We start from the raw sequence: 56,148 nt of genomic DNA on the forward strand, positions 1-56,148 counted from the left end.
TAGCTGCTAATGCGCTACCTTCTGATTTTACTAAAATACCTGAAGGCTCGCCTAAAGACAATGTACTGGCGAGTGTGCCGGGTACCAGTGCCGCCCGCGAAGCGGTGATGGATGCACAGATTCCGCAAACGGCTAAGGTTGACAGGCGTAATGCTTCCACTTCTGTTACCTATGATGGGCAGCCTAAGTTTGAACAGATTAATGGTACGCAGATGGATTATGCGGTAAACTCGCAAAGCTCTGTTATCCGTTATAACGGCAGATATTATGCGGTAGATAAAGGTGTATGGTTTGTATCTGATAGTCCTGACGGGCCATGGCAGGTAAGTACAGAACGTCCTGCCGAGGTAGATGCTATTCCGCCCAGCAGCCCGGCTTATAACCTGAAGTATGTATACATTTACGATGTTACACCTGACTATGTGTATATGGGATATACACCTGGTTATCTGAATAATTTTATTTATGGTGGTACTGTTATTTACGGTACCGGTTACGCCTATACTCCGTGGTGGGGTTCGTACTACTATCCACGGCCTTATACCTGGGGGTTTGGCGTAAGTTACAACCCATGGTGGGGCTGGAGCCTGGGCTTTGGTTACGGCCATGGCTGGTTTAACGGTGGCTTTGGCTATTCTGCATGGCCCGGTTGGTGCGGTGGCTGGTGGGGACCTACTATTTATCGTCCTCCTTTCCGTTATCATAGTGGTTATTACAGACCCGGTTTTTACGGACCACGTTACTCCTATTATGGACGCGGTGGTAACAGCCGCCCGCTGCCCGGTGGAAGAATGGGGGGCAGATCGGCCTATAACGGAGGCAGGGTAGTAAACAATATTTATAATTACCGTAATGATGTAGTGAGTAACGGGCGTTATGGCGGTTCATCCCGCCCCGGCCCCGCAGGCAGAGCCGATGGCTTTAATGGTGGCCGCGGTGGTGCAGGCAGCAGCCGTCCGGGCTTTAATGGCGGTTCTTCTAACGGCGGCGGCAGGGTAGCAGGCCCCGGCAGCAACAACGGCAGGGTATATACTGATGGTGGTGGTAATGTGTATCAGCGGGGCAATCAGGGCCAGTGGCAACAGCGCGACAGATCGCAATGGCAGCCGGTGGATAATAACCGCAGAGAAACCATCAGAGATCTGAACCGGCAGCAGCAAATGCAAAACCGTGGTGAGCAGCGTTCACAAAACTTTCAACAGTTTCGTAATAACACACCCCAGGGTGGTGGCCGTCCGCAAAACAGTGGTGGTAATTTTAGCCGGCCTGCCCCTTCGGGTGGGGGCAACTTCAGCCGCCCCTCTGGCGGTGGTTTCAGCCGACCTTCCGGTGGTGGTGGTAGCAGACCCGCTGGTGGCGGAGGCAGCAGGCCTGGAGGAAGAGGCAGAGGATAATAATGCTTTCATACATACAATAAAAAATCCCCGTTATACATAACGGGGATTTTTTATGTAGTTAACTAAAATTGGCATATAATTTTCTCTTCATATATCAATTAAAGCCAGTTCCTATGAAAGGTATTATCAGCAAAAAGCTGGAGATACTGGGCGGTGTTACTTCTTATAATACCACTCCGGTATACACAGCTGAACAAATTTCTGGTTTTCTGGATGAGGTGCAACGTCGAATGCAGGCCTTGCCCGAAGAAGAAGTAATTGATTTTATTACTACTTACGGCGGATCTGTTTTTCACAGTGAGGTATTGATTCCGGTGGAAGACAAGCCAGAGTTTCTTTCGGGCAACGTGCCGGTAAAAGCTGTTATCGGTTTTACCTCGCAGCCTTCTGTAGTGGATTATATGAACAGGTATCATAACGAGTACCAGCTGGCTGTTCGTTTTTTTCCCCTGTTTGAAGGTGTGAATGGAGATGTAATATTTTACTCACTGGAAAGCCATACCATGGGTGCCATTTATTACTGGCACAACCAGGGGGCGGATTCGGCTGGCGATCTGTTGTTTCTGGCCCGAACGTTTGCCGGTTTTATTGCAGCATTGTATAGCCATAAAGAAGAAGAAATTGAGCCGGTTATGGCTTCAGCATATTAAACGATGTGAGAAGGGTTAAGAGCGGACTTTAAAAAAAGGCGCCTCATTTCAGCATGAGACGCCTTTCTTTTTATAAGATTGCTGTATGTGCTTTTACGGAGCTGTTGCAAGCGACACAGTTTCGCCCTTACAAAAAAGTGTTACACTTTCTATATACTCACAGAATGCTTCGCGGTTAATGGTATACCGGGCACAACGACCTTCTTTTTCAGCAATGAGCAAGTCTGCATCTATCAGTTGCTTCAGGTGGTGTGATACGGTAGACTGCGAAAGATTCAGCAGGTCCAGTACCGCGCTGCAGGGCATCCACCCGGCCTCTTTTTTTACCGCTTCCAGTATTTTAAGGCGGTAAGGATCGCCCAGTGCTTTAGATATTTTTTCTATTCCCTTGTTATTCATAGTGTGCTACAGTTGGAAAGTCATTGAATAATGACTTATGGGTTATTGTATTCGGAAGCCCATGTAGAAGATAGTACCTCGTAAGTAGAATACGGATGCTCTTCACGTGTGCCTGCTGGTTTTCTAACGCCTGCATAAGACTGACGTAAGGTAGCCTCTTGCTGCGGGGCTGCCTGCTGTGAAGTCAGTTTTGCCAGGAATGCCTTTGTACGGCTGATTAATCCACTATTTCTCTTCGTCTCTGTTCTGAAAGCGGCAGTTGCTGCCAGGTATCCAATTTTCATAAACCGTGTTTTCGTGTATCAGCCCCTTTTAATCTATGTATCTAAATGTTTCGATTTGTTGAGGCTAAAAAAATGGATCATCGATCCGGGTACAAAGATACATATTCAATCGATAAAACGAAATATTTCGATTGATTGGCTAAAAAATTATTGGCAGAAGGGGGCGAGGAACCGGATGTAGCTGTTGAATGCTTCTTCATTTACCCGGTATCGTGCATGCCGGCCCTCTTTTTCTGCAATGAGTAATTCTGCGTCAATCAGCTGCTTAACGTGGTGAGAGATAGTAGATTGCGCCAGATCGAACATTCCAACAATGCAGTTGCATTGCATCCATCCCTGTTCTTTCAGTACCGCTTCAATAATGCGGATGCGCCAGGGATCGCCCAGTGCCTTGGAGATTTTCTCCACCTGCCTTATATCCAGCGGTTTATTCATTGCCACAAATCTATTGAATAGGCTGAGAAAAGAAAGTGAAGGGTGGCCCCGTATTTCAAGGGGCTCGGATTAGTCAGGAATAGGGGGCAGTATGGGAGGGTTGAAGAATAAACGGATTGGTTAAATATCTCCCAGAAGGGACGAGCGGTTGGCTGACTGGGTACGCAGGTATTTTTCAATCTTTTTAATATTGTTTCCTGCTTTCTGAATGGCTGCCAGCAGATCTCTGCGGCTGATGCCCAGTTTTTGGCGCAACGTGGAAAAGGCAGCGCTGTCGTTTACATCAATAGTTTCAGCAGCGGTGCTGTTGTGTAGTGATTTTTTCATAGGTACTTATTTAAACTACTTTATAAAAAAAAGTATGCCAGGCATCAGAAAGGCGCTGGCATTGTTATAGAATGATTTGTAAAGGTTTATACCCCCGTTAAAAAGCCCTGGCGCTTCATTTCTTTATATACCGATTTGGCAGAGGCGTTCATCAGCTTATCTACATTTGCCGGGTCTACGCTGCTGGTAAGGCCACTCCACACCAGTTTGTCGCTTTTGAGAGAGTATACGTTGGTTTCTACGGTGTAGGTTTTGGTGGTGCGGTAATAACCAGGGTCGTAAAATGAATTCCAGGCGCGCCAATAGTACCGCCAGTAAAAGCCATAATAAGGCGGGTAGTTGCCGGGCACATAGGTAACATCTTTGTCCACATCGGCCAGGCGCATAATTACCACGCCGTCAAACCCTCCGTTGCGTACCTGATTGCGGATGCTTTCTTCATCTTCCTTACGGATGTTTTGGGTAAGAAAAGAATACGAGGGTACGCCTTTGCCATTCAGATAAGTAACCAGCTTGTCTTCTACCGTGCGGCGGCTGGTTTCATCTTTCAGCAGCGCCACTACCAGTACCTTGTGCAGGGCGGCTATGTTTACATTTACATCCGGATCGCGCCAGCTTTTTTCTATGCGGGCACTGGTGCCGCAGGCACTGCATAGCAACGCCAATGCAATGGTGGTAATAACTCCTTTCATAGTGTTGTGGATTGGTTTACGGATTTGCGTAACAAAATCATTCCCACCCGGGAATGATTTTGTTAACTGTTGTAATAACCATAAAAACACATATATTATGAAAAAGCAGTTAATGTTATTATTTACAGCCGTAGCCTGCACAGCAGCTATCAGTTGCAGCCCAGGCCAATCAAAGGACGACAACAACGAAGATTCTACCTTTATTAATACGCCTGATCCGGCACCGGCTGATACGGCTTATATGCCCAGTACAGGTAAGCTGGGCGATTCTCTGCCTGGCGCAAACGGTTCGGCGGTAGATTCCGCACAGCACCGGCATTAGCGCCTGGCAGTAAAAACAGGGCGGCGTGGGGAAAATTTAGGATTCTTCCAGGGACAGAATAAGGGGAATAGTCCTAATCTTGCAGCAATCTTTTCTAGCATGTATCAGAATGTCCGCATTTCCGCAGGTTGGTTAGCCCTGTTTTTATTGTTTTTTGCTTTGCCGGCGCAGAGTCAGGAAGAAGACTGGGATACCTATACAGCTGCCTATAAAAAAGGCCTGAGTTCGGTAATGGTAGATTTGTCGCTGCATAAAACAGCGCCGCTACGTGGATTAAATTATGTGGCTGCTATAGGTGTTATGTGTAAAGATTGTAACAGTGATGGTATGCCTACCCAGGCTGAGCTGGAGAAGTGTTATGTTATATCTGATACTTTAAAAGCCAAGCTGGACAAACTGGTACGTAACCGCATGGTGGGCACTTTTACTTACCGTTGCGACCGGCTGGATTATTTTTACGTGCAGGATACTACACGTATACGCGAGCGGATGACCACGCTGTTTAAAGTATATTTTCCTACTTACAAGCCCTATATTATTATAAGGGAAGACAGGTTGTGGAATGCGTACAAAGATATTCTTTACCCCAACGAGGAGAATGCGGAGCGTATGGAGAACCAGAAGGTAATTATGAAGCTGGTACAGGGTGGGGATAATCTTACTATTGAACGCCCGGTGATTCATCAGGTAGACTTTGTAACGGAAAAAGACAGGAGTTGTTTTATTGCTTATGCTTCGGCTAACGGCTACGCACTGGAAACCAGCGTAAAACGGATAGAAAACGAACTGTTGTACAAACTAAAGATGATCCGTTCCGATCTGGTTGATCTGGAATCTATTACCCGTATTACGCTTACGCTGAACCGGGAGATAAAAAAATGCAAAGGCATTTACGAGGGTTGGGAAGCACCTGTGGTAAAAACGCCGGTTTTTCCTGCACCAAAGCAGCCTTAGGCGCTGTTTACTCACCCGGAGCCGTCAATGGCTCATTCTCATTTTATAAGCACTGTATTTTAACGGCTTAGCCTTATATTGCCGGTATGCGGATACCGGTAGTATTGATGTTGCTGGCTTGTTGTTGGTGTACGTTTGCCTTTGCAGACGGAAAGGATGACTGCTGGCATATGTTTCAGAGCGGTAATAAAGAACTGTGGCGTTTCAGACCACAGGAAGCCAGCGTGAGATACTATAAAGCGCTGGATATGGCTACTGCGCTGAACAACGACCGTTTAACCGGCCTGGCATTGTTTGGAATAGGGCAGGCCATCTGGTACGAGGGCCGTTTTTCCCAGGCAGTAGATACGCTTCACCTCAGTTTACGTTATCTGCGTCGCAGCCGGTCTAAAGAGGATATCGGCAGTGCATTGCGTATTCTGAGTAATGTATATGATGATCAGGGCGATTATGAAAATGCTTTTATAGCCGTTTCAGAAGCGCTGGAGATATACAGTAACCGGCAGAACGATCATAATGCTGCGCTGTCGCTGGTGCAGGTGGGTAGTTTGTATAAAAGCATGGGCGATTATGAAACAGCGCGGGAGTACTACCGCAAAGCAGAAGCGCTGGATTTGTGGGTAGGTGAATATCCCTACCGCGAACTGAACCATCGCCTGGGTGAGTTGAGTGCCCTGGAGGGTAACAGCGCTCAGGCACGTTACTATTACAGCAAGGCTTTAACAGGTAACCCCAATAGTAAGGTGGTGCGGATGCGGTTGGGTGATTTGCTGTTGCATGAAAAGAAATACGATTCTGCTTATCTGTATTACGATTCTTTGCACCGTGAGGGATTAAGCCCTATGGATGCAAATACCTTAACGGGTTGTGCGCTGGGGCTTGCGAGGGTGTATCTGCATCGCGGTGCGTATGATAGCGCGGTATATATGGCGCAGGAGGCGCTGGCATTTTCGTCTTCCCGTGGGGCCAGGCATAGTAAAAGGGATGCTTATGCGGTGCTGGCTGAGGTTTACGAAGCCTGGAATAATGCGCCGCTGGCGTTGCTGTATCTGCGTAAATACACGGCTATAAAAGATTCGGTGTTAACGGAAAGCCTGAAACGGCAGTTGTTTGCTTTTCGCCAGGGGCTGGAGGCCGATAGGCTGAAGGCTGAGCGTAACCGGCTGGTGGCAGGGGTACTGGTGCTTTTTGCGCTGGGTATTCTGGCTTTTGTTATTGTAAGTCTACGGCATAAAAACGAAAAGCTGCGGCTGAAGCAACGGGCATCCGAGTTGGAAATGCGTGCGCTGCGGGCGCAGATGAACCCACACTTTATTTTTAACTGCCTCAGCTCTATTAATCATTTTGTATTAAGTAACGAAACTGATAAAGCTTCAGAATACCTTACGCGCTTTGCCCGGCTTATACGTATGGTGTTGCTGAACGCGGGTAAATCAACTATTACGCTGGAGGAGGAACTGGAAATGCTGCGCCTGTACCTGAACATGGAGCAACTGCGATTTAAAGAGGCGTTTGATTATTTTATTCTTTTTGATGAGGGAATACAGTCTTCCATGATTCAGGTGCCGTCTTTTATACTGCAACCGTTTTGTGAAAATGCTATCTGGCATGGGTTGCTGCATCAGGAGCGGAAAGGGCAGCTTACGTTGCATTTCAGTAGTAACAAAGAACAGCTGATCTGTAGTATACGCGATAATGGAATAGGCCGCAGAAAAGCGGCTGAAATGAAGGCAACATTTATTGAAAAAGGCGCATCGCTGGGCAACCGGCTTAGTGCAGAACGGCTGGCTTTGTTTAATGAAGACAGTTCGGGTACTTCTTTTGTAATGGAAGATATATTTAATGAAAAGGGTGAGGTGGCCGGTACGCAGGTTATTCTTACCATAAGCCTGAAACACGCAACGGATGAAAGCGGTAATTATAGATGATGAACATTATGCCTGCCAGGCATTGGTAACATTGCTTAAACGCCATTGCCCCCAGGTTGAGGTGGTAGCGGTATGTAACGATGCACGGGAGGCGGCAGCTACCGTACGTACCCTGCAACCGCAGCTGGTGTTTCTGGATATTGAAATGCCTTATTTCAATGGCTTTGAAGTGCTGGAACAACTGAAGCCAGTTCAGTTTGACTGTATTTTTACCACCAGTTACGATCAGTATGCTATACGGGCTATCCGCTTCAGCGCGCTGGATTATCTGTTAAAACCTGTTGATGCAGAAGAGCTGAAAGCGGCCGTACAAAAAGCGGAACAGCAAAAGCCGAACTTGCTGCAACAGCAGATGGAACTGTTGTTACAACGTTTTCAGCAGCCGCAGCCTACGGTTAACCGCATTGCCCTGCCTTCTATAGACGGGTTACAGATTGTACCGGTAGACACTATTCTGCATTGTTCTTCCAGCAGCAACTATACCATACTTACTTTAAAAGAAAATCAGAAACTGGTAGTATCGCGCACCTTGAAAGAAATAGAAGAAATGCTGGAGGAGTATCATTTTCTACGTGTACACCACTCCTGGCTGGTAAACCTGAACGAGGTTAAAAAGTATACCAAAGGTGAAGGTGGCAGTTTGCTGATGACGGATGGAACGGTGGTTGATGTATCGCGTTCGCGCAAAGAAATGCTGCTGAAAAAACTGCTGCCCGGCAAATAGCCGCCAACTACTCAATGGCAACCTGCAACGGCTCAGTGTTGCTTGTACTTACTATATAGCTGAATTAGCTTTACCTCATGCTTTTACTCAAAGCAGTTTGTTTGGAGGGGATGTATGTCTATATGGCCCCTCATTTTATTTCAACCAGTAAGTATAAGCACAATGCGTTTACCACCATATATACTGTTTTTGTTTTTGCTGCAGCCAGCTTTCAGCGCGGCGCAGGCCCCTGCGGGTGGCTTAAAAGATGCTGTGCGCACACTGGATACCGTGCTGGTGCGTGCAGAACGGCCGCTGGTTACCCGTAAGGCCGACCGGTATATTGTGCAGATAGAAAACAGTTTTCTGGCAAACGGTTTTACCGGCCTGGAAGTATTGCAAAAGTCGCCGGGGTTGTGGGTAAACCCTAACGGCTCTATCCGTATTACCGGTAACCAGCCCGTAACGGTAATGATTAATGAAGTGGTGCAGCGCATGTCTTCCACAGAACTGGCGGAATATCTGAAAACCATCCGCTCAGAAGACATCAGCCGTATTGAAGTGATTGCCAACCCATCTGCTGAATATGAAGCTGCTTCTTCCGGAGGCATTGTACATATTATTCTTAAAAAAGCGCGCAGCCGGGGTGTGAGTGGTACAGTGTATACGCAGTACAGGCAGCAGGGGAGCCGGCCCTATACAGCATCTGGTTTTATGATGGATATGAAAGCCCGTAAATGGTATGCTTCCGGTAGCTACAGTTATTCGGCTGATAACAGTATTTATAACGGTTATACGCTTACGGATTACCCGGATGGTACGCATGTAGATAACCGGGGTGTGCGTGATAATCATAACCGTCGTATGCAATACCGTATGGCGTTGGTGTACGATCTGTCTGCAAAACAAAGCCTTAGCGTAATGCACAATGCTTCTTACAGTCGTTTGCAGCAGTACTTCTATTCAGACGTAGTGCAAACCGGTGCGGGGAAGGATACACTTACCGGCCGGGCTACGGCAGACTGGCTGCGCCGGCCGCGTTTACAAAGTACCAATGCGGTATACACCTGGAAAACAGATACGGTGGGCAGCCTGTTAAAGCTGATGGCAGATTATACGCGTAGCAGCAAGGAGGAGTATAACGGACTGGCTTCTGTGTACAGCGATACAACGGCCAACCGGCATTCTGTTACCCATACCCCCGGTAATACCACGTTGCTGGCTGTGCAGGCTGATTATACAAAAGCCGTTAAGGCAGGATGGTTGTGGCGTACCGGTGTTAAGTATGTGCATACGGGCAGGCGCAATACGTTGCTGATAACCGGAGGGCCGGATAACAATAATGATTTCCGTTACCGGGAAGATTTGCTGATGGCGTATTTTACCCTGGAAAAAAGCTTTAAAAAGTGGACGTTTAAAACCGGCATCCGTAGCGAGCAAACCTGGTCTTCCGGGTTGTCGCTCACCACTTCACAACGTATCCGCCGCAATTATACGGGTTTGTTTCCTTCCCTGTTTTTACTGTATCATCTTAATGAGGCTAAAGGCCATTCTGTTCAGTTCAGCTATGCCCGTAAAACGGGGCGCCCTGCTTTTAACGATCTTAATCCTTACCGGTTACAGCTGAACGATTATGCAGTACTAACTGGTAATCCTGATCTGCAGCCGCAGTATACGCATTCCATGCAGGCTGCATGGGTATGGCATCGTAATTACACAGCAGAGTTGTACGTGCGTATCACCAATGGGTTTATGGCGCAAACAGCACGAACAGAAGGGAATATTATTATACATCAGTCTGCTAACTATCCGCAGTATACGGAGTGGGGCGTATCCTTCAATACCTTTCTTACCCCCTTACCTGGCTGGCGGGTGAATAATTCTGTGGTACTGTTCCGGTCTGTAAGTGATTTGCAGGCGATGGTTATACGGCGTACCTCTTTCTCGGTAAAGACCGTGCATGCTGTTACCTGGAAAAAGGTTGCGGATATAGATGTGTATGCGGAGTATAATTCGCCATATACCAGCGCCAACGCGCGTATGGCGGAGTATGTGTATACTGATTTGGGTATCAGCCGCAATATTGTGGGTAACCAGCTGCGGCTACGTTTGTCTTTTGCTGATTTGCTGAACACTGCCCGGGAAAAAGAGCTGACTGAATATGAGGGTACCCGTATTGATTTTTATCAGAAGCGCCCCACACGCACGGCAGCTATTACACTCACCTGGCGTTTCCGTTCGGGAAAGCTGTTTACCAAAAAGAATCTGGATAACAGTGTTTCCGATGAACAGAAACGCATAGGTTTATAATGGTATTATAAATGTTTATGTATGGTTTGTAACAGATAGCCTTTGAGGTCAGCATCATATTCCCAGAACATTACACCGGCCAGCTGCTGCTTTTTTACGTATTCACATTTTTCTTTTACTGACCATTCATCATCGTAGGTCATAAACTGCCGGGTGGCGGCATTGTACAGGTAAGGAGCTTTTGCTTTTTTATCCCGGTGGTAGGTAAAGCCTTTCTGGTTGGTAAGGCTGTCTTTAATAAACGTATAGCCTTTGCCATATTGCTGACTTACCACGCTATCGCCAGGGCCTTTTTGTGCGCCAGGTGTAAGCTGATAGGTACGGCCATAGAAAGCAATGCCTACCACCAGTTTACTGGCTGGTACACCCGCGGCCAGATAAGCTTTTACAGCATTTTCTGTAGCGTGTGCCGAGGGGTATAGGTCAGAGGTGTACAGGTTGGTGTGGTGGCCTGCTATTTTACCATTGTAAAAGTCGTACGTCATCAGATTCACATAGTCCAGATACTGCTGGGCCTTATCCATTTCGGTGGTGCTGAGGAAGTCTGCAAAACCACCTGTGGCCGTGGTTAACAGTTTGTGTTTACCGGTTGCTTTTTCCAGCGTGTCTAAGCTTTGGCGCAGTGCCTGAAACAGCAGGGTAAAATTCTGTTTGTCTTCTTTGCGGTAAACATTGCCATCTTCTCCGGGGCGCCCTGGGTATTCCCAGTCAATATCAACACCATCCAGGTTAAAGCGTTGAATAATGGCAACCGCGCTGTGGGCAAAAGCGCGGCGTGCGGTATCGGTAAGGGCGGCATCTGAAAAGTTTTCGCTCCAGCTCCATCCGCCTATGGATATCAGAATCTGTAAATGCGGGTTGCGTGTTTTCAGTGCTGCCAGCTTGCGCAGGTTTACGGTGTCTGTTTTAGGGTGTTCCAGCATAGCCCGGTTGTTGCGCAGGTTTACAAAAGCATAATTGATGTGGGTTAGTTTAGCCACGTCAATAGTATCGGTATTCAGCAGGCCGCGGTAGCCACCGCAATAGCCTATAACTACTTTTGGGGAAGGGGGGTGCGCAGCAGCGGATAATACAGCCATCAGGGCTGATGTAAGTAACAGTAAAGTGTATCGGTTTTGTATTTTCATATTGCCAGGCATAAATCAGATTTGTAAACGTATTTGTTTTTTCTCCAGCCATCCGGCTATTCTTACCAGTATTATGGCGTATAACATGGAGCGTATTAAACCCGCAATCCCTTCACTCATCCATTGCGGGTAATGAATGTGCAGCATCCATAACAGCGGGTTTACTATGTAAGGCAGCAGGTAACAGGTTAGGGTAGAAGAGCCGGCAGGTTGTATAAAAGCAAACAGCTTTTCTTTGCCTTGCCTGTCTGTTAACCAGGCTATGGCAGCAAATACCAGTAAACTTATGCCGGTACAAATAAGCACCCATGCGGGCGTGCCATAGATTTTAGAAATGCCTCCGGCCCATGGCCTTACTGCAAAGCCTGCTGCCAGTGTAATTAACCCTGCGCCTGCCAGCCAGTAAAAGGCAGCTGTAAATTTATTGCTACGGGTAAAATGCCGGTACATAACGGTAGTAGACACCCCGGCCATCATCAGTGTAACGGAAGAGGCTTCGCCTATTACAGGTGGATACCAGTGCAGCCAGCCGGCATGTATAAAAAGGTTCAGTGCCAGCAACAGCAACCAGGCTATGGTTACACCTGCCAGGCGGTCGCGTATTGCAATAAATACCAGGGCGCAAACCAGATACGCCCAGCCAATCATACCCAGTATGCCCCACCAGTGCGGCTGCATACCCTGTGGGGCTTCTGTGCTGCCGCCTTTATATACCCAGGCCAGTAGCAGCAGCCCGGCAACACCGGTACCTGTAAGGCTGTAACGTACGCTTTTGCTAAGTGTGCGCGGGTAAGCTATCCATACCAGAAAAAAGCATACGGTTACCAGTAAAGACCATAAAGGGCGCGATAGCAGGGCTGCTTCGCTATTATATTCTTCCATGTTTACCTGAAAAAAGCCCATGGTAAGCAGTGCGGCTACCCGTAGCAGCACGTAGCCCAACAGGGCAATAATGGTAGCACCTTTTTGTATACGGTGTAACAATGCAAGGGGCAGGGACAAACCGGCAATGAACAGAAAGGCGGGAAAAATAGTATCGGCAAATCCCAGGCCGTCCACATCTGCTTCTACATGGTCTATCCAGGCGGGAATGTTTTGTACGTTACCAACGTCGTTTACAAAAATCATCAGTAGCATGGTCAGTGCTCTGAACGCGTCTATGGAGCGCAATCGTAAGGATGGTTGTTTCATATTCAGTTAACCAAATATCCCGGCTCTGCAATTAATAAGCAAAAAAAAGGCTACTTCATTACTACGTCATACCTGCCGGGCGTAGAAAATGTTAAAGTGTTTCCGGGTGGCATAAATTATTTGGTGAATCTGTTGGGTTTGTATTTACTTTGTGTTTCAAAGTTTAGTTGGTGGCGGTTTACTCCGCTTTTCTAGTGTTTTTATGCTTTGTGTTGCAAAGTTATTTGGTGCTAGTTGGTCTGGTCTTCATCCTTTTATTCATAAAACAGTTGTTATGAGAACAAGTAAACAATGGATTGAGCATTTTACCCAAAACGCAAAACAGCATCGTGTTAACTGGAATCTGCGCCCTCAGCTAACGCCCGGAGAGGCCGATGCGGTGGTAGCATCTTTGCAGGCCTGGCAGCTGGGCGAAACATCCGATGGCAGGCATCTGTTGCGGGCGGCAGACAGGTATGCTAAGCGTATAAATGATCCTTTGTATACAGAGGCAGTTTCCCTGTTTATTAAAGAAGAGCAGAAGCATGGCGGTAACCTGGGAAAATATCTGGATAGTATTGGTAAACCCAGAATTAAAGCCGACTGGGGCGATACGCTGTTCAGAAAAATAAGGTATTTTAATACCAGCATGGAGTTATGGACGCTGGCCGTAATTGTAGTGGAAAGCACCGCTCAGGTATTTTACCAATCGCTTAAAGATGCAACGGGCTGTACATTGCTTAAACAGATTTGTACCGATATATTAATAGATGAGGCCTGGCATATCGATTTTCAGGTAGAGCGCTTATCGGTTATTTTTCGGGGTAAAACGCGTTTTATGCAGCGTTTATGCAATGTAGCTTACCGGTTATTCTTTTTTGCTACGGTGGTTACGGTATGGATGGCACATCGCAAACTGTTTCGTGCCGGTGGTAACAGTTATGAAAAGTACATGCATAAAATGAGCTTTAAATGTAATCGTATTATGGATCGTGTGCAGGCGGTGCCACAGCGGCAACGTGTTGTAAAACACAGTCCTGTACTAAAAATTGTATAGCATGAAGTTGAGAAAGCTAACGCCGCTGGAAAAAATGCTGAGCCTGTCTGTTTTGTTTACCATGGCCTTACTGGCAGCAAGGTGCCTGTATATGCAGCGGCTTACCTATGCCTTTTATATCTGGAATACCTTTCTGGCCATCTTACCTTTTTTATTCAGCCGGGCACTGGCTGCTATAAAGGTGTGGAATACAAAAGCACTGGTATTACTGCTATGCTGGCTGGCTTTCTTTCCCAATGCCGCGTATATTGTAACCGATCTTTTTCACTATACAGAAAGGCCACCGGTACCCGCCTGGTTTGATCTGCTGCTGGTAACCACTGCCGCCTGGAACGGGTTATTGCTGGGGGTACTATCGCTGATGCAGGTAGAGCAGTACCTGCAGCTGCACCTGAGGCAAAAGTGGGTAAGTGTGCTGGTACTGGTAAGTTGTTTGCTTTGCGGGTATGGGGTATATATTGGCCGGTTTTTGCGGTTTAACACCTGGCATGTGTTTACGCATCCGGACAGGTTGTTGTATGCCATAGGCAGTCACCTGGTAAGGCCGTACGAGCATGCACGGGTGTGGGCGTTTACGGTACTGTTTGGCTGTATGTTTGGGTTGGTTTATTTTACACTTAAGCATTTGAAAAACAGGCCGCTGGGGGTGGTTTAAGCGCTTATGGAAAAAGCGCTTTCAATTGTTTTAACATCAGCAGAAAACCGGGGCCGGGCATATCGCCATGGTCAAAGCCATCAAACTCGTACAGGTAGGTTTGCTTATGGCCAGCCAGTTTCATCATACGGGCCAGATAGGCATTCTCTTCATACCTGCCCAGCATTTCCAGTTCACGATCTCCTGTGTACAGGTATAACGGTGGGGCATCGGCCCTTACATGGTACAGCGGGGCATAGCTATCAATGGTAGGTTGCTTTTCAGGTATGCCTTTTTCCTGGCGAATGGTAAAATGGGTAATGGCCTGTCCGCTGAAGGGAAACAATGCAGCTATGCGGTTGGCGTCTATACTGTATTTGCTGAGCCATTGCTTATCCAACCCTATCATTTCTGCCAGGTAGCCACCTGCTGAGTGGCCGGATACAATAATGCGGCTGGTATCTCCTCCGTAAGCAGCTATGTGTTTAAATACCCATGCCACCGTAGCGGCAGCATCTTCAATATAGGCGGGGTGTTTGGCTTTGGGGCTAAACCGGTAATTGGCAGCAATAATTATCATATGCTGCTGCTTCAACTCCCGCGGTATTTCTTTGTTACCACCTGTAAGGCCGCCGCCGTGAAACCATATTACCACAGGTACATTCTTGTGTACGGTGGGGTAATAAATGTCCAGCTTACAGCGCTCTTTCATATACGCATCCATAGTGCCGGTTCTGTACACAATATCTTTCTGTTCCTGGTAGGTGGTGGTATCCTGTGCTTTTACAAAAATGCCTATGCCCAGTAACAGTAGCAAGCTCAGTAATTTCATAATGGAGTTATTATTTAAGAACAAAGAAAATGAATTGAAGCTTATTATAACCTTATCCAGCCCAAACGTTCTTCATGTGCTATCAGCTGCCAGCCCTGGTAACTGCCTATCAGGTTAACAGTGGTGCCTTTGGCAATAAAACTTTTGGCGGCTGCTGTGCTGTCTGGTGTTTGCAACAGGCGCACCGGTGTGGTAAGTGTTCTGGTGCTATAGGGTTTTGCTGTAAACAGGCGGCTTTCTGCAAAACCTTCCCGGTTATCAGGTAATATTATTTTATACCAGCTGGCTGTAGCGGCCAGTATGCGTACGGCGCTATTGGCTGGCAGTTTTTCAACAACCGTGCTGTTACGGGCCGGGGAGCTATATATTACTGCCGGGGCTGAACAACGGGCGTTTTGTTGTAACAAGTCTGTAGCAGCGGTTACTGCTGCGGGTGTTGCCTTGCCGGGTTTTACAAAGGGCAGTGGGTCTACAGCGCCGCCGCTGGTGTAAATGCCAAAATGCAAATGGGTGGGGGTTTTGCGCGCGTTGCCTGTGTTGCCCATCAGGCCCAGCGTATCTCCCATGTTTACCTGTTGCCCTTCGGTAACCAACTGCTCATCCAGGTGTGCATAGTAAATATTGTAAGGCTTTTTGTCTGGCCGCAGAAACACCACTTTTCCGCCCAGGTTGTTTTGGCGGGTGCTGGTAATAGTGCCTTTGGCTACTGCTACCACCGGTGTTCTGAATTTACCAAAAATATCAATGCCCTCATGGCTGCGGTTGCCACCATCTCTGTTATCGCCCCAAAAGCTGCCTATACGGGCGTGGGTGCCGGGCACCGGAAAAGCCAGCGATGGGCCGGTGGTAATACGCAACTGATACTCGCCACTGCGTAACAACTCTGGCTGCAGGCGTAGTATAAAACGGGCATCGGTTTCGGCATCTTGCTGAATGGTCCATTGGGTGGTATCTGCCGCTGCCAGCAGTTCAGGTGTATTGTTGGCGGCTGTGGGCTTCCATAGGTCGGCAAATACACGAAAGCTGTCAGCAGGCCGTGCTGTTATCTCAATCTGTATCTGTTCGCCCCGGCGTGCAGTAAAGCTAAAACCCGCTGCTTCTGGTTTTTCTGCGGCAAAGAAACCGGTTTCCTGGTAGGGCAGTGTAATGTTTACCGGGGTGTTGAGCGCTTTGCTGGCCGCCATAAACCACTGTTGCCCCAGTTCGCTGCCAGCCAGCCCCGCACTGGTAATACGGCTGCTGTATTGTTCGTGGGGCGTTTTTTTACCAAACAATCCCCTTTGTTGGGTTGAGCAACCAGTGCATAGCAACAGCCAGCTACACAGCAGATATAAGGTGGTACCACGGGCGTTATTCATAGTGTGTGCTTTGCCTTATTGTTACAATTGTCAGGCCAGTGGTGCACAGTATTTTAGTGGCATTGTGTAAAAAAGCATTGTCTATACCGCTAAAAGCAGGAAATTTAAGGCTGAGTACTTATGACAGCATTATACAAGCATATCAGCAGATTTGTACCGCTTACCGAACAGGATTTTATGGGTATTCTGGCGCATTTTGAAAGCATAGAGGTAGGTAAAAAGCAGAATCTGGTGGCAGAGGGGCAGCTGTGTACATACAACTACTTTGTAGTGAAGGGCTGCCTGCGTTTGTTTTTTACCGATGAAAAAGGGGTGGAGCAAACCATGCAGTTTGCTCTGGAAGACTGGTGGATGACCGATCTGGATGCTTTTGTAAAGGGGCAGCGCTCGCATTTTACCATACAGGCTATAGAAAAAACCGAGGTGCTTGCTATTGATAAAAAGTCTATGGATGCTATGCTGGAAACCTGGCCTGTGATGGAAAAGTATTTCCGCCTTATATACCAACGCGCCTATGCGGCTTCTCTGTTTCGCATTAAATACATCACCCGCCTGTCTAAAGATGAGTTTTACGATCTTTTTATTAACGCCTATCCGGAATTTGCACAGCGTATACCACAGAAAATTCTGGCCTCTTTTCTGGGCTTTACGCCGGAATACCTGAGCGAGTTGCGGCGCAAAAGGCTTTCTTAAACCAGCTTAAGTTTTCGGGTTACGCTGTTTACCATCTTTGTGTTGTAATAGATCACTAACAATACAAAATATATAATCATGGAAACAAGAGTAAATATCCTCGAAGCGCAACCCCAGGCTACCAAAGCAATGTACGGGCTGGAAAGCTATCTGGCCACTACACAGGTTAGCAAATCTCATAAAGAGTTAATCAAAATACGGGTATCGCAAATAAATGGTTGTGCCTATTGTATAGATATGCATACCAAAGATGCACTGAAGAATGGTGAAACCCCGCAACGTATTTTTCTGCTGAATGCATGGCGCGAAACCAAGCTGTTTACTGCAGAAGAAAAAGCCCTGCTGGCAGTTGCGGAAGAAGTAACGCTGATACATCAGCATGGTTTAACAGATGCCACTTATGCCAATGCCAAACAGTATTTTAATGAAGATTATATTGCGCAGGTAATTATGGCAGCTGTTACCATTAATGCATGGAACAGAATTGCTATCAGCTCACAGTTTCCGGTAGCGCAGTAGTGCGTGTTGTATAATAAATAAGGCCTGTGGCACCTGCGTAATAAACAGTAGTGCGCACAGGCCTTTACGGTAATAGAAAATGCAATGCTTTTTATTGGTGCATCAGTACATGGTCGGTTACATGAATTACGCCATTGCTCTGGTAAACATCTTTAATGGTTACTTTAGCCATTCCGCCTTTCTCATCTTTAATCACCAGACTTTTTCCTTCCATCCATAGCCACAGCTTGCCACCTTGTACGGTAGTTAATTCTGTTTTGCCACCACCTGCTTTTATTTTGTCAGCAATAGCTTTGCTGTCCAGCCTGCCGGCAACTACATGATAAGTTAATATGCCCTGCAGTGTTGCTTTATTCTCAGGCTTTACCAGCGTTTCTACAGTGCCTTTGGGTAACAGATCAAAGGCTTTGTTGGTAGGCGCAAATACCGTAAAAGGCCCTGCCCCCTGTAAGGTTTCCACTAACCCGGCAGCTTTAACAGCGGCCACTAATGTTGTATGGTCTTTGGAGTTAACTGCATTCTCTACAATGTTTTTAGAGGGGTACATGGCAGCGCCACCCACCATTTTGGTTTGTTCCTGGGCTTGTACTGTATTAGCTACAGATAAAGAAATAGCAAGGCAAATAAAAAGAATACACTTTTTCATGATTACGGATAATTAATAAATGTGAATAAGGTTACATAAAGACTTACGTAACCTTATTACGGCTGGTTTTATCCTGAAAGAAAAAATGTATAGAACTATGTGTAAACCAATAAGGAGACTTATTGGTTTTTACTGCCTGCTTCTGTTAAGCGATCTGTAATAAAATCAGAATAGGCTTCCTTCATAGGTAATTCATACTCCACATGCAGCTCGCGGCGGGTAACCTGTACGGTGTTGTTGGTAACCGGGTTAAAGCCTTCCTTTACTCCATCGCGCCAGTACATGCCTAAACCTCTTTTTTGCCAGGAAGGGAGGTTGTTGAAGTTGATGCCGTTACTGAACAGCAATTCATTTTTTGCTGCAATACTGATGCGCGAAATACGGTTTGTGGCATCTGCGGGCGAAAGCCCCGTTTTGCGTAGTAGCCAATAACAATGCGCATTCAATGCATTGCGGTGCGCATCTTCGTTGCGCCAGCGGAAATAGTCTGTTACCAGCGCTGGGTTGGGTAACTCACAAATGCGACAGTCGAAAGCGGCAACAGCGCCCAACTGGAGGGAAAACTTAGCACTAGCCTCACCGGCGAGCAGGGAATTCAGCTTACGGTGTTTGCGGCCAAAAGCGTTTTCCTGCACATCCAGTAGCAGTGAAATTTCATCGCTTTCTGTATAGCCATATGTTACACGGAAGCCACAGTTCATCAGGTGTTTAACGGTTTCCACCATATAATCCCTGAACCGTATATCAAAGGGTTTTTCAAAATCGTGCAGCTCTTTGGTAAGCCGCGTAAAGTTTCTGCCATCAATTCTGGCTACTATATACATTTCAGGCAATACACAGGTGTCGTGGGCTGTTTCAAATACCCGCATCTTCTTGTCCAGATCGTCAAATTTCATCTTTCCAGGGTTGTATTATAAACTGGTTGTTCTCAATACTTACAAAATAAAGCTCGTCAAAACCTTCGCTGCGCCGGGGCAATTGTAACCTGTTGTAAGTTCCTTTTACACCTTTTTCGGGTATCAGCGCTTTTCCTGTCCGCGTGCTGTTACGTTCCAGCGCATCGGTTAATGAAGAGGAAAAATAGTAACCGATTACCTTGTAACGGTTCAGGCGTGCCATAATAATATACTTTTCCCGCTCCAGTTTTGACGCATTGGTGTTGTCCACTACAAATTTCTGCGAGGTGGTAAAACAGGTTTCCAGAAACCTGTCTTCCCGGTTGCGGGTATTGAACAGGTCCAGCGAGATTCTCATATGCGTGGCAAAGAAATGCTCTTTGAAAAAAGTAGACTTACCGGTGGCTTGTATGCCGCAAAATATAACTGCTTCCATGGTTTGGGTGAAATACTATGCAATGATAATGATTGTTGGCATTTCTCCTTACAGGATTATCAATAAACAGCTGCACAACAAGCAGGCAGGAAGTATAGGTCAAAAAGCATCTGAATATCCGCCGGCATTTGGTATTGACTGGCATGTGGATGATGCGGAAGGGGTGCATTTAGAAGGGGAGCTGTTCGGGTTTCGTGTTTTGATTGTGGAGGAAGGTGATGAAAACTGGGTGGAGAGGGTTTTACAATTGCCGGATGCTAAGGCTTTGATATAAATAATAAACGGGTGAAACAGACTGGTTATATAAAGTCTGTTTCACCCGTTGCGCATTTTTAACCAGGTATAAAAGGCTACTTCTTCTGCTTCAACCCCGGCAGAAAACCGGTTATAATTCCTATCAGTGGCAGATAAGCACATACATGAAACACATAATTAATACTGGTGGCATCTGCCAGCTTGCCCAGCAATGCGGAGCCGAGGCCGCCCATACCAAAGGCAAAGCCGAAGAATAAACCTGCAATCATACCTACTTTGCCGGGTACCAGTTCCTGTGCATATACAAGGATAGCAGAAAACGCCGAGGCCAGAATAATACCTATAATTACAGATAAGGCGCCGGTCCAGAACAGGTTTACGTGGGGCAGTAACAGTGTAAAAGGCGCTACGCCCAGTATAGAAATCCAGATGATGTATTTTCTGCCAAAGCGGTCGCCCAGAGGGCCGCCGAGTAAGGTGCCTGCTGCTACGGATGCCAGAAATATGAACAGGTAAATCTGCGATTGCTGAACGGTAAGGTGAAATTTATCAATAAGGTAAAAGGTAAAATAGCTGCTCATACCTGCCATATAAAAGTATTTGGAAAAGATGAGTATCAGCAGTATGGTAAGCGATGTTATTACCCTGCTTTTGGATAAGCCGTTGTCTGTTGTTTCTGCTTTAGCGCTGCCGTTCTGTGCACGTACTATCAGGTGTTGTTTATACCATACAGCTATGCGGCCCAGTACTACTGCGCCCAGTATGGCAAACAGGCCAAACCAGATTACATGGGGCTGGCCATGTGGAATAATAATAGCGGCTGCCAGCAAGGGGCCTATAGCGCTTCCTGCATTGCCACCCAGCTGAAAAATAGATTGTGCCAGCCCGCGTTTGCCGCCTGAGGCAAGGTGCGCTACGCGTGATGCTTCGGGGTGAAAGATGGAGCTGCCAATACCTACCAGTGCTACTGCTACCAGTATAGCGGGAAAGCTGGTGGCCAGTGAAAGTACTATAAGGCCGCTAAGGGTAAAGCCCATACCTATGGACAGCGAAAAGGGGCGGGGCGTTTTATCGGTATAATGCCCTACAAAGGGTTGCAGTAAAGAGGCGGTAATCTGAAAGGTAAAGGTGATAAGGCCTATCTGCGAAAAGGTAAGGTGCAGGTTTTGTTTAATTAACGGATAAATAGAGGGGATAACCGATTGCAGCATATCGTTCAACAGATGTGAAAAGCTGATGGTGAACAAGATGGGAAAAACGGTTGCGGTCACTGCAGCTTTGGTGGCGGCAGTGCTGGTTGTTGCGCTCATGTCTTAAATTTTTGAAATGTTGGGAGTATGTTAGCCCGTAATATGCCCGTTAATAAGGGCGGCAAAGTGCCAGGCTTGTTTGGGATTTTTATCTATAATGCTATTTAGTAAATGCTGGTGCAGTACTGCGGTTTCCCGGAAACCTGAGGCATCTGTATACTGTTTCAGAAAATGTTTTTTGAGTGTGCCTGCGAATGATTTGTATAAATCTGCCAGCACTTCGTTGCCGGAGGCTTCTGCAATAGCTATGTGAAAGTGAATATCAGCCTCAATGCTTTCTGCCGCGTTACCGGCTTCTGCTTCTGTATTACGCAGTTCCAGTAGCTGCTTCATTTTTTTAATGTCTTTTGCTGTGCGTTTAAGGGCTGCATTCTCGGCTATTTTCATTTCCAGCAGCTGCCGTACTTCATCAATCTCTTTTACATTGGAGCGTTTTAAACGCTGCACCAGGGGTTCCTTAATACCGGAGTTGTCTTCTACAAAAGTGCCCAGTCCCTGCTGCACACGCAGCAGGCCAGAGTTGGCCAGTTGTTTAATGGCTTCTCTTACAGAAGAGCGGCCCACACCAAACTCCTGCATCAGTTCCGCTTCTACCGGTAGTTTATCACCCACCTGGTAATGGCCGGTGGAAATCTGCTGCTGAATCATCGTGGCTACTTCTTCTGCCAATGATTTTTTGGTAAATGTGGTTTGCATAATCATCAGATGATATGATGATTCAAAGCTAGACATTTTTTGTAAACTGCCAAATCAGATGTGGCAAGCGAAGTTTCAGTAAAAGTAAAATGCAGGTATGGAGAACGCCTGTAAACGGCAGGTGATTCAATTAAAAAAGGATGTACCGGAAAATTACGATACATCCTTTTTGTGCGTATAGCTGATAGTATATTCAGGGCCGGAAGTGCCGCCGGTAATTATGGTTGCTTTTGGGTGTAGTACACAACGCTGGCAATGTTACCGGTTTGTATATTCCAGGTATAATCAACAGCATCTGCTTCTCTTATTACCCGCACTTCCCACTCATCTTTATTCAGTGGCCGGGCATAGGCCCTGGTGGGAAACAGGGCGTTCCGCTGCACCAGCATGGCTTTTGTTTTATCGTCTCCCTCCTGCAGGTAGGTGGCAGCGGCTGCAACAATAGAGGCCCATTGTTGCGAATGAAAAATGCACGCAGCGTATAAACTGGTATCTGCATGTTGCAGCAGCTCTGCTGTTGCCAGCTTGTGCTCCTTATAGCCGGTAAGCTGGGGCAATGTTTGTGGCAGCTGCTGTAAAAGGGCCGTGCGTATGTTTACTATCTCAGGCAGGTGCTGACTGTAAAATTGTTGTAGCACCTCATTACGGCGTACCAGGTTTTCAGCATAGTTTTCTGCCTTATAGTTTTTACCGGGGTAGTGCTTCCATAAGGTATCCCACAAAGCGGCAGAAAGCTGGCTCAGGCTGTCTGCCGGTTGTGTTACGGATGCGGGCCAGGTAATATCGGTAAAAGAGGCGTCGCCGGGGTAACTATAACGGATAGCGGTAATAACACCATTGCGCAGGTTGTATTGAAAGGTTACAGCCATACTGCGGTCTGCGCTCCACACCTGCGAAATGCTGTCGTTGAGCGATCGGGCGTAGGTGCGCGTACCATACAGGTCGCGCAAACGATACAAATGCTGCGCTTCTTCCAGCGGCGTGTGGGCGGTTGCAAAAAGAGAAGTGGTGCACAGGTTCCAGGCAAGCTGTGCAATAGTGGCGGGGTCAAAATTGCGCAGGTACGCAAGCGCAATCAAATCCATGCCTTCCTGCTCCTGCTCGCTGGCGTACCACTGCGGCTGCTGCCATTTCAGTTGGCGCAGCCCATCGGGTGGGGTAGCATATTGTTGAAACTGTGCTTTGCGTACGGCGGCATAGGCATCTCCGTTTTCGCGGAGAAATGTTTTGTAAGCCCTGTAAAACGGATGTTTCTGATAAATGGCTTTTTGCTGTGTGCCCGTGCTGTTGTCGGGTAATTGGTTTATCACCTGCTCCAGTTGCAGCCATTGGGCGCGGTGGGTGGTAATAAAGGTGTCTGCTTTTGCGGTCAGCTCTTTTTCGGCAGGTGTTTGTGCAAATGCAGAAACTACAGCCATCAGGCCATAGCATAGGAATCGGATGTGCTTTTTCATAGTACGGTGTTGTGTTTATATATGCAATATACAAGGTAGTGCTGAAAATAGCCAGGGAACCAGGGCCTGCATTCCCCGGTTCTTACTGGCATACCTGTATTTCAGCTTACAGGTTAAACTTACCTTCTACCAACTTTCCTATAAAGGGCACGGGCCGTTCTGCGTTATTAGAGGCGGTTATTATACCCAGCAGCATCAGTACCAGCGGTGCCAGCCCTATAATGTAAAACAGGGTGGCCAGCGAGGGTATTATACCCAGCAGTATACCACTGGCAACACTCAGCACTACAGAAAAAATAATCACTCCCAGGCTTTGTGTAAGATGGTATTGCACAAAGGGATTTTTATCGGGCGAGTTGCGATAGTTATAATAAGAAATTACCCAACCGATAATGGTGATGTAGGCTACTATAGCCATGGTGCGATTTGTCATAGTATACATTTTTTGGTTCACTGCAAACCTAAACAGGCTCGCTGCCCGGGCCATAAAAACAGCGCCTACAACAGGTCTACAATATCAAAACCAGGCGTCTACAATGCGTCTACAGAAAAAGCTTAATTATTTGGTAGTGAGCCGGTTGGGTAGTTGTTGACGTTTTTGGCCTGATTCTTTCGATGCTAGTATTCATGCTACGAAAAACCACTTTACTCTTATTGCTCACCTGTATTTTCAGTACTGCTGCCCTGGCGCAGCAACGTTACCGCGACTCTCTGGAAGCTATTTTAAAAGAGGGCGGCATTTCTCCTTACCGGCAAACGGTGCTGCGCTGCCAGCTGGCGAGGGCCGTTTTTGAAACTGATTTGCCTAAGGCGCTGTTGCTAACCAGTAAAGGGGAGGTGGCACCCGGCAACGATGCAAAAGCCTGGGTATATGCTACACGTGTTCACCTGCTGGTGCAGCAGAAGAATAAGCCGGCTGCTTATGCAGCATTAGATAGTGCGCTGCTGTACGAGGGTAAAGCCACTGATGCGGTAGCTAAAGGTATGGTGTGGCTGCGCAATGGCTGGCTTGATCTGGTTGATAATGAAAATGATATGGCCGCAGAGAAATTGCTGAAGGCGCTGGACTATTTTAAAGCCGCGGGTAATGGTACGTATGCTGCGCTGGCCTGTCATTATCTGGCCAGTATTTACAGCTACGGGGCCGATGAAAAACGCCAGGGCGATTATGCCCGCCAATGTCTGGAGCAGGCTTTGCAGAGCGGCGAGCCGGACGCGTTAAACACGGCTTATTATACTATGGGCCAGCATTTTTACGATGCGTATAAACTTACGCCCAAACAACGTATACTGTTAGATTCTGCATTGCTTTGGTACCACCGGTCTGTCAGCCTCAGTAACCGCGAAAAGGGACGGGTGTTGATAAGCAGCAATACAGCGGGGGTGGCATTGAATACGGCCAATATTTACTTTCAGCATTACCCGGCTGCCTACCGCGATAGTGTGTTCCGGTATCTTGATATTGCGGAGCAGATTGCCGGGGAAACACATAACACCGAAATTTTAATTAATTGTTATGGCATGCGTAGCGAGTATGCATTGCAAAGGGGCAACACTTCTGATGCAGAGGGGATACTGCTGGCAGCACTAAGCCTTACTGCAACTTCCTCTGTAAAAATGCCGCTTACCCAATCGCGCATATACCGGGCGCTGGCCCGGGTAGCGGAGCAGCGGCACGATACACAAGCAGAACTGAAATATCTTAAAAACTACGTAGAAGCCAATACAGAAGCTATTAGCCAGGAAAGGGCGGCCAATGCCCAGCGTATAGATGCACGTTACCGGGCAGCGCGGCAGGAACAGAAGATTCAGTTGCTGGAGCAGGAGGCTGCGTTTACCCAAAAGCGCAACCTGTTGTATGTGGGGCTGGGCGTGGTGGGGGTAACTGCACTGGCGCTGCTGCTGGTATCCTATAATTACCGGCTCAAAGCTTCTTTACGCAAGCGCGAACTGATTGATAAGGAAAAGGAAGAGGTAATATTAAAAGTGAAGCTGAAAGAAGCAGAAACCAATCAGCTGCTGGCAGAGAAAGCACTGATGCGCGAGCGGCAGGAGCGGCTGGAAAAAGAACTGCTGGCGGGCCAGCTGCAGAAAGAAGAAAAGAACCAGCTGATGGAGTTGCTGGCAGATAAAAACAGCGCTAATGCAGACCAGGTTAAACGTATGCTGAAACGTCAGCAGCAGCTGGATGAAGCGTATGAAGGCCATACGGCTGATTTTGTAGAGGTGCATGCCAGCTTTTTTGAAAAGCTGCGGCAGCAATCTGCCGATTCCCTTACCCGGCTGGATATGAAGTATTGTGCTTACATATTAATGGGCTTGTCTAACAAAGAGATATCGGCCCGGCTGAACATTGAAGCCAAAAGTATCCGCATGGCGCGGTACCGGATTAAGCAAAAGCTGGGGCTGGGTAAAGACGATCATCTGGATCAGTTTATAAAAACATTGGGCTAGTGCCCCAAACTTTTTTGCAGAATGTTTGGATAAGTAAGCGGTTTGTATAATTTTGCAGCTGTGTTACAAAAACGTGCAGATATAAAACGGGTACTCGCCCTGGGCATATTACTGCTTTTTGCAGTAAGCGCTACGCCCTGGCAGTGGCTGCACACGTTTATTTTTCCGCACGCACACGCACATCTTCACGAAGGGCCAACGGATACCAAAGCTCATTTTGCAAAAACAACGGTACATTGTCATTGTACGCACGACTTTCATCCTACGCCCTGCATTATCAGTAATGAAGTAGCTACGGTAGTATACCGCGCTTCGTTTCAGCAACGGCAGGCAGCGCAATGGGTTAGTCATTTTTATAGTATTCCCCGTTATTTCTTTTCTCTCCACGGGCCTCCCGTGTATTCTCTGGCGTAAACAACAGTATCATTTCCGTTTACAGTAGTATACGTATGCGTAACAGCAAACGTGTGTATGGCTGTAAATGCCCTGCATACAGGTATGCTTAGCTGTATACCGCTGTGGTGTAAGCAGTAAGCACGTGCATTGCTGCGTACTGTGTAGTGTTACGCGTTTTCTTTTGTTTCAGGTATTATTTCCAGCATTCATTTTAGTGTTTTAGCAAGATGCAGAAGCGTATTGTCTGTAGTATCCTGCTTTGCTGTATTGCCTTTCTGGCAAAGGCACAGCATAGCCGTATAGTGGGTAGTATTGTCAGTGGCAGCAAGCCGCTGGCAGGCGTGGCTGTTTTATTAAACCATGGCCAGGTGCTTTCTGTAACAGATAGCCTGGGTGGTTTTTATTTTAACCAGCTGGTTAAAGGGCGTTATGTTATTACTATACAGGCAGCGGGGTACGAGGCATATCATAACCGCGTACTGGTAGCAGACACACTTATCAAATTGCCGGTAATTGCTTTAAAGAGCAAGATAAACCAGCTGGAAGAAGTTACGGTGGTAAACAGTTACGCCACCATGCGCAAGCGGGAAAGTACACTGCTGCCCGATGTGGTAAGTCAGGATTATCTGCTGCGCAATTCCGGTGGCAGCCTTATGAAATCGCTGGAAAAACTACCGGGTATCAAGGCTATTGGTATAGGATCGGGCAATGCCAAGCCGCTTATCCGCGGCCTGGGTTTTAACCAGGTGGTAGTGGTAGAAAACGGCATGAAACATGAAGGCCAGCAATGGGGGGCCGATCATGGTTTGGAAATAGATCAGTATGCAGCGGGGCGTGTTGAAATTGTAAAAGGCCCGGCTGCTATTATACATGGCTCCGATGCTATTGCCGGGGTGGTAGATATACAGGCCCCTGCGTTACCGGAACCGCATACCAGTGGTGGTGCCGTGGCGCTTACCGGCAAAAGCAATAATGCTTTGTGGACAGTAAGTGCCAATGCGTTTACCCGAACACAACGTTGGTTTGTAACAGGGCGCGTTACGGCTACGGAGTATGCCGATTACCGGGTACCTGCCGATACAGTGTATATATACAGCTATGCTGCTGCACTGCATAAAAACCGCGTGCGTAATACTGCCGGGCGCGAGTTGAACCTGCATGTAAGCACGGGGTGGGTAGGCAATAACGTACAGAGTGTATTTAATGCCAGCCGCACCTATAGCCGTTCCGGTTTTTTTGCCAATGCCCACGGGCTGGAGCCGCGCAGGGTAGATGCGGCACTGCACGATGCCAGCGACCGCGATATACAGCTACCCTCGCAGGAGGTAGTGCATTATAAGCTGATGAACCGCACCAGCTTTCAATTTGCGGGGCACCGTGCAGAAGTGCAGGTGGGTGTTCAGCAGAACTTCCGGCAGGAATGGAACCGGTACGTAAACCATGGTTATATGCCTGCGGTGTATCCGGCGCATATGACTATTCCTTCTACACTGGAGCGCCAATACGATAAAACGGTTACCTCCCTTTTGTTAAAAGATGAATGGCAGTGGGGCAACCATACTATTACCGTTGGTGGCAGTGGCGATTATCAGCGCAACAGCATTGATGGCTGGAGTTTTTTAATACCGGCGTTTACGCAATGGAATGCAGGCGCTTATTTGTACGATAAGTGGAAGCTGCACCCGCAATGGCTGGTGAGTGCCGCCGTGCGGTACGATTACGGGCAGATACGCATGAAGCCGTATACCGATTGGTTTGCTTCTGAGGTGGTGAATAATGGCGATACCATGCAGCAGTTTCTCAGCCGTTCGCAGCAGGCGTTGCGCAGTTTCAGTAGTGTTAACTGGTCTGCCGGTATAAGCCACACGCCTGGTAACTGGTTGTTTAAAATGAATGTGGGCAGCAGTTTCCGTATGCCTATTGCCAAAGAGCTGGGGGCTAATGGGGTTAACTATCATTATTTCCGTTACGAAAAAGGGAACATCAATCTGAATGCAGAACGTTCTTATCAGTTAGATGTGGCAGCGGGTTGGAATAGCAGCAAGGCTTCTGTTACCATAAGCCCCTTCCTGAATTATTTTCCCAACTATATTTTTCTAAACCCCACTGCTGCGCACGATTATTATTATGGTGCGGGCAACCAGGTGTTTGAATACACGCAAAGCCGGGTAATGCGTTATGGGGCGGAGTTACAGGTGCGGTACGATTTTCTGCCTCATTGGAGTGCTTCGCTGGCCGCAGAGTATTTGTACAACAGGCAATTATCGGGTGGTAAAAAAGGATACACATTGCCTTTTACACCTCCGCCTTCTGTACTAACAGGTGTAACATGGCGGCCCGCTTTCCGCAAAGGTGTTTCTGATACTTACTTTACACTGGAATGGCGTGTTGCTGCTGCACAAAACCGTATTGTACCGCCGGAAAGAACAACGCCTTCGTATCAGTTGTTCGATTTTTCGGCCGGTACGCGCATGCTAACCAAAGGGCAACCCATTTATGTGCATCTGCAGGTGCAGAATCTGTTTAACACCAACTATCTCAATCATACCAGCTTTTACCGGCTGATAGCCCTGCCTGAGGCAGGGCGTAACATCGTGTTATCGCTACGGGTGCCATTGCTGTGGAAAGCACCGGCAGCGGGTAGCAACTGATAAGTGTGTAAAAAATAAACCGATATATGAAACGAAACCTGTTTACAATGTTACTGCTGTGTGCTGCTGTACTGGCGGGCTGTAGCAAAAATGATGAAGCTGTTGATAGCGAATATCCGGTAATTGATATTACCGGGGCAGATGCTTTTCCGGTGCAATGCAGTGTGCTGGAGCGTGGTAAAACTGTAACATTCAAAGCCCGCTTTACCGATAATGTGGCACTGGGTAGTTACAGCCTGGATATTCACCACAACTTCGACCATCATACACATAGTACCGAAGTAAATACCTGCGCAGAAAGCCCCAACAAAACACCTGTAAAACCGCTGGTGTTTATTAAAGATTATACCCTGCCTGCGGGCGCGCGGGATTATACTGCTACTGCCACCATTAGCATTCCTGCGGATGTTGATACGGGTGATTATCATTTCATGATCCGTTTAACCGATAAAGAAGGCTGGCAAACCATAAAAGGACTGAGCATTAAAATTCAGTAAGCAGCCTTGTATTGTTTATGTATTCACGTTAATAAAAACCAATTTATATGATTTCAATTGCGAGAAAACTGGCACCTGTACTGGTTGCTTCTATGTTTGTGGTAGCGTGTTCTAAAAATGATGATGATGCAGTACCTGCTCCGTCTATCACGGTAACGGAACTGGGTTCTGATAACAGTAAAATTGCCTTTGCAGGTTCTGATCTGCATGTAGATGCCACTTTACTGGCACCGGGTGGCATAGCGGGTGTTGCAGTAGAAATTCATCCGGAAGGCGCTTCGGGATGGGAGTTTGATTCTACTTATACAGAAGGTTTTACAGGGTTAAAGAATGCTACTTTTCATAAGCACATTGATATTCCTGCTGAAGCAGCTGCGGGTGCTTATCATGTACATTTTACCATTACTGATCAGCGTGGACAAAAAGCCGAATTTGAGGCAGAACTGGAAATTAAGGTAGACCCCACACTGCCCACTATCAGCGGCTTTGCTGTAGCAACAGAAGATGGCGGTAAAGAGCTGCATGTAGAAGGCAACATAGTAGCGCAGAATAAAATAGCCAGTGTAACGGTTGAAGTACATGGCAGTGCCTGGGAAAAAGAGTTTGTGTATAATGGTGCAGCCATGGTAGGCAAAACCACTTATTCACTGCACGAGCATATTGATATCAGTGCTGCTCCCGCAGGGCATTATCATGTGCACCTGAAAGTAACCGATCAGGCAGGTAAGGAAAAGGAATTTGAGGAGCATTTTGATAAATAATGGTTGCTATTATTCCTGAGAAAGCAAAAAGAAGGCCCCTGAAAAGGGGCCTTCGATGTTAATGAATCTTTGTTTGTGCTAATTGCCCATACGGAAATCAGCCACATTATTCTGTTGTAAACTTATCTCTTCAAAATGGCTCACGCTGCCTGTATCCACCGGGCATTGGTTGCTGATGCCCATCCATATTTCTTTGGGATAGTTGTTCTGGTACAAGCGTACCATATGCCAGGTCTTTTTATCAAAAGAATAATAGCTGGCAACGGTGCGGGTATCGGATGATAACTTCATGTAGGCAGTGGGCTGCGTAACAATATCGTGGTTGTTATCGTCTGAAGTGCCGATGGTTCTTACCGTTACCATACGGTGGTTGCCTCTTTCATCCTGTTCAAAACAGAACTTCTGCCAGAAGTTATCGTGTACGTATATGTATAACACGCCTGCGTTGTACAAACCTTTTTGTGTAAACTCCGGTGTTACTTTCGCTATTAACGTAAAGGGTTTGGTATTGTCTACTTTGGTAAGCAGCATAGGAGCCGTGTTGTTAGATAGCTGATTGTTGGGGTCGCAGAAGAAATCTTTCTTCTCTCCGGCGCGGAACGATACCTTATCGCCGTTTACAGTAATCATACTATCTGCACCGTTTACAGACCGGGTAAACGGAATACCCGCAATGGTAATGTTACAATCTTTGCCACTAACGCGCGCAGAGTCGCCGGAAGTATGTGTTTCTGCGGCAGTAGCGGGTGCGTTTTGGGGTTGTTCGCTGCCGCAGCTGGTAATGGCTGCTGCCAGTAATAAAGGCCATGAACTGCTTAATTTTATCTTCATATGTTTCTTTTTTTTCTGCGGGTATTAATTTTTGCAATAGTAGAGTAGCTTTAGGCGCAGGGCAATACCTAAAATTAACCATTTATGGCAGAGCGTTCTCTTTTGGCGGTAAAGGATCAGTTGTCTGCTGCTTTGTTACAGCAAACATTTACGGTGGCAGAGCAGACAGAAGCGGTTATTGAAGAATACAAGCGTTTAATGGAAGCGTATGTACGCATTGAAGAGGGGATTGCTGTATTGTCTGATTTTGCGGCAGACTGCAGTTATATGCAGGCAGGTAGTTTTGGCAGCCTGCTGGGCATTCCGGCGGGTGCCAGCCTGTTAGATTCTGCCTTTGAAGATTGTATTTTTAATGTGCTGCACGCGGAAGATCTGGTGGCGCGCCATGTGCAGGAACTGCGGTATTTTCAATACCAGAAAACCATACCGGTAAATGAGCGGCCTAAATACAGCACTTTTTGCCGGGTAAGAATCCGTAGCGCAAACGGATATGCCTATATCAATCACCGTACTTTTTATCTTAAAAGTTTATCAAACGGCAGCGTATGGCTGGCCCTGTGTTTATACACCCCTTCTGCCGATACCAACCCACGGGCGGGTATTGATGGCAGAATTATCAATAATGAAACAGGGGAGGTGCTGGCGCCAGAGCAGTACAAACAGTACGATCAAACCCTGCTTAGCAAAAGAGAAACAGAAGTACTGGCACTGGTAGCGCAGGGCCGGGGCAGTAAGGAAATTGCAGAACAACTGCATATTGCTGTGCATACTGTACACCGCCACCGGCAGAATATTATTCAGAAAATGCAGGTTGCCAATACTGCCGAAGCGGTGCTTACTGCTTTAAATATGGGATTGATTACTTCTTAATACGCTCATTTTTTACGGGTGAGTAATCTGTTTTCTGTACGCCGTTTACTATCAGTTTGTCAAAGTAACATTTAATGCCTACTGCTTTGTTAAAGTCTTCCATATGCTGTATATGAAAATGCAGATGTGGTTCTGATGAGTTGCCAGAGTTACCGCACTGGCCCAGCAGTTGGCCTGTTTTCACTTTATCGCCCTGTTTTACTGTTACCGTACCCTGTTTAAAATGCGCCATCAGTATGTATTCGTTGCGGGCAGTTTTTAAGAATATGGAATTGCCCAGGGTGTACATGGGGTTCATGCTGCCGGGTACATTGTCTTTTACACCGTCTACTGCAAATACCACCTCCGCATCGCAGGGGGCGGTAAGGTTCTGGCCAAAAGCATAGTAATCTTCGTTTTTAACGCCATTGGTACGGTAGCTTTTGTGGCTGGTATCGGTAATGATGATGTCAAAAGCATTTTTCTGCATTTTAGCAACTACATGGTAGTTCTGCTCTTTGGTATCGCCCCCCCAGAATACCGTCCATTCGCCGGAAAAGGGCAGTTGCATAGGAGTAGTATTACGTGCCGGTACATTGCCGGCCTCTTCTTCCCAGGGTTTGGCATAAACTCCGGTAATAGCGCCCGTTTCGTTTACCGCAATGCTCAGCTGTAGTGTGCCGCGCTCCATATCTGTTTTGTAAGCGTTAAAGCCTTTTTCTAACCGGGCAAAGCTGGTTTTACGTATAGAGCCATAGCCCTGCTGTAGTCCTTTGATAAACTGGATGGTTTTTTCCAGCGGAAGCGCCTTTTGGGTTTCAGGGCTAAACATATTAAAAATGCTATCTGGTTGGCCGCTATTGTAATAACCGGTAAGGGCGGTTATGGCTTTTTGGCTTAACGGGTTTTCGGTTTGGGCAAAACAGGTAAGGGAAGTAAGCAGTAATGTCAGGAAGGATAATATGGGATGTTTCATAGTGTTAAGTTACGTTTGTTTGCTGCGGAGGTAAAAATGCGGGAAGTGTTTTTGATAAGCGGTTAAAGTGCAGCGGGGCTTTATTGTATTGGCAGGGATGGGAATAAGCGAAAAGGATTGCTGTAAAAGCAACCCTTGCAAAAAAGTTCTGATAACAGGGCTCGAACCTGTGTCCTTCCGGATTTAGAGCCGGATGCTCTGCCGCTGAGCTATATCAGAAATGCGATGGGTGCAGGGCTCGAACCTGCGTCTGTCCGGATAACGAGCCGGATTATTCTACCGCTGAATTAACCCACCTTTTATTTGCCTGAATAGTATTTATGTTTTTTCAATATTGTTGCCAGAAAAGGGTTGGAAACTACCACGCCATGCACCAGCTCCGGAGTGGGGCGAAATGCTGCCACCTTTTTGTTTCGTGGTGCTATCCAGCCAGATTTTTCCGGGTCCAGCCTTGCCTTGCGGCACGCCTCAACAATCATATTCCGGTTACAATGGGCTTTCCCTTCAAATACTTCCCAGGGTAGTGGAAGCTCATTCCATACAACCGTTGCCTCATCCAGGCCGCCGCCGGTAATCTTGTGCCACCACGCTACATCACCTGCCATCAGCCTCAGCACCTTTCCAAAGCAGATTTCATTCAGCAGTTGGTCCATTCCCATGGCGTAAATAAGATGCATCCAGTGGTCCCTTGCTTTATTCCAGGCGCCTGCGGTGTTGTTCCAGGTGCTGGAATCATTTCCCTTTCTTACTACCATGGTAGCCTGGTTAATATCGCTGCTACGCCATACCTCGCCCAGTAAAGCAGCTGTATCCTGTAAAACAGCAGTCCATTTACCTAATAAACAACCACGTTGTTCGTCTGTCAGGTAAGACAATGTCTGCTGATCGGGATAAATATGCGCAATAGCCCACCAGTTTGTACCAGATGTATTACAGCGTGCCAGTAGCATTTCGGCAATTTCATCAAAAGGGCGTTGCTGACATGCAATGGTAAATTCGCTCCGGAGGTTGCATCTGGCATTATAATAGGCAATAAAGCAGGCTCCCGCTTCATCACTGCTAAAATCAGTAAAAGCTAATTCATGTGCCAGGCCGTGTTTGGCAATCAGCTGTATATTCAATTTGCGCTTTTCACGTGCTATGGTCAGTAGTTTGTCTTCCAGCCGTTTCAACAGCCGCCATCTTTTATTATAAGCTCTTTTTGAAATATCCAGTCCGGCTTCTTTGCGTTGTAGCTTATTCAGCCGGTCGGTTTCAAAATTGTTTTCTCCAAAGTTTTTCTGAATAAGCAGCGATACTTCTTTTACAAAGTCTTCTACCTGTGCCGGATCCGGCACAGTAGCGGTATTCAGTTTAAATATTTCTATGGCTTTCTTAACCTGCCTGTCTGCTTTTACCACACCGGCAAAATATTGAGCCATAGAAGTATAACCTGTATAGTTTCTGGCCAATGAACCGCGCGCTGCTCTGTCTAGTATAGCGGCTTCACGGGTGCTGAGCTTTCCTTGTAACAGCGTCAGAATCATATCTGCCACGTCTTCAGGGCGCAGGCGCTCCTGCAAAGTGTTATATAATGGTGTAAGCGTATTCACGTTGTTTTATTGTCAGTTGCTATAATACTGTAAAGTACCAAAGCGGCTGCGCAGCCTATTTGCGCACCTTAATTTGCGTAGCATAATTTATCAGAAAATAGCTGGAAAAGGGTGGGCAAACAAAAAGACCGCTGGGTAATAGCGGCCTTTTTGTTTATTGGGGTATATGGGGAGAAGTCAAACTAATATCCATTGGTGCCAAACTCATCTGCATTGGAAATGGCATCCAGAAAAGACTGTGGTATGGGCCTTACTGTGTGGCGGCTGGCATCGAACAGTTCGCCTGAAATGGGGTTGGTTTGCATCAGGTAAGCTTTGGTCAATTTGCCTGTGCGTTTTAAATCCATCCAGCGCATATGTTCGCCGGCCAGTTCGCGGGCGCGTTCTTTTAGTATAAAGTCTATATCAACTACAGTGGGGGCTATTACCTGCTCCGCTTCGCGGGAAACAAGTGCGGCGCGTTTACGAATGGTGTTAATAAAACCTGCGGCTTTGCTTTTGTCGCCATTGTATAGTAAAGCGGCTTCGGCGGCTACCAGGTAAATATCGCCCAGGCGTATAATAGAAAAATCGCCCATCCAGTACTGGTTGCTTTGTGCATACAGGGGTGCAGAAAACTTTTTCAATGCGGGGTGTACGTTGGTAAGGTTTACCTCATCCGGAAAAGCTGCCGGGTCTTTGTATTTGTTGGTGGCCGGGTCAAACAGATCTGATGGGTCAGACACCATCATGGGCATCTTCGCTTTATCTGTTGTGCTGATGGTCCAGTTAGGGGTAAACACGGCCAGGCCTGCATCGTTGGCCATATTGGTTTGCTCCTCTATGGTTTGCGTGTAAAAGTTAACAGATGCTGTGGCTTTGGCGCTGGTGCCTTTAATTACATATCCCACCACCGAAGGGTCTTTCTTATATGTTGTGGCAAGCGCATTGGTTATCTCTTTGTTGGCGTTGGCGTAAAACTTATACGTAAAGCTTTCTGCAAAGCGCGTGTCGGCAGTGGTGGCAGAAGGCTCAAAACATTGTGTAAGCAAATAACGGCTGGGTTTAAACCGGCGGCTGTTAGAGCGGCCATATAAAGGGCTGCCTTCACGGGCGCCCCATTCGCCACCGCGTCCACCCAGGTCGGGCAGAAAAAACTGGCGGGTACGGCCACGGTTCCAGAACTCAGGGTTGTAACCATTGGCATGCTCTACGGCCTGTATAAACAAAAACTCCGTATTGGTTTTATTGTTTTCACCTGCCCATAGTTTGCCAAAGCCAGAGCGGGTGTTGTCGCTGGTGTACAGCGTTGCACCGTATTGCGTTTGGTGGTTAATCAGCTCTTCTGCGGTTTCCAGTGCCAGGCGGGCGTATTCCTGTGCCTCGCCCAGGCGGGTGCGTTGCAGGTATACTTTGGCCAGTAAGCCATAAGCGGCTTTTTTGCTGACCCGGCCACGCAGACCCTGGTTTACCGGTAAGTGCTGTACGGCAAATTTGAGGTCGGAGATAATAAGATCGTAAAAGTCTTTTTCGCTGCTGCGTTTAGGAGCATTGTCTACGCCTTCTACCGTAGAGGAAGTGGTGCGTAGTACTACGCCGCCAAACTCTTCTACCAGAATAAAGTTAGAGAAGGCGCGGAGAAAATAAGCTTCGGCCAGTTTGGCATTCAGCTCGGCCTGCGAGGTGTAGCCCTTTACTTCTTTACCATAGTACAATACGGTATTGCACAGGTTAATGGTGCTGTAGGCGCTGCCCCATATCACTTTCAGGTTACCATCGGTGGTTACCAGGCGATGGTCGTACAGCGTAAAGCCGGCACCGGCAGTGCCTACGTTGGCCCACAGGTCGGTACCCAGTTCAGTTGGCGCTACAAAATCTTCTTTGCCATACAAAAAATACAGATCGTTATAGCAGCCGTTCAGCAGGCCTTCAAAGCCGGAACGGGTGGTGAACGATTTATCGAGCGATAATACCGCTACGTTCTTTTCTTTTAAGCTACAGGCATTCAGCAGACTCAGCAAGCATACTGTGGCGGCAGCTATTCCTATATTCCATAATTTTTTCATGATCTGTTGGTTTTACAGGGAAAGGTTAATACCAAATACAATTTGTTTAAACAGCGGGAAGGAGTCTGCACCACCATTTTCGGGGTCTACGTTTTTCAGCAGATGGCTTCTGGTAAAAATAAGCGGGTTATAGGCAGTGCCATATACACGCAGGTTACCTATGCCTAAACGCTTCCCCGCATTTTCCCGCAGGGTATAACCCAGGGTTACGTTCTTTATTTTAATGTAAGATCCGTCTACCAGCATCAGTGCCGATTCAAAGGTTCTGCTAAAGGTGCTGCCCGCACGTGGAAAGTCATTGGTGGGGTTATCAGGTCTCCAGGTGCTATAAGTTTCTGGTTGTGCTACGGTGCCCCAGTAACCCAGTACCTGTGCATTCAGCATTTGTCCGTAACGGGCGTTTATAAACACAGTAAGGTCAAACCCTTTGTAGCGGAAGGTGTTTTGTACACCTACAAACCAGTCAGGTATTTTATTACCCACCACCATACGGTCTTTGGTAGAGTATACGTGTACGCCTTTATCCCCCTCACCGTTGGCATTTACCTGTTCTACGGTAGCTATTTTAATATCACCGGGTTTGGCGCCATACTTCGCGGCTTCTTCTTCCTGCCCCAGTTGCCATACGCCTGTTTTCTTATAGCCGTAATACACATCTTTCACAGGCTGGCCCATAAACAGGCCTTCACTCACCAGTTCATCTACCGTTAATTTACCCAGATCAATATTTACCAGTTGCTCGCGGGCAGTGGTAAAAGTGGCAAAGGTGTTCCACTGAAAGTCTTTCTTATGAATATTCTTACTACCTATGGTAAACTCCCAGCCTCTGTTTTCTGAGGTGCCTATGTTCGACATTTTTTCATACGGGTTCTTAGCATCTGCGCCGCCGGAGCTGGTGGGTATGCGTCTTTCCCACAAAATGCCAGTGGTTCTGGTACGGTAGTATTCAGCCGTAAAAGTGATGTTGTTATTAAAGGCAGCAGCTTCCAAACCTATGTTGGTGTTGGCAGAGCGCTCCCAGGTAAGATCGGCATTGGCAATTTTAGCCGTAGGGGCGTATACGGGTAGTACAGAGCCACCACCCAGCGAGAGGTTGGCCGTGCTGGTACGGGTAGTCATACCGGTAAGGCTGGAATACGGATCTATACTGGCCAGGCCGGATACACCGTGCCCTGCACGCAGTTTTAAATCGTTTAACCACGAGCGGGTGTTGAGCATAAAGGGCTCATCAATAATACGCCATGCTACCGAGGCGGAAGGGAACGAACTCCACTTGTTGCCTTCTGCCAGCTGCGAAGCACCATCGCGGCGGTTGGTAACCTGTAACAGGTATTTGCCTTTGTAGGCATAGTTAATACGGCCCCCGAACGACATGCGGCTGGTTTCGCTAAAGCTGTTGCTTATGCCGTACAGAGTGCGGTAGGCAGACATGTTGTAAAACTGGAACTCTTCGTAATCAATACCTCTGCCTCCTATATTAGTGCCTTCGCTTTTGCTGTTGGCCCAGGAGGTAAGCCCTGTAACAGTAAACTCATGATCGAAGCCGGCATTGAATTTCCAGGTAAGAAAGTTTTCCCAGATATAGCTGTAGCCCATGCTGGTTTCGTAATTGCCTTCTGCATCTGTTTTGCCTTCTGTAAGAAAGTTGTAGGAGTTGATGCCCTGGAAAGTGCCGGTACGGCCGGAGGATAAGCCAGCTCCAAAGTTAGAGCGCAGGGTAACATTTTTTACCGGTGTAAATTCTACATAAGGGTTAAACTGCAGGTTAAAGTTTCTGCCCTGGTTGGCATAAGCGCCGGGGTAGTTATTGGCCATAAGGCTGATAACGTTGGGGTCGCCTTCAATAGGGCGCAGGTTAACATTACCCGCCTCATCGTAAGGTATGCCTACGGGATACACGCTGTAGGCTTTATTTACGCGGCTGTTAGTTCCGGTGCTTTTGCGGTAGTTAACAATGCTCTGAAAACCGGTTTTCAGCAGGTTGCCTGCTTTCAGTTCTATACCCCCGCGTGAGTTATATACTTCAGATAAATCGTTCTGGTAAATGCCTTTTTCACGTATAAAACCCAGGGATAGATAAGCCTGCATTTTTTCAGAACCACCTCTGAAAGATAGGTGATGGTTTTGCTGGCTACCGGTTTGTAATACTTCACCCACCCAGTCAACCCATTGTCCTTTTTCTATAGCCGCTATACCAGCGGGGGTAAAACCCAGATCGGTAAGGGCAGTAGGCTGTACACCGTTTTCTATAAAAAACCGATCGCGGTGGTATTGCAGCCAGGCTTCGCCCTGTAAGGGTTTGGGGAAAGAGGCAAAGCCGTTTACACCGTAGTAGCTGTTCAGATCAATCTGCACCTTACCGGCTTTGGCTTTTTTGGTGGTAATCATAATTACCCCGTTGGCACCCTGCGAGCCGTAGATGGCAGTGGACGAGGCATCTTTTAATACGTCTATAGATTCAATGTCGTTGGGGTTAAGATTGTTGATGTTGGTGGGTATGCCATCGATAATATATAAAGGATTTTGTGAGGCAGTTAAAGAACGGTTACCCCTTAACAGCACAGCCGGGGAAGAGCCTGCCCTGCCCGATTCGCGCTGGATATCCAAACCGGAAACGCGGCCCTGTAAGGCTTCCATCGGGTTCTGTACCGGGCTTAATGCTATGTCTTCTGCTTTTACAGAAGATACGGCACCGGTAAGGTCGCGTTTGCGCACTTTACCATAACCAATAACCACTACCTGGTCCAGATCGCTGCCGGTTCTTACCAGTTCTGCTACCAGCGCCCTTTTCAGGTCGGCAGCCGTAAGTGCTATTTCAGTGGTTTTAAACCCCACAAAGGCAATTACAATGGTATCGGTGGCAGTGGCAGGAATAGAAAAGCTGCCTTTGTTATCGGTAGTTACAGAGGTTCTGGTACCTTTTACGCTAACGGTAGCGCCCGGCAATACAGTGCCATCGTTACTGCGTACCGTACCGGTAACCACTTCCTGCGGGGTAATCAGCTTTACTGCCTGAAAAACTTCGGGGCTGGCGGCTTTGCGGTACAGTACAATGGTTTTATCTTCTGTACGAAAGCTGAGCGACTGATCTTTCAATACCAGATCGAAAAAACGATTCAGGGGCATATCGCGTACAGATAGCGATACGGGCTTTGTGTTTTTTAACAGCGCCTGGTTGTAGAACACTACATAACCTGTTTGTTCCTTTACCCGCGTAAAAATAGTTTCCAGCGGCAGGTCTTTACCGGTTAAGGTAATGGTTTGCGAAATGCCGCTGGCACTGGCTCCCAGGCAGCAGGCAATAAGTAAGCAAATCGTCAGTTTCATCACTAACAGTGTTTTAGTAAATGCTTTCCGGTTAGGGGCCGGAAAAACGGTTTTGGGCATAGTTTTACGTTTGTTGGTTATAAAATGTGCAGCTGCACTTTATGGCAAACCGCTGGCTATCCAAAGCGTTAACCACACTTTGGCGCACAAGCTTTTTTATATTCTATCTGTTATGGTGTTAATAATTCCGGCACACGCCGGCAGAGTGGTGAAGGAAGCAAGCAATCATCCATCGTGCATTAAACGGCTTCGCAATCAGTTCTGAGTTATTATCAACCATCCTATTATTATACAGCAGCAGGCATTACTGAGATATAACCAGGGTGCGTGCATCTTCCATGCGGAAGTGTACTTCGGAGGCTTCCAGTGTGCGAAGCAATCCTTCCAGCGTCATATTTCTGCTCAGTTCACCGCCAAATTTTATGTCGGGTATCTTTTTGTCATATACCACCCGTATATCGTACCAGCGTTCCAGTTGCTTCATCACTTCCTGTAAAGAGGCATCCTGAAAGTTAAACAGTCCGTACCGCCAGGCAGCAACCTTGTCTACATCTGCCAGTTCTACCCGCATACGGCTTCCGGCCGTGGGCGCCACACTGGCCTGCTGGCCCGGCTTCAGCACTGCCCGCTGCTGCTGGTTGCTTACGGCTATAGCACCGTTTATTAGTGTAGCGCGTACCATGCCCTCGTTTTCATACGCGTTAACATTAAAGCTGGTACCCAGCACTTCTATAGTGGCCTGGTTGTTTACGTTAATGCGAAAAGGCATGTTGGCTTTGGGCGCTACTTCAAACCAGGCTTCTCCCGTTACCTCTACCAGGCGTTCTTTGCCGGTAAAGGCAGTGGGGTAACGGAGCGAACTGGCTGCGTTCAGCCATACCTTGCTACCATCCGGCAGCGTTACCTGAAACTGGCGTCCGTTGGGCGTTGTCATGGTATTGTACCCTATGGCTCCATTAGCTGCACCACCTGCCGGGGTATATGCCAGCGCACTATCTTTTAATATCAGTTTTGCGCCGGTTTGTGTGGTTATTTCACCATTGCCCATGCTATCCAGTACCAGCGTACTGCCATCTGCCAAGGTAAGCACTGCGCCGTTTTTGCCGGGCGGCACACTTAACGGAGCCACTGCTTTGGCCTCAGGTTTTGCAGGTGCCGGCTGTTTGCGCCAGAGCAATGCTGCAGTACCTGCGGCCAGTACTAAACAGGCTGCCGCTACCCAACGGGTTATGGTGCGCAGGCGGGCCGGTGGCTTTACGGTGGCAGGCGCATCTGTTATATGTATACCGGCTGCCGCCAGCTTCTGCCGTATGGCATTGTTAGCTGCATCCAGCCGTTGCACCTCCTGCCGTATGGTATCCGGGTGGGTGAGTGTGGCAAACAGTTCGCTGTTGGCAGCGCTTTCGTTTTTCCAACGCTCCAGCTCTTCCGTTTCCGGTACAGTCAAATTGTCCTGGAGATGTTTCATCACCAGGGCTGCTATCCGCTCATTTTGTATAAAGCCGTTACTGTTAGTCATGCGCTGTAGAATATATACTTTGGGAGAAGCATTTTGTACCCTAGAATTTCAGAAAAAATTTCAGCAGGTGCAGAAACCGGCTCATCTCTGCCAGTTTTAACCGCAGTTTTTTGAGGGCTTCGGCTTTTTTATTGCGCACGGTTTGGTCGCGAATATTCAGCAAAGCGCCTATTTCGGTATTGTTTAAACCCTCCAGGTAGGATAGTTTGAATATTTTTTTGGTAAAAGCGGGTAGTTGTTCTATTTCGTCCAGTATCTTTTTGTACACCAGCGCTTCCAGTTCGTAGTGCTGGTTGGTGACTTCCTGCTGCTCATTCTGTAACAGGGCCAGTTGCTGCAGGGTATGGATTTCCCGGTTCCGGCGTTGCAGTAAATCTATACAGGCGTTGCGGGCTATTGCTTTTATATAAGCGCTGCAATGGGCCAGATGGTCAAATTTTTTGGGGGCGCGCAGCAGTTTTATATAACAATCAGCCACAATATCGCGCGCCTGCTCTTCTTCCACAAACCGCTTTACATAATAATACAGGCTGGGGTAGGTTTTTTCGTATATCCATGCAAATGCCTGCTCATCCCCTTGTGACAAGAGGAGTAATATATTTTCTTCGCAAGCCGTTTCCCCCTTCTGCAATCGATACTGGTTTCGGCTATAAAAATAGCCATCCGCACCATTGGGGCAAAAAATAAAGCAGAAGGGGAGTATGTTTAAACAGGCAGTATATTAGTGATATCAATATGTTATACCCATGCGTTTAAACAAATACCTGCCATTCGAAAGCTACCGGCTGGAAAGCCGGTTTTCGGTTGAAGAAGTAAAGCAACGGTTGAGCGATCATATTCAACCGTCTTCACGGGGTGGCAAGCCCTATAGAGGATATATGAATGGAGACACTTTTGCCATAAGCAGGATTATTGAATACAGGAATTCTTTTGTACCTGTGGTTACCGGTGAATTTTACGAGGCAGATGGTGTAACCATGCTAAAGGTGAATATGCGTTTGGATATGGCGGTAATGGCATTTATGTGTGTATGGATGGGAGTGGTGGGGATGGCGTGTGCAGGTATATTGGTGCTGGGAATTCTTAAAATATGGATGGCTGTTTGGGAATGGCAATGGCCGGATTTGGGAGGAAAAGATTCGCTGTTTTTACTGATACCCTTCGGGATGTTCGGGTTTGGGTATCTTCTAGTGATGGGAGGCTTCAGGGCAGAGCGTAAGCATGCAAAAGCATTTCTGGAGTGGGCAGTGGGAAATGGTGTAACTTTTAAATGAAGCAGACAACAGGTTTGTCAGAGTATTTGCTGAGCTTTAAAACAAACCAGATTGACCGGTTAAACATAGCGTCTTTCTATAAGGCAACCGAACTTTGTGGTGTAAACAGAAGGCGATGGAAAATAGCAATGATATCACGCTTATAAAAAAGAGTTTGGCAACGCTCCCTCGCAGGGGCGGCCACTGGCATAGTCAATTTTAAACACATCTTATATGGATTATAAATTAGCGGGCAGGCGCGCACTGGTAACAGGTGCCAGCGCCGGCCTGGGAGAGGCTATTGCCCTTATGCTGGCAAAAGAAGGTGCACACGTAATTGTACATGGACGCAATGCAGAACGTGCTGATGCCGTGGTGCAGCAGATATTGCAGGCAGGCGGATCGGCAGAGGTAGTATTGGGTGATCTGGCTACCAACGAAGGTGCCGATGAGGTAGCTGCCGGTGCATTAGCGGGCGGTGCCATAGATATACTGGTAAACAATGCCGGTTTTTACGCACACACCTCCTGGAGTGATACCACTACTGAAGACTGGCTGCATGTATACAATGTAAACGTGGTATCGTATGTACGTATGATTCAGCGCATTGTACCTGCTATGAAAACGCTGGGCTGGGGCCGGGTAATTAACATAGGTGGTGGTTTAGGTACACAGCCTGTAAGCGATCTGCCTCATTATAATGCCAGTTTGGCGGCAAGGCACAACATGAGTGTATCACTGGCCAGGCAGTTGAGTGGTACAGGTATTACTTCTAACGTAGTAGCGCCCGGTGCTATTATGAATGCGGGTGTTGAACAGTGGCTTCGGAATGCTGCACCAAAGAAAGGGTGGGGCAGTGAGCTGGTAGAGATAGAACAAAAGGCGGTGAAGGAATTGGTGCCTAATGATGCGGGCAGGTTTGGCAGGCAGGAAGAGGTAGCCGCAGCAGTGGTTTATCTGGCCAGTCCGTATGCCGATTATGTAAGTGGGGCCATATTACGTGTGGATGGCGGTACGGTGAGGGGACTTTAATGTTGGTGGTTTGATTGGCATTTTAACAGTTTTAATGAATAAGGATATTGTATTATCTGATAGAAAGGAGCGCCATTGCAGGCGCTTTTTTTCATTAATATAAAAATTAATATAGTAAATTATGTATATGATAACAGGTTGTTAAATTCGTGATTTATCCGTTTTTTTAAGGTAATTGAACAATAATATTGATTTAATATTGAATTCTAGCTACTGCAGATGTTAGTTGTTTTTTTGTTTTAAAATCCTATCCAGAAGGGCCGCATAACTTATTTTTCACCAAACCGCTTACCGAAAAATGGAAGCTTTCTCTAATTACCCGCAGGGGGCATCGCTGGATAATGCCCTCACTAAGCTCACAGCTTATGTTTATGATGTAATGGATGGAAAAACCGGACAGGATTCCGATACTATCCATACTTGTATCCGTTCCGTAGGCAGAGAAATATCTGCACAAATTATGTGTGAATGCGTGCATAAGCGTAATGCTGAAAAGGATGATACAATTAATCATGTGAGAAGTTGCCTTGTGGTACATCGGGATTCGATATTCCATCGTTCACGGGCACTTTTTAAAGGCCAGGAGGAGCCTGGCTATGTAAAAGCTTTGTGTAGTGGTTTGCGTAAGATAGAGGGAGAGATCAGCGGCGGTTGGTTTGTGCACTGCAGCAAGAACATTAAAGTTGCAGACAGAGATACCAAGGAGGCGCGTCACGAAGTAGCTAACAAATCCCGCAGGCTTTTGAAGCCACTCAGGAACGTGTTGGCTGATGAAACCCTTGCTTTAATGGCCCTGCGGCCCTTAAAGCAGTTTCACAGTAACCGGCATGGGGTTGTAACTTTTGAAACGTTTGAGCGTATTCACGACTACGCTCTGGAGCTGGAGGAACTGGTGCTTGCACAGCCGCAAGCCAGTGCCGCGGTATTTGCAGGCAAGCGCACGCTGATAGACCACCAGTTGCTGGATTTGCTACGAAACAGCGGCTATTTTACTGCCGGGCAGTTACCGGAGGAGCCTGAGGAGGAAACGGAGTGGGAAATTCCGGCCGACTCCAAAACCGGTAAGATACCGCGGCTGATATTGAATGAAACAATTGCATTTATTGCCGGACTTTTCAGAGTATTTAAAGGTGTTGACTTTATCGGTAACATTAATATGGCCGAACTGAAGCGCCTGCTGGTATCCCTTATTCAGACTCCTACAACGGAGCAGACCACGGAGGAGTTTTTTGATAAGGGTTACAAGAATATCAGTGACCATACACGGAAAAACCTTATCATTTTTTTGAAAAAATGTATCAGGTGGCTGGAAGATTATAAGGGTTGATAGTTCCGGCATGTACCTGGCGTAGCCATCCGTATGGTTGGCTTGCTTAATGGTACGCAGTAATACCAGCTTCATGTGCTTTAGTTAGAAATTCATGTACTGGCCGCATCCGTTAGGGTGCGGCTTCTTTCATGCATATGAATGAGTACACCGTTGGTATAATTTTGTGCCGGCGTTATATCAACGGAGCGCCCCATGCACACCAGGGAAATACCTGATACATATGAAGGGCAATGTCAGGCATATACTGTAAAAGAAATGTGCTAACGGTGTACCATATTTATACACCCGGCTTACACAAGCGTATTAATACGGTGCCCGTTGGTATTAAGCAGTGGCGCAGGTATATTAAGTACAGCGCCATGCGCCTTAAGTTGTGGCTCATGTGCACCAATGTTTTGTACATGCATATGTTTGGGGCGCTGGTTGGTACCAATATTCTGTGGATAACCATTTTAATAACACCCTGAAACATACCTGCGGATTTTTTTTCAAAAAAAGTTTCCTTTACCAGCCTGCATTTCAGCATGGTCCGGGAACCGGTCCCCAAATGGTTCCTTTCTTCTTTTTTTTCCTTTTGTGTTGTCAACGGCTTACTGCCTCCGGCGCGCAGGGTGCAGAACAGCTTTTAAAAAAATCAACAAGTAAAGTTTAAAAAGATGAAACAGACAAGAGATTATTTTCCAACCTCAGATGACAGGCTTGGTGTATGGAGTGCAAGTTATAAAGAGAATATCACTGTACATGGCCCAACAGTTGGGTTAGCGGCGGCAGAGGTTACGGAGCAGGAAGAGGCCGCGTTTGCCATTGAGTCTTCAGTAGATAGCCAGGAGATCAAGCGCAATCAGGCAAAGGAAGCGTCAGCTTTTAAAAGGCGTATGGTAAAGGAAAAGGGTGCAATACTGAGAAAATGTATTGCCAGAATTAAAACGCATCCTGCCTACACGGAAGAAATAGGGCGCGACCTGGGAATCATTGGCCCAAGCCAGACACTGGATCTTAGCAAGGTTAAACCTGAGTTACGGTTAACGGTGTATCCGGGCTACGTGAGCATTGCCTTTAATAAACAGGGGTTGGAAGGTGTAGTAATCTATAGCCGTATTAAAGGAACGTTGGGTTGGGAAAAGCTGGGAACTGATTTTGCCTCTCCTTTTCTTGACAGGCGGCCGCTTGTGGAAGCTACCACACCTGAGTACCGCGAATACATGGCTATGTACACCAACCTGCGCGAGACGATAGGGCAGCAAAGTGATATTGTAACAACTGTATTTGGAGGGTAATTCTTATGGAACTATTACTTACACGTGTATATCACGAAGCAGGTACCAACGGTACACTAACTATTGCGGGGAAGGTTCAATGTTTTACTATAGAATTGCCCTGGAAAGATAATGCCAGCGAAATATCCTGCATTCCCGAAGAGCGTTACCAGCTGGTAAAGCGTACCAGTGTGCGTTTTAAAAAGCACCTGGAGGTGCGTAATGTGGAAGGAAGAAGTGATATTCTGATACATTGTGCCAACGATGCCCTGCTGGAACTCCGCGGCTGTATTGCTCCGGTTACCCGCCACACCCGACCCGGTTGTGGTACCCAATCGCGCGCGGCTTTTAATGCACTGTTGAAGCGGGTGTATGAGGCTATAGACCGCAAAGAGAAAGTGTTTCTTACTATTCAATCACTAAAAAATCAACAACATGAAGGCGAATAAACCACTAAGTATCTCAAAACGGGTAACTGCGCCTACGCCTCCCTTTTTTAAAACGCTCCGTACCATTGGGTTAATGCTTACTGCCTCCGGCGGGGCGCTACTGGTAGAAAAAGGTGTTTTACCTGCAGCAGTAGTTCAGGTGGCAGGCTGTATGGTGGCTGCGGGCGGTGTGTTAACGGCAGTGAGTCAGACTACGGTAGATGATGCTGCCTTGCGAATGAAGGAGGAGCAATATGAATAATACTTTATGGAGCGATGCCTGTAAAACCGGAATTGCCGGTGGTACTTTACTGTCCGGTATCAATGCCATAGTGTGCGTTTCTGATGTTATGAAAACAACTATTCTGGCGGTTATTGGTGCGGTAGTAAGCTTTATAGTGTCGTTTCTTTTAAAGTGGCTATTTAGCAGGAGGCGTTGATGGCGCTGAATGTGGTAAATGCAAGAGGGTGTTTTCTGTAAAGAGACACCCTCTTTTTCGTTTTCAGATGTTATGATAACATTCGGGATATTTAAACGGTAACTACTGTAATGCGGTTGCCATATAAATCAGCACAATGAAAAAACGTACTTCCTTCCATAGAGGTGATTTCCTCTATAATTTCTACTCCGTTTTGTTGCACGTGCTGGTATAATGCCTGGCAATCATCTGTATACATTACCAATACCGGCTGGCCACCTGTTTGTTTCCCCACCAGGCTTTTTTGCTCCGCGGTATCTGCCTGCAGAAACCATAAGCCGGCAGATGTGTCGCCACTAAATTTTACATGCAGAAACCGCTGGCCATCGGGTGTTACTGCATCAAATATCTTTTCACAGAAAAAGTTCTGCTGATAAAAATGAAAAGCCTTGTCATAATCGTCTACCAGAATGATTGTTCTTCCTAACGTTGTTTTCATATCGCAATTTACTGGTTCAGGCGTAAGCGATTTAAACTTCTGATAATATGGTTTTATACGGGGAATACCTATTTTGCCGGTAATGAAGAACGGAAATTACAGATACATGGGGTTTCTCCAGGAATACAAGAGTTTCAAAGGTTTAAGGGAAAGTGCTACAGAGGCCCAGATAGCTGCGCTGGAAGCGCAACTGAAAGTAAAGTTTCCGGCGGCTTACCGGGAAATTTTTCAGATACTGGGCAGGCAGTTTGCGTTTGATATCGGGCAGGAAAACAGCTTCGTTGATCCTGATTATAAAGGCATGCTGATGAAAGCCAAAGAAATTGCAGCGGCATGTGCTGATACTATTGATGTAGGAGGAAAGGATTTTGTATTCTGTTGTTTTTTGGAAACAGAATACATCTGGTTTTTTAAAACGGATGAAGGAGATAATCCACCGGTATATGCTTACGAAAAAGGCGGGGATACTTATGAGAAGGTGGCTGACAGTTTAGTTTCTTTTGTTAAGAACGTGAGTTGGTATCAGGGGTATTTGTTGTTAAAGGAAAGGCGTTCCCGCATGGGCAGGGGCTAAGTTTATTGAACAAAATATATGAGCAATTACAAATACATGAAATTTCTCCTGGAATACAAGGAGTATGCAGGAATAGATGATACTATTTCAGATGCGGAGCTGGTAAAGCTGGAGGCTAAGTGGGGCGTTCAGTTCCCGGTTGCTTACCGGGAAGTTTTTATGATATTGGGGAAGCACTATGCTTTTGAAATCGGTGGGGAAAACAGTTATTCCTATCCGGATTTTGGTGGTATGAGGAATGAGGCGAAGGAGATAGTGGCGGTTGCCGGTGTGGACATTCAGGTGGGTAGAAATGATTTTGTTTTTTGCTGCACGGAAGATATAGAGGCGTTCTGGTTTTTAAAACTGAATAAAGGAGACAACCCGCCGGTTTACTTTTTTCAGAACGGCAATGAGGACTATACCATGGTAGCAAGCAGTTTTTCTGCTTTTGTAAAAATGCAGAGTTGGTACCAGTACTTTCTAAAAACAAAAGACCGAGGATAATGGAAAATGCTGAAAGCCAACAGACCACTACCGGCCTGCTTTTTGCCGCTATGTGATAAAGCTAATTTTATGACCATTCAACAGATTGCTGATAAACTGGTTGCGTATTGCCGCAACAGCCAATGGGAACAGGCGCAACGGGAACTGTATGCGGATGACGTGATTAGTATAGAGCCGGAAGCATCTTCCGTTTTTGAAAAAGAAACCAAAGGCTTACCTGCCATTATTGAAAAGGGCCACAAGTTTGACGACCTGGTAGAAACGATGCACAGTATTCGGGTAACAGACCCCATTGTAGCAGATCATACTTTTGCTTGTGTACTGGAAATGGACGCGACCATGAAAGCTCACGGACGCACGGCTATGAAAGAACTGTGTATATACACCGTGAAGGATGGAAAGATTGTAAAAGAAGAATTTGTGATGTAGTACTTCAATAGTGATGGAGCAGTGAATAAGGTCACCCATTTGTAAATTTTATAACGCAAATAGGTGACCTTATTTATTCTAGTGTTGTTTAGTGTCATTATACTGCCAGAGTACATTTATAATTTTCCAGGTGCCATTTAATTTCACAATGTGCATATAGTCAATCCATTCGTCGGCAATTAACTTTACAGAAGCTGTTCGTTCAGAAACATCCAGCAATTTTACTTCTTTCTTAGGTGATGCCGGAAACTTATCGCCATTTGTATTATAGCTTTCCGCAAGTAATACCATTGATTCCGTAGTTGTTTCCCGTACATAGTCTTTTCCCGTTGCTTTATCCTTCCAGAATGTTCTTTTTACCATTCTGGGATGCAGGGCACGCTCCATTCGTGCAGCATTGGGTTTGTGCTGCGATTCTATATAGTCTAGGGCTGCCTGTTTTATGTCTAAGCTGTCTTGATGTGTTTGTCCAAAGGCAGTGCTGGCAGCCAGAAAAAGTACAATGCTTAAAAATGTAAATTTTAGCTTCATGGTGTTTATAGTTATTGGTTTCAAAATTGGTTGTCAATATTGGGATGTTAGATCTTTATAGATATCTGACCAGTATTCATTGAGGTCTGTATCCTGGTGGTTCATCCATGGCTGTAAAAGCGTATAAATATCAATGAATTCTCTTTTTCTTGTTGAAAACCAACCGTCCGCCATTTTAATGAAATAGATGCAGGTATTGTACCAGTGTTGCACTGAACCTGCTTCTGTATAGAGTTTATAAAAAGCTGGTTGTAATACATTTCTTGTTAATTCGAAGAATAATCCAGCTGTATCAGCCGGATATTCGTTTAGCTGTATCTGGTGAAAGTGAATGTCATAGCAAGTCGCTATAAAGCTCCATATGTCAGCTGAAAGAAACGCTTCGGGTTGTTGCAAAAGGTCAAGAGATATATTTAGCATGAGTTTGAAGAGTGTCACATGCTCCTCCTCAACGTCACCATAAAATATTCCTTTTCCACGGGCATTTTCGGCAAGATTGCTTAGTGTTTTATAATCCAGTATCGAATGTGCTTCGCGAAGGTGCGGAATCAGATAATCGCATTCGTGTTGCTCAGGGGTGTCAAAGGAGAAATCTGATGTCATTGAATGATAGTATACGGCAATTTACATTTTCAAAACATTGAAAAAGTATAACCACGCAAATTATTGTTGAATACTAGCCTTGCTGCTCCATTTATACAAAAGATATGTAATTATAGAATGCTTTCAATATATTTAAGTATAAGCTTACCGTAAATGATAAAACCTGCAAACATTCTGTGGCTGCTATTGCCTCTCTGTTTCTTCACATGTACTGCATGGGGGCAGATGAAAACGGAAAGTTTTGAATTTGTACATGAAGGCAGAAAACTCAATGGATTGCTGGATATGCCTACGGAACAGCCGCCGGTTTCCCTGATTGTAATGATACAGGTTCCCGAAAGAGTAATGTAGTTGCGGGGAATGGTTATTATAGTTTGCGGGCGAACTTTGCAAAATTGGGTATTGCCTGTTGTACTTGGGATAAGCCGGGCTGTGGAAAAAGTGAAGGTGTTTAAAGAGAAAGGGAGTGCCCGATAAAATATGTGTCGTCTCATGGTCATAAAAGTATCGGAAAATGTATGATTTGTACAATTGCCCGGCCAGGGGGCGGAATAATTTTGTAGCATAAACAACCAGAAAAAATACACCAATGAAAAGAGAACTGATTACAACACTGTCGCTGCTCCTGATCGTTACATTATCAGGCATGCGGGTGGAAGAGCAATGGGAACAACTGTTGGATAAGAATATGTCCAGGTTCGAAAACTATCTGAGCTATGCGCATACCGAAGATTATAACGGTAGTATACCCAAAGATGCCCAGGGTAAACCTGTAGCCCCTATCGGCTACAACAAAGACCAGCATCGTGTTTTTTCCATCATAGATGATCCCTCCGGGCCTATCCTTCGAATCAGTGGAGAAATCTATGGTGCTCTTTTCACAAAGCAATCTTATAAAAACTACCACCTTACACTACAGGTTAGATGGGGCAACCTAAAACACAACCCCAGAAAGCGTAAGCTGAAAGATTCAGGCATCCTGTACCATTCCAATGGCGAGGCTGGTGCGGAGTATTGGAGGTCATGGATGCTCTCACAGGAATTTCAGATTATGGAAGGGCACATGGGCGATTTCTGGTGCCAGGCCACCGGGATGATTGATATCCGTTCCTTCCCCTCAGAAGGAACCATGAACCGTGTTGCTGATTCAACCGCTCCATTCGGAACCCTCGGGAAAGGCGGGGATATATTCTGTATGCGTTCAGGCAATTACGAAACGCCCAACAACGGCTGGAACACGCTGGAACTGATTTGCTTTGAAGGAAAAAGCCTGCACATCGTTAACGGAAAAGTGGTAATGATATTGAAAAACTCACGGTACAAAGCGGCCGATGGCACAGAGGTGCCGATGGACAGCGGAAAGATTCAACTACAGAGCGAAGGAGCCGAAGTTTTATACCGGGATATCAGGATCAGGCCATTAAAGAGCATGCCTGCAGCCTACACAAAGCTGTTTTAAAAGCAGATTTTATATAGTATTTACAAAGCCTTCCTGAAAGTTTCAGGTGACACACCTACCTGAGTTTTAAAAAGTTTACAGAAGTAAGAATTGTCGCGAAATTCAGTTCATAAGCAATTTCGGTTACTGTCAGCTCCAGGTTAGACAACGAAATTCAGAAGTGGGTAAGCTTGGACATCAAACATTCCACGCAGTTTTGTTAACATTTGACAGTCTGCGTGGAATGTTTTCACTTCACAACCAAAACAACATGATCTCCCTTACCAGGACAAGCTGGCCTGTCGCTACCACTTATATTTAGGTGTATATTTGCCCGCAATTTTTGATACTATGAGGATGTTATTGTTGCTTTTCTTACTACTTACCGTTAGCGTAGCCTATAGCCAACAAAAAATTAATGTTATACTAATTGGCCTTTACCATTTTAACAATCCCGGATTTGATGAAGGAAAGGTAAATGAAAGGAGTATATTGACAAAAGAAAATCAGGATGGTCTTGAGCATATCACTAACATAATTATTGAGAAGTATAAGCCAGAGAAAGTATTTGTTGAATACGATTATGCAGAGCATGATAAGCTGAATGTACTTTACTCCCTTTATAAAAGTGGAGCCGCATATTATAAAGCTGACACGTTAAATGATTTCAATAAACGTTTTTATGCGGAAAATGAGATATTTCAACTGGGGTTCCGCCTCGCAAAGAAAGCCGGGAATGATTCTGTGTATGCAATGGATTATGATAGAGTGCCTATAAGGTTTAATTTATTAAAATCTAAACTGGAGAATAATCCATATTTCACTTTTCCGGAGTATAAGGCCAGCATAACTGCGATGGAAGATTTTATGAATAGTTGTTTGAGCCACGAGAAACTGGAAGAGGTTCTGCTTTGTTTGAATAGTGACGAGCAGTATGCACTCAACAAGGGATTGTATATTTCTTTCCTGAACAGGGTAAATGATTCAACTGAGTTTTTTGGATCAGATCTGGTAGCCAGCTGGTATAAGCGTAACCTGATCATGTATGCGAATATCCAGAATGCGATAGGGGCAGCTGATAAAAATATTGTGATCATTGCAGGAGCGGGGCATGCGGCGATGATGGATGAGTTTATTAAGAATGATAAACGTTTTAATCTGGTGACGTTTGCGCAGGTATTGTCCGGTGCTCAAAAGTAATCTCAAACGTACTATTGGGGAATATGGCGTTCAAAAGGCTGCTGTTGAGCGAGTTCTGTTTTTCCAGGGAATCTAATTATTAAAGGATGTCATCAGCTGGTTATAAAAGAATTTAGTGGGCTACTTAAAAACCAGATATTCTATTTCTTATTTCAAAATAGCGGCTTATCCAGCTGAAGTCTCCCCCAATAGAGGGTAAAAAGTAGGTTTGCATTATCACACATACATTTCTTATTTTATGTCTCATTTTTTCAGGAGAAGGTTTTTCTGCAGAGTATGGTTGTAAAAAAGGAAATATTATTCCTTTCTCATCACCCATTTCCCTAAGTGCAATAAGGGCATCCTCCCGTTTAAATCGGTTGGTATCACTCTGTTCAGGCCATATACTAAATTCCAGTTTGCCTTCAAACCCTACTTCAAAAGTAAAATCGCAATGTGGAAAGCGCATAATAATCATCGAAGGCAGGTCATCAATTAGCAGGTAGGAGGCAGGCCATGAAAATGTTTCCAATATTTCCTGAAGCATTGGGAGGGTTAAAATGCCCCGGCCGTTATATCTTTCTTCCATGTAAGTTTTCTTTATAGGTATTAAGGCTGTGCTATAAAACAAAAAAGCCTCACATTTTACTTGTGAGGCTTTTTGCCTATGTGCCCAGAACAGGAATCGAACCTGCACTCCCTTGCGAGAACAAGATTTTGAGTCTAGCGCGTCTACCAATTCCGCCATCTGGGCCTCAAACTCTCCTTTAACAGGGCTGCAATATTAGGCTTTCCTTTTATTACGGCCAAAATACAGCGGGTTATTTTTTGCGAAGCTGTTAATCTTTTACTTACAGCAGCTTTTTTTAGGCAGCAATACTTTGCGTATCATGCTCCATATCTTACTTAATAGCTTCATTGTTCAGCGCTCCTTTTTCTTATCTTCAAAAGCAAATTTACCGGAATGCTTACGATTGGCCTTATCAGAGAAGGGAAAACACCTACCGACAACCGTGTAGCCCTTACACCGGCGCAGTGCAAATGGTTGTTAAAAAACAGACCCGATGTGCACATATTGGTGGAATCATCGCCCGGAAGGTGTTTTTCCGATGAGGAATACCGCAGGGCGGGTATTACGGTAACTGACGATATAAGTAGCTGCGATATACTGTTGGGTATTAAGGAAGTGCCGGTACAGCAGCTGCTGCCGGGTAAAACCTATTTGTTTTTCAGCCATACGCGTAAAAAACAACCCCACAACCAGGCCATGCTGCATACCATGATGGACAGGGGTATTACCCTGATAGACTATGAGTGTCTGGAACATGAGGATGGGCAGCGTATTATTGGCTTCGGCTTTTTTGCCGGTATTGTGGGCGCGCACAACGGCCTGATGGCTTACGGCAAACGCACGGGCCAGTACCAGCTGGAGCATGTGTATAAGCACAAAGATTACCGGGCCTTAATTCACACCTACTTCGGGCTAAAACTGCCCAATATTAAAATAGCAGTTACCGGCAGTGGCCGCGTGGCACATGGTATACTGGAGATTATGAACCTGGTAGATGTGCAGGAGGTGGAACCGGAGGAATATCTGCAGCGCAGCTTTACCTACCCGGTATATGTGCATCTGAAAGGGCGCGACCTGTACCGGCATGCTACCACGGGCGATTATAACCGCGAACATTTTCATGAACATCCCAATGAATACCAATGCCTGTTTCGCCAATACCTGCCACATACAGATGTGCTGATGAATGGCATTTACTGGGCGCAGGATATACCCCGTTTATTTGAGTGGGAGGATATGCAGCGGCCGGAGTTTGCTATACAAACCATTGCAGATATTACCGATGATACCGGGGGCAGTATACCCTGCAACCTGGGTGATGGTACTATTGATAATCCGGTATACGGCGTTCATCGTACCACACGAGAAAAACTGACACCTTACCATAAAGATGGAGTAGATGTTATGGCAGTGGGTAACCTGCCTAACGAGCTGCCAAGGGATGCCAGCCGGTATTTTGGCGAACAGTTGCTAAAACATATCCTGCATGACTTGCTGGGAAATGGCAGTGTTACTATTGACCGGGCTACTATTCTTAAAAACGGGCAGCTGACCGCTCCGTTTGATTATCTGCACCATTATGCTGCGCATTAACACCTGTTCGTATACCATTTGCCGGTAAATGGCGGCAAACTGCCGGTAAAACTGCTTACCGATGTACATATGATGATAATTTTTGTATAAACGGTAGAACTGCGTTGCGCATTTCATGCTATGTTTGCCGCGCAACTAAACAACGTGTTCGGGCAAACAATTGTGATGGATGTTTCGTACAGGAAACCGGGATGGGGAAATGAACGCGATGTATACTAACTCTCTGCTTATACAAGATATTGTTTTAATTAACCCGGTTTACACAGCAGCAATGAAAGAAGCAACGACAAAGTTCCTGTTGATGGCAACAGCCGTACTTATGTTTTTATTCCATGCCCAGGCACAGGATAAAGCATCGGTAAGCGGTGTTGTAAAATCAAAGAAAAACGGCGAAACCCTGATAGGGGCGTCTGTAAGGGTAGCGGCCCTTAATGTGGGCACTACCAGTAATGAGTATGGTTTTTACTCCCTTTCGTTACCCAAAGGTAAACACGTGCTGGAGATAAGCGCCGTAGGTGTGGCCATTAAGCAGCTGGAGATTAACCTTACCGGTAACCTGCGTATGGATGTGGCGCTGGAAGAAGCCAATGCCAACGAGTTACAGGGTGTGGTGGTAAAATCTTCCTCTACCATGTCGGGCCGCAGCTTAAGCAGCACCCAGATGGGCGTGGAAAAGTTAACCATGAAAGAAACCAAAAACATTCCGGTGCTGTTGGGCGAGCGGGATGTGTTGAAAACCGTACAACTGTTGCCCGGTATTAAATCTGCCGGTGAAGGTAGCAGCGGGTTTTATGTACGTGGCGGTGCAGCCGATCAGAACCTGATTTTGCTGGATGAAGCGCCGGTATACAATGCCTCGCACCTGTTGGGTTTCTTTTCTACGTTTAACTCCGATGCCATTAAAGATATTAACGTATACAAAGGCGGTATGCCTGCGCAGTACGGTGGCCGTTTATCCTCTGTACTGGATATAAAAATGAATGATGGTAACAACCAGGATTATAACGTTGGTGGCAGCTTGGGATTAATTTCTGCCAAGCTGAACGTGGAAGGGCCTATTCAGAAAGACAAATCTTCTTTTCTGGTTTCCGGCCGCAGAACCTACATTGATATGTTTCTGAAGGCATCTAAGGATACCGCCATTA

General features: G+C 46.5%; 58 protein-coding genes and 2 tRNA genes (2 of these 60 only partly in view). 31 read left to right on the forward strand and 29 right to left on the reverse strand.

What is annotated here, in order from left to right; translation table 11 throughout:
- Positions 1-1,394, forward strand: the 3' portion of a protein-coding gene (locus IEY13_RS00495) for a hypothetical protein (RefSeq protein ID WP_188949613.1). The gene continues 976 nt to the left of window position 1, outside the view; the window shows 1,394 of its 2,370 coding nt (coding positions 977-2,370); the start codon falls outside the window, past its left edge; the stop codon is at positions 1,392-1,394.
- A gap of 116 nt (positions 1,395-1,510) precedes the next feature.
- The gene (locus IEY13_RS00500) at positions 1,511-2,047 is read left to right on the forward strand and encodes an SMI1/KNR4 family protein (protein WP_188949615.1); all 537 of its coding nucleotides are present in this window, start codon (positions 1,511-1,513) and stop codon (positions 2,045-2,047) included.
- Positions 2,048-2,140: 93 nt separating this feature from the next.
- Here the strand turns inward: IEY13_RS00500 and IEY13_RS00505 are convergent, their stop codons facing one another.
- The 5 genes from IEY13_RS00505 to IEY13_RS00525 form a co-directional block, all read right to left on the reverse strand.
- Positions 2,141-2,446, reverse strand: coding sequence for an ArsR/SmtB family transcription factor (locus IEY13_RS00505; protein WP_188949617.1), 306 nt, complete (start codon positions 2,444-2,446; stop codon positions 2,141-2,143).
- Between the two features lie 35 nt (positions 2,447-2,481).
- Positions 2,482-2,730, reverse strand: coding sequence for a hypothetical protein (locus IEY13_RS00510; RefSeq protein ID WP_188949618.1), 249 nt, complete (start codon positions 2,728-2,730; stop codon positions 2,482-2,484).
- A 147-nt stretch (positions 2,731-2,877) separates the two neighbouring features.
- Positions 2,878-3,165, reverse strand: coding sequence for an ArsR/SmtB family transcription factor (locus IEY13_RS00515; RefSeq protein ID WP_188949620.1), 288 nt, complete (start codon positions 3,163-3,165; stop codon positions 2,878-2,880).
- A 120-nt stretch (positions 3,166-3,285) separates the two neighbouring features.
- Positions 3,286-3,492 (reverse strand): DUF3606 domain-containing protein, encoded by a 207-nt coding sequence (locus IEY13_RS00520; protein ID WP_188949622.1) that lies wholly within the window; start codon positions 3,490-3,492, stop codon positions 3,286-3,288.
- Between the two features lie 86 nt (positions 3,493-3,578).
- Positions 3,579-4,184, reverse strand: coding sequence for a DUF4136 domain-containing protein (locus IEY13_RS00525; RefSeq protein ID WP_188949624.1), 606 nt, complete (start codon positions 4,182-4,184; stop codon positions 3,579-3,581).
- A 97-nt stretch (positions 4,185-4,281) separates the two neighbouring features.
- On the opposite strand from IEY13_RS00525, the gene IEY13_RS00530 reads away from it, so the two are divergent.
- From IEY13_RS00530 to IEY13_RS00550, 5 genes are all read left to right on the forward strand, one after another.
- The gene (locus IEY13_RS00530) at positions 4,282-4,506 is read left to right on the forward strand and encodes a hypothetical protein (protein WP_188949626.1); all 225 of its coding nucleotides are present in this window, start codon (positions 4,282-4,284) and stop codon (positions 4,504-4,506) included.
- A 99-nt stretch (positions 4,507-4,605) separates the two neighbouring features.
- Positions 4,606-5,460: a DUF695 domain-containing protein gene (locus IEY13_RS00535; RefSeq protein WP_188949628.1), complete on the forward strand. Its 855-nt coding sequence runs from the start codon at positions 4,606-4,608 to the stop codon at positions 5,458-5,460.
- Between the two features lie 86 nt (positions 5,461-5,546).
- Positions 5,547-7,388 carry a tetratricopeptide repeat-containing sensor histidine kinase gene (locus IEY13_RS00540; protein WP_188949630.1) on the forward strand — a complete coding sequence of 614 codons (1,842 nt, stop codon included), beginning with the start codon at positions 5,547-5,549 and terminating at the stop codon, positions 7,386-7,388.
- Positions 7,366-8,112, forward strand: coding sequence for a LytR/AlgR family response regulator transcription factor (locus tag IEY13_RS00545; RefSeq protein WP_188949632.1), 747 nt, complete (start codon positions 7,366-7,368; stop codon positions 8,110-8,112). The genes IEY13_RS00540 and IEY13_RS00545 overlap by 23 nt, the downstream gene beginning before the upstream one ends.
- 162 nt (positions 8,113-8,274) lie before the next feature.
- Positions 8,275-10,401 carry an outer membrane beta-barrel family protein gene (locus IEY13_RS00550; RefSeq protein ID WP_188949634.1) on the forward strand — a complete coding sequence of 709 codons (2,127 nt, stop codon included), beginning with the start codon at positions 8,275-8,277 and terminating at the stop codon, positions 10,399-10,401.
- Positions 10,402-10,406: 5 nt separating this feature from the next.
- On the opposite strand, the gene IEY13_RS00555 is transcribed toward IEY13_RS00550, so the two are convergent.
- Together IEY13_RS00555 and IEY13_RS00560 are read right to left on the reverse strand one after the other, a co-directional pair.
- Positions 10,407-11,480 carry a glycoside hydrolase family 18 protein gene (locus tag IEY13_RS00555; protein ID WP_229687652.1) on the reverse strand — a complete coding sequence of 358 codons (1,074 nt, stop codon included), beginning with the start codon at positions 11,478-11,480 and terminating at the stop codon, positions 10,407-10,409.
- 63 nt (positions 11,481-11,543) lie between these two features.
- Positions 11,544-12,719, reverse strand: coding sequence for a DUF5009 domain-containing protein (locus IEY13_RS00560; protein WP_188949638.1), 1,176 nt, complete (start codon positions 12,717-12,719; stop codon positions 11,544-11,546).
- Positions 12,720-12,993: 274 nt separating this feature from the next.
- Here IEY13_RS00560 and IEY13_RS00565 point away from each other — a divergent pair, with 274 nt between their 5' ends.
- Complete coding sequence (locus tag IEY13_RS00565; RefSeq protein WP_188949640.1) at positions 12,994-13,755, forward strand: ferritin-like domain-containing protein; 762 nt, start codon at positions 12,994-12,996, stop codon at positions 13,753-13,755.
- Position 13,756: 1 nt separating this feature from the next.
- Positions 13,757-14,410 (forward strand): DUF1361 domain-containing protein, encoded by a 654-nt coding sequence (locus tag IEY13_RS00570; protein ID WP_188949641.1) that lies wholly within the window; start codon positions 13,757-13,759, stop codon positions 14,408-14,410.
- Between the two features lie 4 nt (positions 14,411-14,414).
- Here IEY13_RS00570 and IEY13_RS00575 read toward each other — a convergent pair whose 3' ends face one another.
- Positions 14,415-15,221: an alpha/beta hydrolase gene (locus IEY13_RS00575; RefSeq protein ID WP_188949644.1), complete on the reverse strand. Its 807-nt coding sequence runs from the start codon at positions 15,219-15,221 to the stop codon at positions 14,415-14,417.
- Between the two features lie 44 nt (positions 15,222-15,265).
- Entirely contained in the window at positions 15,266-16,579 is a 1,314-nt protein-coding gene (locus tag IEY13_RS00580; RefSeq protein ID WP_188949646.1) for a M23 family metallopeptidase, read from the reverse strand.
- Between the two features lie 120 nt (positions 16,580-16,699).
- Between IEY13_RS00580 and IEY13_RS00585 the strand changes: the two genes are divergently transcribed.
- The gene (locus IEY13_RS00585; protein WP_188949648.1) at positions 16,700-17,272 is read left to right on the forward strand and encodes a Crp/Fnr family transcriptional regulator; all 573 of its coding nucleotides are present in this window, start codon (positions 16,700-16,702) and stop codon (positions 17,270-17,272) included.
- Between the two features lie 78 nt (positions 17,273-17,350).
- On the forward strand, positions 17,351-17,791 hold the full coding sequence (locus IEY13_RS00590; RefSeq protein WP_188949650.1) for a carboxymuconolactone decarboxylase family protein: 441 nt from the start codon (positions 17,351-17,353) through the stop codon (positions 17,789-17,791).
- Positions 17,792-17,882: 91 nt separating this feature from the next.
- Here IEY13_RS00590 and IEY13_RS00595 read toward each other — a convergent pair whose 3' ends face one another.
- The 3 genes from IEY13_RS00595 to IEY13_RS00605 all read right to left on the reverse strand — a co-directional run bounded on the left by IEY13_RS00595 (position 17,883) and on the right by IEY13_RS00605 (position 19,691).
- Positions 17,883-18,437, reverse strand: a complete 555-nt coding sequence (locus tag IEY13_RS00595; RefSeq protein ID WP_188949652.1) for a fasciclin domain-containing protein — start codon at positions 18,435-18,437, stop codon at positions 17,883-17,885.
- Between the two features lie 119 nt (positions 18,438-18,556).
- Positions 18,557-19,333: a tRNA(His) guanylyltransferase Thg1 family protein gene (locus IEY13_RS00600; protein WP_188949654.1), complete on the reverse strand. Its 777-nt coding sequence runs from the start codon at positions 19,331-19,333 to the stop codon at positions 18,557-18,559.
- On the reverse strand, positions 19,323-19,691 hold the full coding sequence (locus IEY13_RS00605) for an ATP-binding protein (protein WP_229687654.1): 369 nt from the start codon (positions 19,689-19,691) through the stop codon (positions 19,323-19,325). Before IEY13_RS00605 ends, IEY13_RS00600 begins: the two co-directional genes overlap by 11 nt.
- A gap of 22 nt (positions 19,692-19,713) precedes the next feature.
- Between IEY13_RS00605 and IEY13_RS00610 the strand changes: the two genes are divergently transcribed.
- Positions 19,714-20,043: a hypothetical protein gene (locus tag IEY13_RS00610; RefSeq protein WP_188951243.1), complete on the forward strand. Its 330-nt coding sequence runs from the start codon at positions 19,714-19,716 to the stop codon at positions 20,041-20,043.
- Positions 20,044-20,119: 76 nt separating this feature from the next.
- Here IEY13_RS00610 and IEY13_RS00615 read toward each other — a convergent pair whose 3' ends face one another.
- From IEY13_RS00615 to IEY13_RS00630, 4 genes are all read right to left on the reverse strand, one after another.
- Positions 20,120-21,334 carry an MFS transporter gene (locus IEY13_RS00615; protein WP_188949658.1) on the reverse strand — a complete coding sequence of 405 codons (1,215 nt, stop codon included), beginning with the start codon at positions 21,332-21,334 and terminating at the stop codon, positions 20,120-20,122.
- Positions 21,335-21,364: 30 nt separating this feature from the next.
- Positions 21,365-22,030, reverse strand: coding sequence for a FadR/GntR family transcriptional regulator (locus IEY13_RS00620; protein WP_188949660.1), 666 nt, complete (start codon positions 22,028-22,030; stop codon positions 21,365-21,367).
- Positions 22,031-22,248: 218 nt separating this feature from the next.
- Positions 22,249-23,484, reverse strand: a complete 1,236-nt coding sequence (locus tag IEY13_RS00625) for a hypothetical protein (RefSeq protein ID WP_188949662.1) — start codon at positions 23,482-23,484, stop codon at positions 22,249-22,251.
- 106 nt (positions 23,485-23,590) lie between these two features.
- Positions 23,591-23,917, reverse strand: a complete 327-nt coding sequence (locus tag IEY13_RS00630; protein ID WP_188949664.1) for a magnetosome magnetite crystal formation protein family — start codon at positions 23,915-23,917, stop codon at positions 23,591-23,593.
- Between the two features lie 194 nt (positions 23,918-24,111).
- Between IEY13_RS00630 and IEY13_RS00635 the strand changes: the two genes are divergently transcribed.
- The 5 genes from IEY13_RS00635 (at position 24,112) to IEY13_RS00655 (ending at position 30,243) form a co-directional block, all read left to right on the forward strand.
- Positions 24,112-25,938 (forward strand): LuxR C-terminal-related transcriptional regulator, encoded by a 1,827-nt coding sequence (locus IEY13_RS00635; protein ID WP_188949666.1) that lies wholly within the window; start codon positions 24,112-24,114, stop codon positions 25,936-25,938.
- Positions 25,939-25,998: 60 nt separating this feature from the next.
- Positions 25,999-26,352 (forward strand): hypothetical protein, encoded by a 354-nt coding sequence (locus tag IEY13_RS00640; RefSeq protein ID WP_188949667.1) that lies wholly within the window; start codon positions 25,999-26,001, stop codon positions 26,350-26,352.
- A gap of 209 nt (positions 26,353-26,561) precedes the next feature.
- Positions 26,562-28,985 (forward strand): TonB-dependent receptor, encoded by a 2,424-nt coding sequence (locus IEY13_RS00645; RefSeq protein WP_188949669.1) that lies wholly within the window; start codon positions 26,562-26,564, stop codon positions 28,983-28,985.
- A gap of 26 nt (positions 28,986-29,011) precedes the next feature.
- Positions 29,012-29,482: a DUF4625 domain-containing protein gene (locus IEY13_RS00650; protein ID WP_188949671.1), complete on the forward strand. Its 471-nt coding sequence runs from the start codon at positions 29,012-29,014 to the stop codon at positions 29,480-29,482.
- A gap of 47 nt (positions 29,483-29,529) precedes the next feature.
- Complete coding sequence (locus tag IEY13_RS00655) at positions 29,530-30,243, forward strand: DUF4625 domain-containing protein (protein ID WP_188949673.1); 714 nt, start codon at positions 29,530-29,532, stop codon at positions 30,241-30,243.
- A 78-nt stretch (positions 30,244-30,321) separates the two neighbouring features.
- On the opposite strand, the gene IEY13_RS00660 is transcribed toward IEY13_RS00655, so the two are convergent.
- Positions 30,322-31,074 carry a DUF1349 domain-containing protein gene (locus IEY13_RS00660; protein ID WP_188949676.1) on the reverse strand — a complete coding sequence of 251 codons (753 nt, stop codon included), beginning with the start codon at positions 31,072-31,074 and terminating at the stop codon, positions 30,322-30,324.
- A gap of 84 nt (positions 31,075-31,158) precedes the next feature.
- On the opposite strand from IEY13_RS00660, the gene IEY13_RS00665 reads away from it, so the two are divergent.
- On the forward strand, positions 31,159-31,944 hold the full coding sequence (locus tag IEY13_RS00665; protein ID WP_188949678.1) for a response regulator transcription factor: 786 nt from the start codon (positions 31,159-31,161) through the stop codon (positions 31,942-31,944).
- On the opposite strand, the gene IEY13_RS00670 is transcribed toward IEY13_RS00665, so the two are convergent.
- The 7 genes from IEY13_RS00670 to IEY13_RS00700 form a co-directional block, all read right to left on the reverse strand.
- Entirely contained in the window at positions 31,934-32,899 is a 966-nt protein-coding gene (locus IEY13_RS00670; RefSeq protein ID WP_188949680.1) for a M23 family metallopeptidase, read from the reverse strand. The two genes, IEY13_RS00665 and IEY13_RS00670, sit on opposite strands and share 11 nt — an antisense overlap.
- A 223-nt stretch (positions 32,900-33,122) precedes the next feature.
- Positions 33,123-33,196: transfer RNA gene (locus tag IEY13_RS00675), tRNA-Thr, on the reverse strand.
- Positions 33,197-33,198: 2 nt separating this feature from the next.
- Positions 33,199-34,491 carry a hypothetical protein gene (locus IEY13_RS00680; protein WP_188949682.1) on the reverse strand — a complete coding sequence of 431 codons (1,293 nt, stop codon included), beginning with the start codon at positions 34,489-34,491 and terminating at the stop codon, positions 33,199-33,201.
- 182 nt (positions 34,492-34,673) lie between these two features.
- A complete protein-coding gene (locus tag IEY13_RS00685; RefSeq protein ID WP_188949684.1) occupies positions 34,674-36,536 on the reverse strand; it encodes a RagB/SusD family nutrient uptake outer membrane protein in 1,863 nt (620 codons plus the stop codon).
- A 12-nt stretch (positions 36,537-36,548) separates the two neighbouring features.
- On the reverse strand, positions 36,549-39,863 hold the full coding sequence (locus IEY13_RS00690; RefSeq protein WP_188949685.1) for a TonB-dependent receptor: 3,315 nt from the start codon (positions 39,861-39,863) through the stop codon (positions 36,549-36,551).
- Positions 39,864-40,167: 304 nt separating this feature from the next.
- Positions 40,168-41,382: a FecR family protein gene (locus IEY13_RS00695; protein ID WP_188949687.1), complete on the reverse strand. Its 1,215-nt coding sequence runs from the start codon at positions 41,380-41,382 to the stop codon at positions 40,168-40,170.
- Positions 41,383-41,422: 40 nt separating this feature from the next.
- On the reverse strand, positions 41,423-41,968 hold the full coding sequence (locus IEY13_RS00700) for an RNA polymerase sigma factor (RefSeq protein WP_188949689.1): 546 nt from the start codon (positions 41,966-41,968) through the stop codon (positions 41,423-41,425).
- A 160-nt stretch (positions 41,969-42,128) separates the two neighbouring features.
- Between IEY13_RS00700 and IEY13_RS00705 the strand changes: the two genes are divergently transcribed.
- The 6 genes from IEY13_RS00705 (at position 42,129) to IEY13_RS00730 (ending at position 46,943) form a co-directional block, all read left to right on the forward strand.
- Positions 42,129-42,656, forward strand: coding sequence for a hypothetical protein (locus IEY13_RS00705; protein ID WP_188949691.1), 528 nt, complete (start codon positions 42,129-42,131; stop codon positions 42,654-42,656).
- Between the two features lie 213 nt (positions 42,657-42,869).
- Positions 42,870-43,667: an SDR family NAD(P)-dependent oxidoreductase gene (locus IEY13_RS00710; protein WP_188949693.1), complete on the forward strand. Its 798-nt coding sequence runs from the start codon at positions 42,870-42,872 to the stop codon at positions 43,665-43,667.
- Positions 43,668-43,965: 298 nt separating this feature from the next.
- A complete protein-coding gene (locus IEY13_RS00715) occupies positions 43,966-44,994 on the forward strand; it encodes a hypothetical protein (protein ID WP_188949695.1) in 1,029 nt (342 codons plus the stop codon).
- A gap of 659 nt (positions 44,995-45,653) precedes the next feature.
- Positions 45,654-46,274, forward strand: coding sequence for a hypothetical protein (locus IEY13_RS00720; protein ID WP_188949697.1), 621 nt, complete (start codon positions 45,654-45,656; stop codon positions 46,272-46,274).
- Between the two features lie 5 nt (positions 46,275-46,279).
- A complete protein-coding gene (locus IEY13_RS00725; RefSeq protein WP_188949699.1) occupies positions 46,280-46,702 on the forward strand; it encodes a DUF5675 family protein in 423 nt (140 codons plus the stop codon).
- Positions 46,689-46,943, forward strand: coding sequence for a hypothetical protein (locus tag IEY13_RS00730; protein ID WP_188949701.1), 255 nt, complete (start codon positions 46,689-46,691; stop codon positions 46,941-46,943). Before IEY13_RS00725 ends, IEY13_RS00730 begins: the two co-directional genes overlap by 14 nt.
- Positions 46,944-47,212: 269 nt before the next feature.
- Here IEY13_RS00730 and IEY13_RS00735 read toward each other — a convergent pair whose 3' ends face one another.
- Entirely contained in the window at positions 47,213-47,599 is a 387-nt protein-coding gene (locus IEY13_RS00735; RefSeq protein WP_188949703.1) for a VOC family protein, read from the reverse strand.
- Positions 47,600-47,681: 82 nt separating this feature from the next.
- Here IEY13_RS00735 and IEY13_RS00740 point away from each other — a divergent pair, with 82 nt between their 5' ends.
- From IEY13_RS00740 to IEY13_RS00750, 3 genes are all read left to right on the forward strand, one after another.
- Complete coding sequence (locus IEY13_RS00740) at positions 47,682-48,173, forward strand: SMI1/KNR4 family protein (protein WP_188949705.1); 492 nt, start codon at positions 47,682-47,684, stop codon at positions 48,171-48,173.
- Positions 48,174-48,209: 36 nt separating this feature from the next.
- Entirely contained in the window at positions 48,210-48,659 is a 450-nt protein-coding gene (locus IEY13_RS00745; RefSeq protein WP_188949707.1) for an SMI1/KNR4 family protein, read from the forward strand.
- Between the two features lie 69 nt (positions 48,660-48,728).
- On the forward strand, positions 48,729-49,088 hold the full coding sequence (locus IEY13_RS00750; protein WP_188949709.1) for a nuclear transport factor 2 family protein: 360 nt from the start codon (positions 48,729-48,731) through the stop codon (positions 49,086-49,088).
- A 78-nt stretch (positions 49,089-49,166) separates the two neighbouring features.
- On the opposite strand, the gene IEY13_RS00755 is transcribed toward IEY13_RS00750, so the two are convergent.
- Together IEY13_RS00755 and IEY13_RS00760 are read right to left on the reverse strand one after the other, a co-directional pair.
- Positions 49,167-49,619 (reverse strand): nuclear transport factor 2 family protein, encoded by a 453-nt coding sequence (locus IEY13_RS00755; RefSeq protein WP_188949711.1) that lies wholly within the window; start codon positions 49,617-49,619, stop codon positions 49,167-49,169.
- Positions 49,620-49,652: 33 nt separating this feature from the next.
- Positions 49,653-50,222: a hypothetical protein gene (locus IEY13_RS00760; protein ID WP_188949713.1), complete on the reverse strand. Its 570-nt coding sequence runs from the start codon at positions 50,220-50,222 to the stop codon at positions 49,653-49,655.
- A gap of 589 nt (positions 50,223-50,811) precedes the next feature.
- Between IEY13_RS00760 and IEY13_RS00765 the strand changes: the two genes are divergently transcribed.
- A complete protein-coding gene (locus IEY13_RS00765; protein WP_188949715.1) occupies positions 50,812-51,681 on the forward strand; it encodes a 3-keto-disaccharide hydrolase in 870 nt (289 codons plus the stop codon).
- A 330-nt stretch (positions 51,682-52,011) separates the two neighbouring features.
- A complete protein-coding gene (locus tag IEY13_RS00770; RefSeq protein ID WP_188949717.1) occupies positions 52,012-52,860 on the forward strand; it encodes a DUF5694 domain-containing protein in 849 nt (282 codons plus the stop codon).
- 124 nt (positions 52,861-52,984) lie between these two features.
- Here IEY13_RS00770 and IEY13_RS00775 read toward each other — a convergent pair whose 3' ends face one another.
- Together IEY13_RS00775 and IEY13_RS00780 are read right to left on the reverse strand one after the other, a co-directional pair.
- Positions 52,985-53,428 (reverse strand): hypothetical protein, encoded by a 444-nt coding sequence (locus IEY13_RS00775; RefSeq protein ID WP_188949719.1) that lies wholly within the window; start codon positions 53,426-53,428, stop codon positions 52,985-52,987.
- A gap of 81 nt (positions 53,429-53,509) precedes the next feature.
- A tRNA-Leu gene (locus IEY13_RS00780) sits at positions 53,510-53,593 on the reverse strand.
- Between the two features lie 210 nt (positions 53,594-53,803).
- On the opposite strand from IEY13_RS00780, the gene IEY13_RS00785 reads away from it, so the two are divergent.
- On the forward strand, positions 53,804-55,003 hold the full coding sequence (locus IEY13_RS00785) for an NAD(P)-dependent oxidoreductase (RefSeq protein ID WP_188949721.1): 1,200 nt from the start codon (positions 53,804-53,806) through the stop codon (positions 55,001-55,003).
- Positions 55,004-55,274: 271 nt separating this feature from the next.
- On the forward strand, positions 55,275-56,148 hold the beginning of the coding sequence (locus tag IEY13_RS00790) for a TonB-dependent receptor (protein WP_188949723.1). Its footprint extends 1,469 nt past the window's final position; only the first 874 of its 2,343 coding nucleotides appear in the window; its start codon is at positions 55,275-55,277; the stop codon falls past the right edge of the window.

It is taken from the genome of Filimonas zeae (genome assembly GCF_014641615.1).
GTDB classification, from domain to species: domain Bacteria; phylum Bacteroidota; class Bacteroidia; order Chitinophagales; family Chitinophagaceae; genus Filimonas; species Filimonas zeae.

Excerpts from the sequence above, each read along its gene's own strand:
- IEY13_RS00500 (WP_188949615.1), top strand. The coding sequence starts at position 1,511 with ATGAAAGGTATTATCAGCAAAAAGCTGGAGATACTGGGCGGTGTTACT.
- IEY13_RS00505 (WP_188949617.1), bottom strand. The coding sequence starts at position 2,446 with ATGAATAACAAGGGAATAGAAAAAATATCTAAAGCACTGGGCGATCCT.
- IEY13_RS00510 (WP_188949618.1), bottom strand. The coding sequence starts at position 2,730 with ATGAAAATTGGATACCTGGCAGCAACTGCCGCTTTCAGAACAGAGACG.
- IEY13_RS00515 (WP_188949620.1), bottom strand. The coding sequence starts at position 3,165 with ATGAATAAACCGCTGGATATAAGGCAGGTGGAGAAAATCTCCAAGGCA.
- IEY13_RS00520 (WP_188949622.1), bottom strand. The coding sequence starts at position 3,492 with ATGAAAAAATCACTACACAACAGCACCGCTGCTGAAACTATTGATGTA.
- IEY13_RS00525 (WP_188949624.1), bottom strand. The coding sequence starts at position 4,184 with ATGAAAGGAGTTATTACCACCATTGCATTGGCGTTGCTATGCAGTGCC.
- IEY13_RS00530 (WP_188949626.1), top strand. The coding sequence starts at position 4,282 with ATGAAAAAGCAGTTAATGTTATTATTTACAGCCGTAGCCTGCACAGCA.
- IEY13_RS00535 (WP_188949628.1), top strand. The coding sequence starts at position 4,606 with ATGTATCAGAATGTCCGCATTTCCGCAGGTTGGTTAGCCCTGTTTTTA.
- IEY13_RS00540 (WP_188949630.1), top strand. The coding sequence starts at position 5,547 with ATGCGGATACCGGTAGTATTGATGTTGCTGGCTTGTTGTTGGTGTACG.
- IEY13_RS00545 (WP_188949632.1), top strand. The coding sequence starts at position 7,366 with ATGAAAGCGGTAATTATAGATGATGAACATTATGCCTGCCAGGCATTG.
- IEY13_RS00550 (WP_188949634.1), top strand. The coding sequence starts at position 8,275 with ATGCGTTTACCACCATATATACTGTTTTTGTTTTTGCTGCAGCCAGCT.
- IEY13_RS00555 (WP_229687652.1), bottom strand. The coding sequence starts at position 11,480 with ATGGCTGTATTATCCGCTGCTGCGCACCCCCCTTCCCCAAAAGTAGTT.
- IEY13_RS00560 (WP_188949638.1), bottom strand. The coding sequence starts at position 12,719 with ATGAAACAACCATCCTTACGATTGCGCTCCATAGACGCGTTCAGAGCA.
- IEY13_RS00565 (WP_188949640.1), top strand. The coding sequence starts at position 12,994 with ATGAGAACAAGTAAACAATGGATTGAGCATTTTACCCAAAACGCAAAA.
- IEY13_RS00570 (WP_188949641.1), top strand. The coding sequence starts at position 13,757 with ATGAAGTTGAGAAAGCTAACGCCGCTGGAAAAAATGCTGAGCCTGTCT.
- IEY13_RS00575 (WP_188949644.1), bottom strand. The coding sequence starts at position 15,221 with ATGAAATTACTGAGCTTGCTACTGTTACTGGGCATAGGCATTTTTGTA.
- IEY13_RS00580 (WP_188949646.1), bottom strand. The coding sequence starts at position 16,579 with ATGAATAACGCCCGTGGTACCACCTTATATCTGCTGTGTAGCTGGCTG.
- IEY13_RS00585 (WP_188949648.1), top strand. The coding sequence starts at position 16,700 with ATGACAGCATTATACAAGCATATCAGCAGATTTGTACCGCTTACCGAA.
- IEY13_RS00590 (WP_188949650.1), top strand. The coding sequence starts at position 17,351 with ATGGAAACAAGAGTAAATATCCTCGAAGCGCAACCCCAGGCTACCAAA.
- IEY13_RS00595 (WP_188949652.1), bottom strand. The coding sequence starts at position 18,437 with ATGAAAAAGTGTATTCTTTTTATTTGCCTTGCTATTTCTTTATCTGTA.
- IEY13_RS00600 (WP_188949654.1), bottom strand. The coding sequence starts at position 19,333 with ATGAAATTTGACGATCTGGACAAGAAGATGCGGGTATTTGAAACAGCC.
- IEY13_RS00605 (WP_229687654.1), bottom strand. The coding sequence starts at position 19,691 with ATGAGAATCTCGCTGGACCTGTTCAATACCCGCAACCGGGAAGACAGG.
- IEY13_RS00615 (WP_188949658.1), bottom strand. The coding sequence starts at position 21,334 with ATGAGCGCAACAACCAGCACTGCCGCCACCAAAGCTGCAGTGACCGCA.
- IEY13_RS00620 (WP_188949660.1), bottom strand. The coding sequence starts at position 22,030 with ATGCAAACCACATTTACCAAAAAATCATTGGCAGAAGAAGTAGCCACG.
- IEY13_RS00625 (WP_188949662.1), bottom strand. The coding sequence starts at position 23,484 with ATGAAAAAGCACATCCGATTCCTATGCTATGGCCTGATGGCTGTAGTT.
- IEY13_RS00630 (WP_188949664.1), bottom strand. The coding sequence starts at position 23,917 with ATGACAAATCGCACCATGGCTATAGTAGCCTACATCACCATTATCGGT.
- IEY13_RS00635 (WP_188949666.1), top strand. The coding sequence starts at position 24,112 with ATGCTACGAAAAACCACTTTACTCTTATTGCTCACCTGTATTTTCAGT.
- IEY13_RS00645 (WP_188949669.1), top strand. The coding sequence starts at position 26,562 with ATGCAGAAGCGTATTGTCTGTAGTATCCTGCTTTGCTGTATTGCCTTT.
- IEY13_RS00650 (WP_188949671.1), top strand. The coding sequence starts at position 29,012 with ATGAAACGAAACCTGTTTACAATGTTACTGCTGTGTGCTGCTGTACTG.
- IEY13_RS00655 (WP_188949673.1), top strand. The coding sequence starts at position 29,530 with ATGATTTCAATTGCGAGAAAACTGGCACCTGTACTGGTTGCTTCTATG.
- IEY13_RS00660 (WP_188949676.1), bottom strand. The coding sequence starts at position 31,074 with ATGAAGATAAAATTAAGCAGTTCATGGCCTTTATTACTGGCAGCAGCC.
- IEY13_RS00665 (WP_188949678.1), top strand. The coding sequence starts at position 31,159 with ATGGCAGAGCGTTCTCTTTTGGCGGTAAAGGATCAGTTGTCTGCTGCT.
- IEY13_RS00670 (WP_188949680.1), bottom strand. The coding sequence starts at position 32,899 with ATGAAACATCCCATATTATCCTTCCTGACATTACTGCTTACTTCCCTT.
- IEY13_RS00685 (WP_188949684.1), bottom strand. The coding sequence starts at position 36,536 with ATGAAAAAATTATGGAATATAGGAATAGCTGCCGCCACAGTATGCTTG.
- IEY13_RS00690 (WP_188949685.1), bottom strand. The coding sequence starts at position 39,863 with ATGAAACTGACGATTTGCTTACTTATTGCCTGCTGCCTGGGAGCCAGT.
- IEY13_RS00695 (WP_188949687.1), bottom strand. The coding sequence starts at position 41,382 with ATGACTAACAGTAACGGCTTTATACAAAATGAGCGGATAGCAGCCCTG.
- IEY13_RS00705 (WP_188949691.1), top strand. The coding sequence starts at position 42,129 with ATGCGTTTAAACAAATACCTGCCATTCGAAAGCTACCGGCTGGAAAGC.
- IEY13_RS00710 (WP_188949693.1), top strand. The coding sequence starts at position 42,870 with ATGGATTATAAATTAGCGGGCAGGCGCGCACTGGTAACAGGTGCCAGC.
- IEY13_RS00715 (WP_188949695.1), top strand. The coding sequence starts at position 43,966 with ATGGAAGCTTTCTCTAATTACCCGCAGGGGGCATCGCTGGATAATGCC.
- IEY13_RS00720 (WP_188949697.1), top strand. The coding sequence starts at position 45,654 with ATGAAACAGACAAGAGATTATTTTCCAACCTCAGATGACAGGCTTGGT.
- IEY13_RS00725 (WP_188949699.1), top strand. The coding sequence starts at position 46,280 with ATGGAACTATTACTTACACGTGTATATCACGAAGCAGGTACCAACGGT.
- IEY13_RS00730 (WP_188949701.1), top strand. The coding sequence starts at position 46,689 with ATGAAGGCGAATAAACCACTAAGTATCTCAAAACGGGTAACTGCGCCT.
- IEY13_RS00735 (WP_188949703.1), bottom strand. The coding sequence starts at position 47,599 with ATGAAAACAACGTTAGGAAGAACAATCATTCTGGTAGACGATTATGAC.
- IEY13_RS00740 (WP_188949705.1), top strand. The coding sequence starts at position 47,682 with ATGAAGAACGGAAATTACAGATACATGGGGTTTCTCCAGGAATACAAG.
- IEY13_RS00745 (WP_188949707.1), top strand. The coding sequence starts at position 48,210 with ATGAAATTTCTCCTGGAATACAAGGAGTATGCAGGAATAGATGATACT.
- IEY13_RS00750 (WP_188949709.1), top strand. The coding sequence starts at position 48,729 with ATGACCATTCAACAGATTGCTGATAAACTGGTTGCGTATTGCCGCAAC.
- IEY13_RS00755 (WP_188949711.1), bottom strand. The coding sequence starts at position 49,619 with ATGAAGCTAAAATTTACATTTTTAAGCATTGTACTTTTTCTGGCTGCC.
- IEY13_RS00760 (WP_188949713.1), bottom strand. The coding sequence starts at position 50,222 with ATGACATCAGATTTCTCCTTTGACACCCCTGAGCAACACGAATGCGAT.
- IEY13_RS00765 (WP_188949715.1), top strand. The coding sequence starts at position 50,812 with ATGAAAAGAGAACTGATTACAACACTGTCGCTGCTCCTGATCGTTACA.
- IEY13_RS00770 (WP_188949717.1), top strand. The coding sequence starts at position 52,012 with ATGAGGATGTTATTGTTGCTTTTCTTACTACTTACCGTTAGCGTAGCC.
- IEY13_RS00775 (WP_188949719.1), bottom strand. The coding sequence starts at position 53,428 with ATGGAAGAAAGATATAACGGCCGGGGCATTTTAACCCTCCCAATGCTT.
- IEY13_RS00785 (WP_188949721.1), top strand. The coding sequence starts at position 53,804 with ATGCTTACGATTGGCCTTATCAGAGAAGGGAAAACACCTACCGACAAC.